At 70.5% G+C, this 55,726-nt stretch carries 54 protein-coding genes (2 of these 54 running past the window's edge); 27 read left to right on the top strand and 27 right to left on the bottom strand.

The features are described from left to right. On the top strand, positions 1–1,071 hold the 3' portion of the coding sequence (locus ACQPWZ_RS32695; protein ID WP_433573195.1) for a glutamate synthase subunit beta. 435 nt of this gene lie to the left of the window's left edge; the window shows 1,071 of its 1,506 coding nt (coding positions 436–1,506); the start codon falls outside the window, past its left edge; its stop codon occupies positions 1,069–1,071. A 101-nt stretch (positions 1,072–1,172) separates the two neighbouring features. On the opposite strand, the gene ACQPWZ_RS32690 is transcribed toward ACQPWZ_RS32695, so the two are convergent. Beyond that, complete coding sequence (locus ACQPWZ_RS32690; protein ID WP_433573194.1) at positions 1,173–2,558, bottom strand: diacylglycerol/lipid kinase family protein; 1,386 nt, start codon at positions 2,556–2,558, stop codon at positions 1,173–1,175. 16 nt (positions 2,559–2,574) lie between these two features. Beyond that, the gene (locus ACQPWZ_RS32685) at positions 2,575–3,198 is read right to left on the bottom strand and encodes a histidine kinase (RefSeq protein WP_433573193.1); all 624 of its coding nucleotides are present in this window, start codon (positions 3,196–3,198) and stop codon (positions 2,575–2,577) included. 223 nt (positions 3,199–3,421) lie between these two features. Here ACQPWZ_RS32685 and ACQPWZ_RS32680 point away from each other — a divergent pair, with 223 nt between their 5' ends. Then, complete coding sequence (locus ACQPWZ_RS32680) at positions 3,422–4,390, top strand: zinc-binding dehydrogenase (RefSeq protein ID WP_433573192.1); 969 nt, start codon at positions 3,422–3,424, stop codon at positions 4,388–4,390. 129 nt (positions 4,391–4,519) lie between these two features. On the opposite strand, the gene ACQPWZ_RS32675 is transcribed toward ACQPWZ_RS32680, so the two are convergent. Further along, complete coding sequence (locus ACQPWZ_RS32675; RefSeq protein WP_433573191.1) at positions 4,520–5,098, bottom strand: YdeI/OmpD-associated family protein; 579 nt, start codon at positions 5,096–5,098, stop codon at positions 4,520–4,522. Positions 5,099–5,244: 146 nt separating this feature from the next. Between ACQPWZ_RS32675 and ACQPWZ_RS32670 the strand changes: the two genes are divergently transcribed. Next, positions 5,245–5,973, top strand: a complete 729-nt coding sequence (locus ACQPWZ_RS32670) for a DUF2470 domain-containing protein (protein ID WP_433573190.1) — start codon at positions 5,245–5,247, stop codon at positions 5,971–5,973. Between the two features lie 24 nt (positions 5,974–5,997). Here the strand turns inward: ACQPWZ_RS32670 and ACQPWZ_RS32665 are convergent, their stop codons facing one another. Continuing rightward, entirely contained in the window at positions 5,998–6,969 is a 972-nt protein-coding gene (locus tag ACQPWZ_RS32665; protein WP_433573189.1) for a TIGR03557 family F420-dependent LLM class oxidoreductase, read from the bottom strand. Positions 6,970–7,093: 124 nt separating this feature from the next. Further along, positions 7,094–8,026: a lytic polysaccharide monooxygenase gene (locus ACQPWZ_RS32660; RefSeq protein WP_433573188.1), complete on the bottom strand. Its 933-nt coding sequence runs from the start codon at positions 8,024–8,026 to the stop codon at positions 7,094–7,096. 192 nt (positions 8,027–8,218) lie between these two features. Between ACQPWZ_RS32660 and ACQPWZ_RS32655 the strand changes: the two genes are divergently transcribed. Then, positions 8,219–8,665, top strand: a complete 447-nt coding sequence (locus ACQPWZ_RS32655) for an SRPBCC family protein (protein WP_383240022.1) — start codon at positions 8,219–8,221, stop codon at positions 8,663–8,665. 125 nt (positions 8,666–8,790) lie between these two features. Continuing rightward, the gene (locus tag ACQPWZ_RS32650) at positions 8,791–9,750 is read left to right on the top strand and encodes an endonuclease/exonuclease/phosphatase family protein (protein WP_340477010.1); all 960 of its coding nucleotides are present in this window, start codon (positions 8,791–8,793) and stop codon (positions 9,748–9,750) included. Between the two features lie 73 nt (positions 9,751–9,823). Here the strand turns inward: ACQPWZ_RS32650 and ACQPWZ_RS32645 are convergent, their stop codons facing one another. Together ACQPWZ_RS32645 and ACQPWZ_RS32640 are read right to left on the bottom strand one after the other, a co-directional pair. Further along, positions 9,824–11,050, bottom strand: coding sequence for an MFS transporter (locus tag ACQPWZ_RS32645; RefSeq protein ID WP_433573187.1), 1,227 nt, complete (start codon positions 11,048–11,050; stop codon positions 9,824–9,826). A 200-nt stretch (positions 11,051–11,250) separates the two neighbouring features. Further along, positions 11,251–11,691 (bottom strand): SPW repeat protein, encoded by a 441-nt coding sequence (locus ACQPWZ_RS32640; protein WP_340477008.1) that lies wholly within the window; start codon positions 11,689–11,691, stop codon positions 11,251–11,253. 171 nt (positions 11,692–11,862) lie between these two features. Between ACQPWZ_RS32640 and ACQPWZ_RS32635 the strand changes: the two genes are divergently transcribed. From ACQPWZ_RS32635 to ACQPWZ_RS32610, 6 genes are all read left to right on the top strand, one after another. Then, entirely contained in the window at positions 11,863–12,855 is a 993-nt protein-coding gene (locus tag ACQPWZ_RS32635) for an aldo/keto reductase (protein WP_433573186.1), read from the top strand. Positions 12,856–13,034: 179 nt separating this feature from the next. Beyond that, positions 13,035–13,781: a hypothetical protein gene (locus tag ACQPWZ_RS32630; protein WP_433573185.1), complete on the top strand. Its 747-nt coding sequence runs from the start codon at positions 13,035–13,037 to the stop codon at positions 13,779–13,781. Then, entirely contained in the window at positions 13,781–14,494 is a 714-nt protein-coding gene (cseB, locus tag ACQPWZ_RS32625) for a two-component system response regulator CseB (RefSeq protein ID WP_340477005.1), read from the top strand. The genes ACQPWZ_RS32630 and cseB overlap by 1 nt, the downstream gene beginning before the upstream one ends. Positions 14,495–14,496: 2 nt before the next feature. After that, positions 14,497–15,741 carry a sensor histidine kinase gene (locus tag ACQPWZ_RS32620; RefSeq protein WP_433573184.1) on the top strand — a complete coding sequence of 415 codons (1,245 nt, stop codon included), beginning with the start codon at positions 14,497–14,499 and terminating at the stop codon, positions 15,739–15,741. 69 nt (positions 15,742–15,810) lie between these two features. Then, positions 15,811–17,718 carry a transglycosylase domain-containing protein gene (locus ACQPWZ_RS32615; protein ID WP_433573183.1) on the top strand — a complete coding sequence of 636 codons (1,908 nt, stop codon included), beginning with the start codon at positions 15,811–15,813 and terminating at the stop codon, positions 17,716–17,718. Positions 17,719–17,906: 188 nt separating this feature from the next. Continuing rightward, positions 17,907–18,548: a hypothetical protein gene (locus ACQPWZ_RS32610; RefSeq protein WP_356700200.1), complete on the top strand. Its 642-nt coding sequence runs from the start codon at positions 17,907–17,909 to the stop codon at positions 18,546–18,548. Positions 18,549–18,601: 53 nt separating this feature from the next. On the opposite strand, the gene ACQPWZ_RS32605 is transcribed toward ACQPWZ_RS32610, so the two are convergent. The 3 genes from ACQPWZ_RS32605 to ACQPWZ_RS32595 all read right to left on the bottom strand — a co-directional run bounded on the left by ACQPWZ_RS32605 (position 18,602) and on the right by ACQPWZ_RS32595 (position 21,103). After that, on the bottom strand, positions 18,602–18,949 hold the full coding sequence (locus ACQPWZ_RS32605) for a MarR family winged helix-turn-helix transcriptional regulator (protein ID WP_433573182.1): 348 nt from the start codon (positions 18,947–18,949) through the stop codon (positions 18,602–18,604). 362 nt (positions 18,950–19,311) lie between these two features. Continuing rightward, complete coding sequence (locus ACQPWZ_RS32600) at positions 19,312–19,746, bottom strand: GlcG/HbpS family heme-binding protein (RefSeq protein ID WP_433573181.1); 435 nt, start codon at positions 19,744–19,746, stop codon at positions 19,312–19,314. A gap of 145 nt (positions 19,747–19,891) precedes the next feature. Continuing rightward, positions 19,892–21,103, bottom strand: a complete 1,212-nt coding sequence (locus ACQPWZ_RS32595; RefSeq protein ID WP_340476998.1) for an MFS transporter — start codon at positions 21,101–21,103, stop codon at positions 19,892–19,894. 335 nt (positions 21,104–21,438) lie between these two features. On the opposite strand from ACQPWZ_RS32595, the gene ACQPWZ_RS32590 reads away from it, so the two are divergent. The 4 genes from ACQPWZ_RS32590 to ACQPWZ_RS32575 all read left to right on the top strand — a co-directional run bounded on the left by ACQPWZ_RS32590 (position 21,439) and on the right by ACQPWZ_RS32575 (position 27,717). Then, entirely contained in the window at positions 21,439–22,719 is a 1,281-nt protein-coding gene (locus tag ACQPWZ_RS32590) for a lectin (RefSeq protein ID WP_433573180.1), read from the top strand. Further along, complete coding sequence (locus tag ACQPWZ_RS32585; RefSeq protein WP_433573179.1) at positions 22,716–24,101, top strand: RICIN domain-containing protein; 1,386 nt, start codon at positions 22,716–22,718, stop codon at positions 24,099–24,101. The genes ACQPWZ_RS32590 and ACQPWZ_RS32585 overlap by 4 nt, the downstream gene beginning before the upstream one ends. A gap of 155 nt (positions 24,102–24,256) precedes the next feature. Continuing rightward, positions 24,257–26,452 carry an RICIN domain-containing protein gene (locus ACQPWZ_RS32580; RefSeq protein WP_433573902.1) on the top strand — a complete coding sequence of 732 codons (2,196 nt, stop codon included), beginning with the start codon at positions 24,257–24,259 and terminating at the stop codon, positions 26,450–26,452. Between the two features lie 35 nt (positions 26,453–26,487). Continuing rightward, positions 26,488–27,717: a ThuA domain-containing protein gene (locus tag ACQPWZ_RS32575; protein ID WP_405576046.1), complete on the top strand. Its 1,230-nt coding sequence runs from the start codon at positions 26,488–26,490 to the stop codon at positions 27,715–27,717. A 57-nt stretch (positions 27,718–27,774) separates the two neighbouring features. On the opposite strand, the gene ACQPWZ_RS32570 is transcribed toward ACQPWZ_RS32575, so the two are convergent. Continuing rightward, positions 27,775–28,665 (bottom strand): LysR family transcriptional regulator, encoded by an 891-nt coding sequence (locus ACQPWZ_RS32570; RefSeq protein ID WP_433573178.1) that lies wholly within the window; start codon positions 28,663–28,665, stop codon positions 27,775–27,777. Positions 28,666–28,814: 149 nt separating this feature from the next. On the opposite strand from ACQPWZ_RS32570, the gene ACQPWZ_RS32565 reads away from it, so the two are divergent. From ACQPWZ_RS32565 to ACQPWZ_RS32545, 5 genes are all read left to right on the top strand, one after another. After that, positions 28,815–29,744, top strand: a complete 930-nt coding sequence (locus tag ACQPWZ_RS32565) for a DMT family transporter (RefSeq protein ID WP_433573177.1) — start codon at positions 28,815–28,817, stop codon at positions 29,742–29,744. Between the two features lie 122 nt (positions 29,745–29,866). Further along, the gene (locus tag ACQPWZ_RS32560; RefSeq protein ID WP_433573176.1) at positions 29,867–30,268 is read left to right on the top strand and encodes a DUF485 domain-containing protein; all 402 of its coding nucleotides are present in this window, start codon (positions 29,867–29,869) and stop codon (positions 30,266–30,268) included. Next, the gene (locus ACQPWZ_RS32555) at positions 30,265–31,881 is read left to right on the top strand and encodes a cation acetate symporter (protein ID WP_340476991.1); all 1,617 of its coding nucleotides are present in this window, start codon (positions 30,265–30,267) and stop codon (positions 31,879–31,881) included. Before ACQPWZ_RS32560 ends, ACQPWZ_RS32555 begins: the two co-directional genes overlap by 4 nt. A gap of 205 nt (positions 31,882–32,086) precedes the next feature. Continuing rightward, positions 32,087–32,599, top strand: coding sequence for an SRPBCC family protein (locus ACQPWZ_RS32550; RefSeq protein ID WP_340476990.1), 513 nt, complete (start codon positions 32,087–32,089; stop codon positions 32,597–32,599). Positions 32,600–32,627: 28 nt separating this feature from the next. After that, positions 32,628–34,736 (top strand): ATP-binding protein, encoded by a 2,109-nt coding sequence (locus ACQPWZ_RS32545; RefSeq protein ID WP_433573175.1) that lies wholly within the window; start codon positions 32,628–32,630, stop codon positions 34,734–34,736. Between the two features lie 255 nt (positions 34,737–34,991). Here ACQPWZ_RS32545 and ACQPWZ_RS32540 read toward each other — a convergent pair whose 3' ends face one another. The 3 genes from ACQPWZ_RS32540 to tdh form a co-directional block, all read right to left on the bottom strand. Further along, entirely contained in the window at positions 34,992–35,906 is a 915-nt protein-coding gene (locus ACQPWZ_RS32540; RefSeq protein ID WP_340476988.1) for a LysR family transcriptional regulator, read from the bottom strand. A gap of 22 nt (positions 35,907–35,928) precedes the next feature. Further along, the gene (locus ACQPWZ_RS32535; protein ID WP_340476987.1) at positions 35,929–37,110 is read right to left on the bottom strand and encodes a glycine C-acetyltransferase; all 1,182 of its coding nucleotides are present in this window, start codon (positions 37,108–37,110) and stop codon (positions 35,929–35,931) included. Between the two features lie 146 nt (positions 37,111–37,256). Beyond that, on the bottom strand, positions 37,257–38,285 hold the full coding sequence (tdh, locus tag ACQPWZ_RS32530; RefSeq protein ID WP_340476986.1) for an L-threonine 3-dehydrogenase: 1,029 nt from the start codon (positions 38,283–38,285) through the stop codon (positions 37,257–37,259). 313 nt (positions 38,286–38,598) lie between these two features. Here tdh and ACQPWZ_RS32525 point away from each other — a divergent pair, with 313 nt between their 5' ends. Continuing rightward, positions 38,599–39,597, top strand: coding sequence for a winged helix-turn-helix domain-containing protein (locus tag ACQPWZ_RS32525; protein ID WP_433573174.1), 999 nt, complete (start codon positions 38,599–38,601; stop codon positions 39,595–39,597). 126 nt (positions 39,598–39,723) lie between these two features. Here the strand turns inward: ACQPWZ_RS32525 and ACQPWZ_RS32520 are convergent, their stop codons facing one another. Beyond that, entirely contained in the window at positions 39,724–40,599 is an 876-nt protein-coding gene (locus tag ACQPWZ_RS32520) for a glycosyltransferase family 2 protein (RefSeq protein WP_433573901.1), read from the bottom strand. 193 nt (positions 40,600–40,792) lie between these two features. On the opposite strand from ACQPWZ_RS32520, the gene ACQPWZ_RS32515 reads away from it, so the two are divergent. Continuing rightward, positions 40,793–41,110, top strand: coding sequence for a hypothetical protein (locus ACQPWZ_RS32515; protein WP_340476984.1), 318 nt, complete (start codon positions 40,793–40,795; stop codon positions 41,108–41,110). A 13-nt stretch (positions 41,111–41,123) separates the two neighbouring features. Here the strand turns inward: ACQPWZ_RS32515 and ACQPWZ_RS32510 are convergent, their stop codons facing one another. From ACQPWZ_RS32510 to ACQPWZ_RS32475, 8 genes are all read right to left on the bottom strand, one after another. After that, positions 41,124–41,615: a response regulator gene (locus tag ACQPWZ_RS32510; RefSeq protein ID WP_340476983.1), complete on the bottom strand. Its 492-nt coding sequence runs from the start codon at positions 41,613–41,615 to the stop codon at positions 41,124–41,126. 469 nt (positions 41,616–42,084) lie between these two features. Next, the gene (locus ACQPWZ_RS32505; protein ID WP_433573173.1) at positions 42,085–43,029 is read right to left on the bottom strand and encodes a DUF6397 family protein; all 945 of its coding nucleotides are present in this window, start codon (positions 43,027–43,029) and stop codon (positions 42,085–42,087) included. Positions 43,030–43,148: 119 nt separating this feature from the next. Continuing rightward, the gene (locus ACQPWZ_RS32500) at positions 43,149–43,553 is read right to left on the bottom strand and encodes a roadblock/LC7 domain-containing protein (protein ID WP_313942622.1); all 405 of its coding nucleotides are present in this window, start codon (positions 43,551–43,553) and stop codon (positions 43,149–43,151) included. Between the two features lie 78 nt (positions 43,554–43,631). Further along, positions 43,632–44,237, bottom strand: coding sequence for a GTP-binding protein (locus ACQPWZ_RS32495; RefSeq protein WP_433573172.1), 606 nt, complete (start codon positions 44,235–44,237; stop codon positions 43,632–43,634). A 504-nt stretch (positions 44,238–44,741) separates the two neighbouring features. Then, positions 44,742–45,149, bottom strand: a complete 408-nt coding sequence (locus ACQPWZ_RS32490; protein WP_327677743.1) for a DUF742 domain-containing protein — start codon at positions 45,147–45,149, stop codon at positions 44,742–44,744. Positions 45,150–45,188: 39 nt separating this feature from the next. Next, on the bottom strand, positions 45,189–45,611 hold the full coding sequence (locus tag ACQPWZ_RS32485; protein ID WP_313942625.1) for a roadblock/LC7 domain-containing protein: 423 nt from the start codon (positions 45,609–45,611) through the stop codon (positions 45,189–45,191). Further along, positions 45,608–48,259 carry a sensor histidine kinase gene (locus tag ACQPWZ_RS32480; protein WP_433573171.1) on the bottom strand — a complete coding sequence of 884 codons (2,652 nt, stop codon included), beginning with the start codon at positions 48,257–48,259 and terminating at the stop codon, positions 45,608–45,610. The genes ACQPWZ_RS32485 and ACQPWZ_RS32480 overlap by 4 nt, the downstream gene beginning before the upstream one ends. Before the next feature lie 55 nt (positions 48,260–48,314). Beyond that, a complete protein-coding gene (locus ACQPWZ_RS32475; protein WP_433573170.1) occupies positions 48,315–49,199 on the bottom strand; it encodes an MHYT domain-containing protein in 885 nt (294 codons plus the stop codon). Positions 49,200–49,362: 163 nt separating this feature from the next. On the opposite strand from ACQPWZ_RS32475, the gene ACQPWZ_RS32470 reads away from it, so the two are divergent. Beyond that, positions 49,363–49,962 (top strand): class I SAM-dependent methyltransferase, encoded by a 600-nt coding sequence (locus ACQPWZ_RS32470; RefSeq protein WP_433573169.1) that lies wholly within the window; start codon positions 49,363–49,365, stop codon positions 49,960–49,962. Here the strand turns inward: ACQPWZ_RS32470 and ACQPWZ_RS32465 are convergent. Then, on the bottom strand, positions 49,953–50,714 hold the full coding sequence (locus ACQPWZ_RS32465) for an alpha/beta fold hydrolase (protein ID WP_433573168.1): 762 nt from the start codon (positions 50,712–50,714) through the stop codon (positions 49,953–49,955). The two genes, ACQPWZ_RS32470 and ACQPWZ_RS32465, sit on opposite strands and share 10 nt — an antisense overlap. A 139-nt stretch (positions 50,715–50,853) precedes the next feature. Between ACQPWZ_RS32465 and ACQPWZ_RS32460 the strand changes: the two genes are divergently transcribed. The 3 genes from ACQPWZ_RS32460 (at position 50,854) to ACQPWZ_RS32450 (ending at position 52,777) form a co-directional block, all read left to right on the top strand. Further along, the gene (locus ACQPWZ_RS32460; protein WP_340476977.1) at positions 50,854–51,381 is read left to right on the top strand and encodes a PadR family transcriptional regulator; all 528 of its coding nucleotides are present in this window, start codon (positions 50,854–50,856) and stop codon (positions 51,379–51,381) included. A 163-nt stretch (positions 51,382–51,544) separates the two neighbouring features. Then, positions 51,545–51,793 (top strand): hypothetical protein, encoded by a 249-nt coding sequence (locus ACQPWZ_RS32455; RefSeq protein WP_313948777.1) that lies wholly within the window; start codon positions 51,545–51,547, stop codon positions 51,791–51,793. Positions 51,794–51,967: 174 nt separating this feature from the next. Next, positions 51,968–52,777, top strand: a complete 810-nt coding sequence (locus tag ACQPWZ_RS32450; RefSeq protein ID WP_356700240.1) for a hypothetical protein — start codon at positions 51,968–51,970, stop codon at positions 52,775–52,777. Positions 52,778–53,132: 355 nt separating this feature from the next. On the opposite strand, the gene ACQPWZ_RS32445 is transcribed toward ACQPWZ_RS32450, so the two are convergent. From ACQPWZ_RS32445 to ACQPWZ_RS32435, 3 genes are all read right to left on the bottom strand, one after another. Then, a complete protein-coding gene (locus tag ACQPWZ_RS32445) occupies positions 53,133–53,675 on the bottom strand; it encodes an MOSC domain-containing protein (RefSeq protein ID WP_433573167.1) in 543 nt (180 codons plus the stop codon). A 73-nt stretch (positions 53,676–53,748) separates the two neighbouring features. Beyond that, on the bottom strand, positions 53,749–53,931 hold the full coding sequence (locus ACQPWZ_RS32440) for a hypothetical protein (RefSeq protein WP_313942633.1): 183 nt from the start codon (positions 53,929–53,931) through the stop codon (positions 53,749–53,751). Positions 53,932–54,084: 153 nt separating this feature from the next. After that, on the bottom strand, positions 54,085–55,191 hold the full coding sequence (locus ACQPWZ_RS32435) for a fatty acid desaturase family protein (RefSeq protein ID WP_433573166.1): 1,107 nt from the start codon (positions 55,189–55,191) through the stop codon (positions 54,085–54,087). Between the two features lie 389 nt (positions 55,192–55,580). On the opposite strand from ACQPWZ_RS32435, the gene ACQPWZ_RS32430 reads away from it, so the two are divergent. Then, positions 55,581–55,726 carry the beginning of a DEAD/DEAH box helicase gene (locus tag ACQPWZ_RS32430; protein ID WP_433573165.1) on the top strand. The gene runs 1,936 nt beyond the window's last position, so 146 of the gene's 2,082 nt are visible here — the first part of the coding sequence; the start codon lies at positions 55,581–55,583; its stop codon lies off the right edge, out of view.

The following is a 55,726-nucleotide window of genomic DNA, read 5'->3' as shown; positions in this document are numbered from 1 at the left end:
ACCGTGGCCGTGGTCGGCTCCGGGCCGGCGGGGCTGGCGGCGGCGCAGCAGCTCACGCGTATCGGTCACACCGTCGCCGTGTACGAGCGCGCCGACCGCATCGGCGGACTGCTGCGCTACGGCATCCCCGCCTTCAAGATGGAGAAACAGCATCTGGACCGGCGGCTCGGTCAGATGCGGGCGGAGGGCACGAAGTTCCGCACGGGCGTGGACGTGGGCGGCGATCTCGACGCCACCGAACTTCTCAGACGGCACGACGCCGTGATCCTCGCCGTGGGCGCGCGGGAACAGCGGGAGCTGCCCGTCCCCGGCCGGGAGCTCTCGGGCATCCACCAGGCGATGGACTACCTCACCTTCGCCAACCGGGTGTGCGAGGGCGACTATGCAGCGCCACCCGTCACCGCGGCGGACAAGCACGTGGTGATCATCGGCGGCGGGGACACCGGCTCCGACTGTCTGGGCACGGTCCTGCGCCAGGGCGCGGCCTCCGTCGTCCAGCTGGACATCAACCCGGAGCCCGGCGAAGCGAGACGTACCACCGAACCCTGGCCCGTGTACCCGAAGGTCTACCGGATCTCCCACGCGCATGAAGAGGCCCGGGGCCGTGAGGGCACGGATCCGCGGGTCTTCTCCTCCGCCACCCTGCGCTTCGAGGAGGGCCGGGCGGGACAGGTGGGCGCGCTGCATCTGACGGAGGTGGAGCCCACGGCCAGAGAGCCGCGTCCGGACACCGAGCAGAGGATCCCCGCAGACCTCGTGCTCCTCGCCCTGGGCTTCTCCGGTCCCGAGCAGGGCAGCGGCCTGATCGCACAGCTCGGGCTGACGCTGGACGACCGGGGCAACTTCGCCAGGAACGCCTGCTTCGCGGCCGAGACGGTCGAGCGGGCCGGGCCGGCACACTCACCGGTGGACGGGGTCTTCGTCGCCGGTGACGCGGGGCGCGGGCAGTCCCTCGTGGTGTGGGCCATCGCGGAGGGACGCTCTGCCGCGGCGGCGACGGACAGCTACCTGAGCGGTTCCACCGTGCTGCCGGCGCCGGTGGCACCTCACGACCGGCCGCTGGTGGCGTGATGCCGGTGAGCCGTGCATGGGCCGAACTCCGCGTCCTCCCAAGGAATTCCACGGCAGTGCGGCGCTCCCCGCCGGCGTTCACCGAACGCGCCCTGCAACGATTACGGCTTCCGGCCGGTCCCATCGGGCGCACGGCCCAGGCACACCGCGACGAGAGCGGCGACGGTCGACCGTGAGAGCAGATGGACCGCCCGGCCCGCCGGCGAGACGCCGACTGCGTGCCGGGGCACCCGCAGGCGCAGAGCACCCGGCATTGCGGCGAACACGACCGGCGGCTCGAACGTCACCGCCTCGCCGTCGACTCCGACGGCCAGCGGGCCGCCCGAGCGCACCTCGAACCGCTCCGCGGTCCACTGGCGCCAGCCGGGGAACCGCCGGATCTGCCCGGTCGCCTGGAGGGTGGTGAACCGTACGGCCTCGGAGGCGTCGCGGACCGTCAGCGTCACCACGCCGAGCAGTCCGGAATCCATGCGCACGCGGGTGCCGAGGCCTTCGAGGCGATCGAGCAGATAGGGGCCGTTCGAGACGAGGATCAGCTGTGCCGTGGAGTATTCGGTGCCGTCGGGTCCCGTGAAGCGCAGATCGGGCGGGACGGCGTCCGGGCCGAGGAAGTGGGGCATGGTGTCCGCGGCGGTTCGGAGCTTGGCATCGCGGTACTGAGGCGTCTGCACCACGTGGGCGTACAGGCCGAGTGAGGCGTTGTTGACGAAGACGCGGCCGTTGACGGTCGCCAGGTCGATCCGCCGCTCCGTCCCGTCGGTGAACGCGTCGAGGGCGCCGACCACGTCGTCACGGTTCAGGCCGAGGTCGAGCGCGAGGTGGTTGCGGGTGCCCGCGGGGACCACGACATACGGAATCCCGTGGCGTGCGGCGACCTCCGCGACGACCGCGTGTGAGCCGTCCCCGCCGGCCATGCCGATCGCGTCGGCTCCTCGCGCGACGGCCTCCTCGGCGAGTTCTCGCAGGTCCTCGCCGGGCCGCAGCGGGACTGCCTCGATTCCGCGGCGGCGGCATTCGTCCACCAGCCCGAACCGCTCGACCTTTCCACCGCCGGACTTCGGGTTCATCAGCAGGACCGGCCGGGCCGGCCTCGGTGCGGGTCGCGTGACCGTCGCGGTCCTGGCGCGCCGTCGCAGTGCGATGCGTGCCGTCGCCGCGGAGAGCGCGATCAGCACGAGGATCACCGCGACCCGCGACAGATCGAGGTCCGCGAGAATCCCGGCGGCGAGCAGGACGACGAACGCGAGGGCGGCGACCAGGCCGGCTGCGGCGCGCCGCAGCCTCTTGCGTGTGACGACGTGCCATCCGGCGATCACGCCGACGAGCAGCGCCACGACGGCCGCCAGCAGGGCGGCCCAGTTCCTGAAGGCTCCGACGACAAGGATGATCAGCGCTGCCGGCAGCGCCACCAGGGCGACGGACGCGGCAAGACGCTCGACGGGGCGCGGTCGGCGCGTCCCGTCGTCCCGGTCCGCTGCGGAGGGCATGGGGACGCGACTGCTGTCAGGAGCCCTGGTGGTGGAACAGGGCGCCGACCTTCTCCCGGAATTCGGTACCCCGGCTCTCCCGATGCTGCCTGCGCGCCTCCCGCACCGCCGTGGCGGCGGCGTCCTGCGCGGCCCTCACCTCGGCGGTCACCTCCTCGGCCGGGACCCGGACGACCGTGCCGCCGAGGCGCGCGGCCATGGTGTCGACGACGGCGGGGTCCGTCTCGGTCATGCCGACGATCAGCACGTTGGTGCCGTCGGCGACACCGCGGCTGAAGTACGTGAGGCTGTCGACCGAGTCCGCTGTGTCGTCGTTGTCGGCCGCCATCCCGATCATGGTTCCCGCGCCCCAGCCGAACAGCAGCCCGACCGGGCCGCCGAGCAGACCGAGCAGCGCACCGATCGATCCGCCGAGGAGCGTGGAGCGGCCGGCCGACGACGAATAGCTTTCGGGCACCGACAGGAAACCGGCCGGGGAGCGCTCCATGATCGCCGCCTGGTCGACACCGGGGAGCTCGGTGACGAGGTGGAAGGCCTCGTAGGCGTGGCTGGGATCCCCGAAGGTGAGGAAGAGGACCTTGTCGTCGGGGGAATCGGGGGCTTCGGGGGCTTCGGGCGACACGGAGGAGTCGTGGGACATGGTCGTTCCTTTCTCGGCGCTCACCCAGCGGATCACGGTCGAGGAGCCCCCACCACTCGCATGCTCATTCTGCTCGCACCCTTCTGTCGCTGCCCGGCGTCCGCGTCCGGGGCGCCAGGGACGCAGGGAGCGCGGGTTGACCTCAAGCGTGGTTGACGTTCGAGACTCGAGACCTGACCGCAGCGCCGGGATCCCGGCCGCGACCGAGGTGAGGAGTGACCGCATGCGCGCGATCCGTGTGGACGGGTACGGGGGTCCCGAGGTACTGGTGCCGGTGGAGGAGCCGGACCCGGTGGCAGGGGACGGGGAGGTCGTCGTACGGGCCGAAGCCATCGACACCATCTTCGTCGAGACGCAGATCCGTGCCGGCTGGGGCGAGGCGTTCGGCATCACTCCGCCGTACGTGCCGGGAGGCGCCGCGGCCGGGGTCGTCGTCTCCACCGGTCCGGGGGTCGACCCCTCGTGGACCGGGCGCCGGGTGCTGGCCGGGGCGGGCACGAGAGGTACGTACGCCGAACTCGTCCGGACCGGGGTCGACCGGCTGGTGCCCCTTCCCGACGGCCTCGGCCCGCGCGAGGCCGCCGCCCTCGCCCACGACGGTGTGACCGGCATCGGCATCGCGGAGGCGGCGGGCATCACGCCGGGCGACCGCGTGCTCGTCCTGGGGGCCGCGGGCGGCATGGGCACCCTGCTGGTTCAGCTCGCGCACGCGGCCGGGGCACGGATCGTCGGAGCTGCGCGCGGGGAGCAGAAGCTGGCGCTGGTGAAGCGGCTGGGCGCCGATGCCGTCGTCGACTACACCGCGGACGGCTGGACGGATGACGTCCGTGAGGCGTTCGGGGGGCAGTCCGTGGACGTCCTGCTGGACGGGGTCGGCGGCGAACTCGGCGCACGCGCCTTCGCCCTCGTGGCGGACGGTGGCCGCGTGTCGGCACACGGCGCGTCGAGCGGCGGGTTCGCGGAGCTCGACAAGGAGAGCGCGCAGGCCCGGAACATCACCCTCCGGGGGATCGCGGACGTGCAGTTCGGAGCGTCGGACAGGGTGCGGCTGGCGACGAAGGCGCTGACCGAGGCCGCGGCGGGGCGGCTGCGCCCGGTGATCGCGCGGGAGTTCCCGCTGTCCAGTGCCGCCGACGCCCACCGTGCGATCGAGGCCCGTTCGGTCTTGGGCAAGGCGTTGCTCATTCCGTGACGGCGCGGCAGGACAGCACCCGCGCCCGCCCGCGAGAGGAGCGGACGCGGACCCGGCCCTCCCGGACACGTGCCTGGGCTCTCGGGCGCGGGTGTGCATGTGCCCGGTCAACAGCCCGTGAAGGACGGCCTATTGAGGCTTCCGCTCCGCCTCCAGCAGGGCCATCACCGACTCCAGTTTCGCCGCCCTCGCCGTGGGCGTACGCGCCCGCAGCAGCTGGAGGATCACGCCGTAGCGGTCGGTCTTGTTGAGCCGGTCGAAGAAGGCCTTCGCCGTCTCGGCGGCGTCCAGGGCGGCCGCCAGGTCGGGCGGCACACTCGCCGTCTTCTGGGCTGCGTATGCCGCTTCCCAGCGGCCGTCGGCCTTGGCCGCCTCGACCTGCGCCCGGCCCGGGTCCCGCATCCGTCCGGCCGCCTCGAGTGCCGCGACCTTGCCCACGTTGACCTGGGACCACTGACTCCTCGCCCGGCGAGGGGTGATCTTCTGCAGGTAGTACGACGCGTCGAGCGAGCGGCGCTGACCGTCGATCCAGCCGTAGCAGAGGGCGACGTCGATGACCTGACCGGGCGTCACGGACCGGATCCCCGAGCTCTTCTTGGCGAGCTTCAGCCACACCCCTGCCGCAAGGCCGTGATGCTCGGCGAGCCAGGCCTCCAGCCGGTCGTCGTCCTCGAAGAAGAGGACCTCCACCCCGTCGATCGGCTCCATGCGCCCTCCGTCTGCCCGCGCCCGGCCGGGCGTTGCCACTCCGCCCAAGTTTCGCGCACCCGTGGTCGCGGCGCGCGAGCTTGGCACGGACACGGAGAGGTGGTTAGGTTAGGCATACCTAAGTACCCTCGACAGCGGAGATCTGGATGCGCCTGTTCACCACCCCCGTCGCGCAGCCGACCAGCGCGGAACGAATCCGGTCGATCCTGATGGCAGCCGACTCGATGACCATCGTCACGGACGAGGGGCGTACCGAGGTCTCCCGGCTGCACGGGCCCGGCGCCACCGAGCACATCCACCTCCACCCCCCGACGGACACCGGCGATGCCGGCGGCGCGGACGGCACCACGGACGGACACACGCGCGCCACGCTGGAGTTCACCGACATCGCACCCACCCCCGTGCGCGACCGGGTCCGCGCCCGTGTCCTCCTGACGGGACGGCTGCTGACGGCCTCGCGGCACGCGGCGCCGGCGGGCAGCCGGTGCATGGAGCTGGCACACGCCGTCCTCGACACGGGAGAGGAACGGATCACCGTCGGCCTCGAAGAGCTGATGGAGGCCGACACCGATCCTCTGGCCACCTGCGAGGCCGGCATGCTGACGCACCTCGTGGACGACCACAGCGACATCGTCGGACTGCTGCTGCGTCTGGTGAAGCCGCGCCTGGTGCTGGGCGTGCAGCGGGCCCTGCCCGTCGCCATCGACCGGTACGGCATCACGCTGCGTCTGGAGTACGCACGATCCCACCAGGACGCCCGCCTGCCGTTCCCCGCGCCCATCAAGGACATCGACCAGGCGGGCGTACGCATCCACGCGCTGCTCAACGCGGCACGGCACCGCTCACCGCGGAGCCGGCTGCTGAGCGACTCGTAGACCCCTGACCCATCACGTCCGCTCTCAGACTCCGCTCGGCTTCAACTGCCGCATGCGGCTGTCGAGTTCCCGCCGGTAGAAGTCGATGAACCCGTCCGGGTCCGGGCCGGAGTTCATCATGACCAGCCGGTCGAAGCCGGCGTCGACGTACGGCTGCGCCACCGCGACATGGCGTTCCGGGTCGGAGCCACAGGCGAAGTGTTCGAGGATGTCCTCTTCGCGCACCGTGCCGGTCGCCGCGTCGAAGTTGACCGGGTTGGGCAGCTCGCTCATCACCTTCCAGCCCGTCAACGCCCAGCGAGTGGTCTCCAACGCGGCGCGGGCCGCGGTGTGTTCGTCGGGGGCCCAGGCGAGAGGGACCTCCGCGTATCCCGGTCCCTCTCCACCGGCGGCGCGGTACTGCCGGACGATCTCCGGGTCGGGCTCGGTGGCGAACAGGGCGTCACCCAGGTCCGCCGCGATCGCCGTTGATGCCTTTCCGCTCACAGCCACCGCGATCGGCGGCAGTTCGTCGGGCAGGTCGAAGACACGGGCGTCCTCCAGGCGCAGGTGCTTGCCCTCGTACGACCGGTAGCCGCCGCGCCAGAGCAGCCGGATGATCTCCAGTGCCTCGCGCAGCAGCTCGTGGCGTTCGGCGACGGCCGGGTAGCCGCGGCCGACGACGTGCTCGTTGAGCCGCTCCCCCGAACCGACGCCGAGAGTGAAGCGGCCGTCCGACAGCAGCGCGAGCGTCGCCGCCGCCTGCGCGATGATCGCGGGGTGGTAGCGGATGGTCGGACAGGTCACGCCGGTGGCGAGCTCGATGCGCTCGGTCCTGGCGGCGATCGTGCCGAGGACGGTCCAGGCGAACGGGGAATGCCCCTGGTTGTCCAGCCAGGGGTGGAAGTGGTCACTGATCTCGACGAAGTCGAAGCCCGCCTGTTCCGCCAGAACCGCCTGCCGTACCAGTTCGGCCGGGCCGAACGCCTCGGCCGCCAGCTTGTACCCGATCTTCATGAGCTCCTCGCCCCGTCGCGCTGTCCGGTCCGCGCAGAGGTACCCCGCCGCGGAGGTCCCTAACGGGCCGGAGCCGCTGAACGGGGGAAGCGCATGTCACCGTTCCCCGGGCGGCGCCGGACCGCTACCGGCGCCTGCGCAGCAGCACGGAGGTGCTCACGGCGATCAACGCGAGCACGGCCGCCACGGCGCCGATGAGCACGGTGGAGTGGTCCTTCGCGGTGTCCGCCACGGCCTGCGGGCGCCCCGCTCCCCCGACGACGGGCTGTTCCGGTACGGGCGGTGGCGTGGACGCCTGCGACGGCGGGGCCTGCCCCGCCGCCGATGCCTCGTCCGCCGGCGGCTCGGGGGTGGGCGGCTGCGTCCGAGGAGGCGGGGCCGCCTCTTCGGGCGCGGGCTGCGCGGGCGGGGTGTTCTCCTCGCCCCGCAGCACCACGTCGGAACAGGAGTAGTAGGTGTCCGGCGTATCGGTGTTCCGCCAGATCGTGTACAGCACATGACGCCCGGTCAGCCCGGCGGGAAGCTTTCCGCGGATGCGGTACGCACCGTCCCTGAGCGCGGGGTCCGTCACCCTCGCGAACGGCTCGCTCTGCAGATCGGACCAGCGCAGCGGAGCGCCCGGGTCGTAGCCCTGCTTGGTGAGATAGAGGCTGAACGTGCCCCGGTGCGGGATCGTCGACCGGTAGGTCATCGTGAGGCCGGCCCCCGCCTTCAGCGGTGTGGTGGGCCAGTCCACACGTGTCGCGTCCAGTCCCCGGTAGTCACGCAGTCCCGCGCTGCACAGCTGCCCGTCCGGGATGACCTGACGGTCCCTGCCGCGCACGTCCGCCACTCGGAGGTTGTCCCATGCGCCGAAGGCCGCGCTGCCATTGGCCGCGACGGCCGTGCGGCAGGCCGCCGATCCCTGCCGGGTCCCCTCGGGACCGCACGCGGCGATCCTGCTGAGCGGGTCGGTCGGCGCCCCGTGGGCGTGCGCCGACCCCGCGGCGAGCGTCGTGAGCACGAGCGGCACGACGCCGACGAGCGCGGCGACGGTTGCGGTGCGATGCGCGGTCATTCTCGGCAGACCTCCTTGGCGGCCCGGCGGCCTGCCGTGTATTACGCGCGCGCCCACCGCGGTGTTCACCCCGATGGCGGAGCGGTCCCTCCCGTCACAGCGACGGCCCGCGCCCGTACTGGGACACTGCTCATGGGCCTGGAGAGCTGCCCTGAACCCCGCAACTCGTCACGAGCAGTCAGTGGAGGAATCATGGCCGGTCAGTTCGAGGCAACGGTCGAGGTCAACCGTCCCATCGAGGAGGTGTTCGCCTTCCTCGGCGACGGTACGAACGACCCCAAGTTCAGCCCGAGAGTGCAGAAGATCGACAAGACGCCGCCGGGACCGACGACGGTCGGGACCGTTTTCACGAGCACCGTCAAGGACGCCGGACTCACCACCAAGCGGGAGTTCCGCATCACCGAGTTCACGGCTCCCACCACCATCCGCTGGGCCGAGACGTCGAAGAACCTCGTGACCGCGAAGGAAGGCGGCTACGACCTCGAGTCCACCGGTCCGGGGACCACCAAGGTGCGCATCTTCAACCTCCTGGAGGGCCACGGCGTCGGCAAGGCCCTCGCCGGCCTCGCCGTGAGCGCGGCCCGCAAGGACGCGGATGCCTTCGGCCAGCGGATCAAGACCGCCGCCGAAGCGTCCTGAGGGACGCTCCCCGACCCGGCCCCTGCGCCCCGAGCGGAGCCGAGCGGTCCGCGCCCGCGCACTGGCCGCTCCCGCCCAGCACTGTCACGATGGCAGTCCGGGCAGTCACAGGACGGGAGCCGGCCATGCTCCTCGGGACATGGAACCTCGAGAACCTCTACCGGCCCGGAGGGCCCTACGGGCCGCGTGACGGGGTCGTCTACGAAGCGAAGCTCGCCGCGCTCGCCGCCACCGTCGAAGCGCTCGGACCGACGGTCCTCGGCATCCAGGAGGTCGGCGACCCCGAGGCGCTGCAGGACTTGGCGGGTCTGCTGCCCGGCACCTGGCACACGGCACTGTCGGAGCATCCCGACGGCCGGGGGATCCGGGTCGGATTCCTCAGCAGGCGTCCGCTCGATGTCGTCTCCGACACCCAGACGTTCCCGCAGCGCCTGCGTGCCGTGCAGAGCGACGACAGCGCCGACCCGACCGCCAGGATGGGCCGCGGGGCGCTCGCCGTACGCGTCGAGCCGGACGACGGACCGCAGATGTGGGTGGCCGTCTGCCATCTCAAATCCAAGCTGCTCACCTTTCCCGGCAACCGGTTCCAGCCGCACGACGAGGGCGAGCGTGCGCGGTATGCGGCCTACGCGCTGTTCCGCCGCGGCGCCGAGGCGGTGACCCTGCGGTCCGTGGCCGACGAGCTGCTGGAGGAACAGGGCAAGGAGCGGGCCGTGGTCGTCCTCGGTGACCTCAACGACGAGCCGTCCGCCGCCACGACGCAGATCCTGCACGGCCCGCCGGGCTCCGAGATCGGCACTCCCGGCTTCCTGCGCGAGGACAAGGGCGATGCGATGCGTCTGTGGAACGTGGCGCAGTGGATACCCGAGGACCGGCGCTACTCCCGTGTTCACGCGGGCCGGCCCGAGCTGATCGACCACATCCTGATCAGCCATCAGCTCCTCGACCGGGTCGCCGCGGCGGGCACCGGCATCGTCGGCGCCGCCGAACCACCGCCACTGCCGTCGGTCGACGAGGTACCCACCGAGCGCCGCGATGCCACGGGCTCCGACCATGCGCCGGTCTGGATACGGCTCGGCGACTGACGGTGGACGACTGACGCGAGGCCACTGGCCCACTCTCCTTGGGCGGCGTCCCCTGCGCGACCGGCACGGTCCGTCACACGGCGTACGCCACCGCCGTCCGGGCCTTCCCGGCCCAGCGCACCGCGGGTCCCATGGCCAGTCCGGCCGCGAGGAACAACGCGCCCAGGATCAGCCACCCGATGACACCCAGGCCGACAACCAGCGTGGTCAGCAGAACCGGCCCCAGCATCCGCGCCACGGGCACACCCGCGCCGAAGAAGCCCTGGTACTGGCCGTACCGCCCGGCGGGGGCGAGGTCGAAGCCGATCTGCCACGCGCCGGCGGACTGCATCATCTCGCCCCACACCTGCAGCGCGGCCCCGGCGAGCAGCACGGCGACGGCGACCTGGGCCGGCACTCCCGCGGCGGCCGAGAGGGCGAAGACCGCGCAGGAGGCGAGCATCACCACGCCACCGCGCCGAACCGTCCGCGTGGCACTGGGCAGATCGCGTACGGCGGCAGCCGTGCGGACCTGGAAGAGCATCACCGCACCGGTGTTGAGCACCAGCAGTGCGGAGACGGTCCAGCCGGGGGCCGATGTCCGCTCCACGATCCACAGCGGGATGGCGAGGCTGATCAGCGGCATACGCAGCAGCATGATCATGTTGAGGAAGGTCACCACGGCGTAGGGCAGATCACGGAACACCGCCTGCTGCGCGGCGAGTCGGTGCGGCATGCGGTCGACTCGGACATCGGGCAGCCTCAGCAGGACCAGGGCACACAGCGCGAAGGCGGCCGCGTCGAGGACGAAGACCGACAGATACGCCTCGCGGCTGCCGAAGTGGAGGGCGACACCGCCGAGCGCGGCGCCGACGGCGAGCCCGGCGTTGAGCGTCGACTGGAGGTAGGCGAGTGTTCCGGTCCGCTCCTCCTTCGTCACCAGGGAGGCGAGCAGCGCCTGACGGGCAGCGGCCAGTCCGCACTGGGCCGTTGCGTAGCAGCAGGCGGCCAGCAGGAAGAGGGGGAAGGAGCGTACGAAGAGGAACGAGGCGACGGAGGCCGAGGTGGCGAGCGCCAGGACGACTGCCGTCGGCCGGGGCCCTCTGCGGTCGGCGATCCGGCCGAGTGCGACACCCGCGAGCGAGCCGACGCCCCAGGCCACGGTGAGGCCCAGGCCGATCCGGGCCGGTGACAGGCCGACGACCCGGGCGAAGTACAGGGCGGAGCACACGTAGTAGGCGCCGTCACCCAGCGAGTTCACCAGCTGGGCGAGGGCGAGCGTCCGCGGGGATCCGCTCGGCGGCACGATTCGCAGGGGCATGCGGCTCCTCGGGAGGGCGCGACCGTCCTTCCGGCCGCTCTGCCCTTCACCCTAGGAAGCCGAATGGCCCAGAACACTGGCCACTTGGGCTCGTATCGACTGGGCCACTTACTGCCGAGCCGTTGACGGGCGAAGCCGGTCGACCCGCCACGGGGCGGGCCGACCGGCGCTCTGCGCACATCCCGTCGAGGAAAGCACCGTCACATGGACGTGCGACTGCTCCTCATCGCGACGACCGTGCAGACCAGCCCCAGCAGGAAGGTGAGCCCACCGAGGATGATGTTGGTCCAGATCACTCCCGCGTCCGGGCCGCTGCCCACGATCCAGGGTGCGATGATCATCCACACGCCCATGGCGCACATCGCCCCGCTCAGGCCGTACATCCTCTCCGGCATGACGGTGAACCCGATCGCGAGCACCGCTATCGCGATGCCCATGATCAGGTTGTGCATCGCGAGTGCCGGCTGGTTGCCCGCGAAGTGGACCACCCATGGGGACACCGCGCAGGCGAGGCCGACCAGGAACACCGGGCCGTCCACCAGGGCCACATCGCGCCCTCCGAGCATGCGCGCGTAGCGGTCCTGCATTTCGCTGATGTCGGGATGACCCGCGAGGTCTCCCCTGTGTGAGACGTCGGCCATGCGACTCGCCTCCTTCTTCTCGCTGCAAGTCGGACCGCGCTGCGCGGCAGAGCCGCGCTCCTCCAGTTTGCGCTTATCTGTTCCTTATGTGTAGCGATCCGGAGCAGTAGCTTCCGATATTCGGTGGACGCCCGCCCCCGGGACGCCCGATGGCGAAACCGGCTGAATAGGATGCCGCTCATGGAACAGCGCGTCTTGGGCAGGACCGGTCGGAACGTCTCCGTCGTGGGGCTGGGCACGTGGCAGCTCGGCGCGGACTGGGGTGACGTCCGCGAGGAGGACGCCCTCGCCGTGCTCGACGCCGCGGTGGACGACGGCGTCACCTTCTTCGACACGGCCGATGTGTACGGCGACGGCCGCAGCGAGCAGCTGATCGGCCGCTATCTGCGGGACCGGCCGGACGCCGGCATCGTCGTCGCCACCAAGATGGGTCGCCGCGTCGACCAGCTCCCCGAGAACTACGTCCTCGACAACTTCCGCGCCTGGAACGACCGTTCCCGCCGGAACCTGGGTGTGGACACCCTCGATCTGGTGCAGCTGCACTGCCCGCCGTCCTCCGTGTACTCCTCCGACGCCGTCTTCGACGCACTCGACACCCTCGTGGCCGAGAAGCGGATCGCGGCCTACGGGGTCAGCGTCGAGACCTGCGCCGAGGCCCTCACCGCCATCGCACGCCCGGGCACGGCGAGTGTCCAGATCATCCTGAACCCCTTCCGGCTCAAGCCTCTGGAAGAGGTCCTGCCCGCCGCCGCGGAGGCGGGTGTCGGCATCATCGCGCGGGTGCCGCTCGCGTCCGGTCTGCTGTCGGGCAAGTACACCAAGGACACGGTCTTCACGGCCGACGACCACCGCACCTACAACCGGCACGGTGAGGCCTTCGACCAGGGCGAGACCTTCTCGGGCGTCGACTACGGCACGGGCGTCGAGGCCGCGGCGGAGTTCGCCGCGCTCGCTCCCGAAGGAGCGACACCGGCCGGCACCGCCCTGCGGTGGATCATCCAGCAGCCCGGTGTCACGAGCGTCATCCCGGGCGCCCGGTCCGCCGAGCAGGCGCGCGCCAATGCCGCGGCGGCGGCCCTGGACCCGCTGCCGCAGGTCACGCTGGACGCGGTGCGCGACCTCTACGACCGCCGGATCCGCGCACAGGTCCACCACCGCTGGTAGCTCGGCCCTCGGCCGCACGACTGTCGGCAGCTCCGCTGCATGGCCATCGACCTCTCCCGGACGCAGGACCGCCGGCAGCTCCCGGTCCACGGACCACCCCGCACGACCGCCGGCAGCCTGCGGCCCCGTCCGCACCTACCGGAGGGGCCCGGAACTCCCGCCGGTAGGGTGATGGACCTATGCGCCACTCCCCCCGCAGCACCGGCCCCCACCGCTTCCGGCGGCCGGTGCTGGCCGCTCTCGCCGTCTGCGCGACGGCCGCGGGAATCGCCGGGTGCGCAGCCGACACCGGCGCCCGCGACGACGGTGCCGCCCCCCAGGTGTCGCCGCCCATCTCCGCCTCACCGCTGTGGCCCCAGTACTCGGGGCCCACCCCCGACGAGGGTGAGACCGCCGCCCCCTACCGGCGCTATGTGAACGTCAAGGGCATCGAGGTGCCCGCGGGTGACCTCCGGCGGGTTTCCGTCCTCCGTCTGCTGGAGCAGGACCCCAACGTCCCGCAGCTCGTGCGTACCGCTCTGCAGAGCTGTCCCGGCGGCAGCTGCGGCCTGCGTACACCCGCGTACCGGGACCTCACCGACGACGGCAGGGACGAGCTGGTGGTGGCCCTCGACGATCCGGTCGGCGGCCTGACGCTGGTCCAGGTCTACCGCGCCTTCGGCACGTCCGTCCGGCCGATCCTCATCAGCTGGAACACCATCGGCGCCACGGGCGTGACCCTCGGCAACGACCTGATCCTCTCCTCGACCGGCAAGGACGGCCGCTTCACCACCCGCTACCGCTGGAACGGCACCGAACTCGTCTCGACCGCCCCACAGGACGCGCTCGGCGATGACGAGCCCTCCGTGACAGCGGTGCCCCCGGCCGATGCGACACCGCTCCCCGAGAACCCCGCGACACCGATCCCCCCGACCAGGACGCCATGATGAGCAGCCCCCACATATCCCCCGGCACGGCCCACGAGGCACATCTGCTGCTCGTCGAGGACGACGAGGTCATTCGCAGCACCGTCCGCATGCTGCTGGAGCGGTACGGCTTCACCGTCTCCACGGCCGCCGACGGCCTGACCGGTCTGGAGATCTTCCGGGAGCGGAACCCGGATCTGCTGCTCCTCGACGTGATGCTGCCGCACCTCGACGGCATCGGACTCTGCCGCCGTATCCGGGAGTTCAGCCTCGCTCCGATCCTGATGATGTCCGCGCGCGGCGACTCCCTCGACGTCGTCTCCGGACTGGAGGCCGGCGCCGACGACTATGTCGTCAAACCGTGCGAGAGCGCGGTGCTCGTGGCTCGTATCCGCTCCCTGCTGCGTCGCGCGTCCTTCACTCCGGTCCCGGACACGACTCCGGAGACCGCGGTTCTCGTCTTCGGCGAACTGACCATCGACACCCGCGGCATGGACGTGCTCCGCGACGGGGAACCGGTCGCCCTCACCCCCACCGAGCTGCGCATGCTGCTCGAATTCGCCGCCTCCCCAGGGGTGGTGCTCGAACGCCGGACCCTGCTCAGCCGGGTGTGGGACCACGCCTGGCACGGCGACACCCGGGTCGTCGACCTCCATGTGCAGCGGCTGCGGACGAAGATCGGATCCGACCGGATCGAGACGGTCCGCGGCTTCGGCTACAAGTTCCGGCGCTGACCATGCCGTTGAGATGGCGTATCGCCGCCCTGGTCGCCGCCGCGATCTGCTCGGTCGCCGCAGCGGTCGGTGTCCTCGTCCATCACGCCTCGCGCGACCGCGAACTCACCCAGGCGCGCGATGCCGCCCGCACCACGCTCGACCGGGCCGCGGTGACCTACGCCCGTACGGGCACGGTCGAGGGCACGGGCGCCGTGCTCGACGCTCCCGGGCTTCCCGCCGGGCTGCGCGGGATCGCGGACCGCGGCCATCAGGGGACGGAGTTCTCCACCCGGCCCACCGGTCCGGCCATGTGGGCCGCCCGTCCCGCGGGCGAGCAAGTCCTGTCCGTACGGATCGACATGACGACGACGCTGCGGGACATCAGCGCGCTGGACACGACGATCGCCTGGGCCGGTGCGCTGACGACCGCGGCCGTGCTGCCGCTCGGCGTGATCATCGCCGGGGGCATGAGCCGGCGGTTGAGGTCGGCCGCCGGCACGGCCCGGCGCATCGCGGCCGGGGACCTCGACGCCCGTATCGAGGCGCCGCCCCGGCCTCGGGACGAGATCGCCGAGATCTCCGCCGCCGTCGACACCATGGCCGCCGCACTCCAGCAACGGCTGCGCAGCGAGCAGCGGTTCACGGCGGACGTCGCACATGAACTGCGCACCCCCCTGATGGGGCTCGTCACGGCGGCGGAACTGCTCCCCGACGGTGAAGCGGCTTCCTTCGTGCGCGACCGGGTGCGTGTCCTCGCCGCCCTGGTCGAGGATCTGCTGGAGATCTCCCGGCTCGACGCCGGGGCGGAGGAGGCCGATCTGTCGCCCTGCCGTCTCAGCTCTCTCGTCGAGGACATCACGACGCTTCACGGGCTGCCGGCGGAGCCGGTCGAGCTCGTCGTCGAGGGCGATGCGCCCACGGCCGAGGTGTGGACCGATCCGCGCCGGCTGGAGCGCATCCTGACCAATCTGATCGTCAACGGGCACCGGCACGGCCGCCGTCCGGTCACGGTCACCGTCGCCGCGGACGGGCGGACCGTGACGGTACGGGACCGGGGACGCGGCTATCCCGACACCCTGCTCGACGACGGTCCGCAGCGGTTCCGCACGGGCGCCCGCGAGCGCGGTACCGGCCACGGCCTGGGGCTGACCATCGCCATCGGCCAGGCCCATGTGATCGGGGCGCAACTGGAGTTCGCCAATGCCGCCGACGGTGGTGCGGTGGCGACCTTGCGGCTCCCTGCGAAGGAGCCGATACACGGCTGATACATCTCCGAGTCAGAGCCGATGGCTCGCTTTGGGTTTCCGAAGATCTTCGGCGCTGAGGATGGCGCCATGCGAACCACTGGGAGTCCTGACCGGACAGCGGAGTTGCAGAGCGCGGGCGAGGTCGACCGGGCAGGTTCGCTCAGAGCGGTCGGGGAGGTCTCCGGCCGGCACTCACGGCGGCGCGGCCGGGCCCTCACCCGGCGGTGCCGGCACAGGTCCCCGCGGCAGCAGGCCCAGAAGCGGCGCGGGCTGCGCCGACTCCTCAGCTGGCGGAAGGTGCTCGCCGCCCTCATCACCGTATGCGCCCTGGTGACCGGCACGTTCGCCGTCCTGTACGTCGCGATCGACATTCCGCGGGCCAATGATCTGGCCAAGGCGCAGAGCAACGTGTACCTCTTCAGCGACGGCAGTCGGCTCGCCCGTACCGGCGAGATCAACCGGGAGACGGTTCCGGTCGACCGGGTGCCCAAGAACGTCCGGCTCGCCTTCGTCGCCGCCGAGAACAAGGACTTCTACACGGACTCCGGTGTCTCCTTCTCGGGCACGGCACGCGGCATCCTCAACACCGTCACCGGCCGTGGCACACAGGGCGGTTCGACGATCACGCAGCAGTACGTGAAGAACTACTACCTGAGCCAGGAGCAGACCGTGACCCGCAAGGTCAAGGAACTGATCATCTCGCTCAAGGTCGACCAGCGGAACTCCAAGTCCGACATCCTCGCCGGGTATCTGAACAGCAGTTACTACGGGCGCCAGGCGTACGGCATCCAGGCGGCCGCCCGGGCCTACTACCACCGGGAGGTCGAGCAGCTGACGGTGGAACAGGGTGCCTATCTGGCCGCCCTGTTGCAGGCCCCGAGTCAGTACGACTGGGCGATCGCGGGCCCTGAGGGCAAGCGCCTCGTCACCCAGCGCTGGAACTACGTGCTCGACAACATGGTCGGCCAGGGCTGGCTGGACAAGACCGCGCGCGGGCGGATGAAGTTCCCCGTGCCCGTGGGTCCTTCCCCCACGGCGGGTCTCTCCGGGCAGACCGGGTATCTCGTGGAAGCGGCCCGGCGCGAGCTGATGGCGTCCGGGGTGAGCGAGCAGGAGCTGGCCGGTGGCGGCTGGCGGATCACGCTCACCGTCGACCCCCGCAAACAGAAGGCTCTGGAGAAAACGGTCGCCGCGGCGGGCGGCACGCCCGGAGGCCCTGTGCTGGACAAGAACATCCAGGCGGGAGCGGTGTCGATGGACCCGAGGAACGGCCACGTCGTCGCCCTCTACGGCGGCCGCGACTACATGCGGCAGTACATCAGCAACGCCACACGCGCCGACTACCAGGTCGGCCCCCTGTTCGAGCCCGTCGTCGTGGCGGCGTCGATGGAGGCCAAGGCCGATGAGCGCTCTCCGGCCGACGACGACGCGGTCATGGACACCGCGAACGCCCTCGGCATGGACCTGAAGCCGAGGGATGTCGCATCGCCGCAGGCCCTGTCCCTCGGTCTGATGGGGGCGAGTCCCCTGGAGATCGCGGGTGTCTACGCCGGCTTCCGGCACGACGGGAAGAAGGTCACCCCGTCGATCGTGAAGTCGGCCCAGCGGGACGGCGAGGTCACACCGCTGCGTAACCCGGTCGGTGGCAGCGCCATCAGCTCACTGGCGGCCGAAACGGTCACCGATGTCCTCAGCCGGGTATCGAGCCGGCGTGATGCCGTGCCGTCGATGTGGACCGAGGACGGCCGGCAGGACGTCACACAGAAGTCCGGCCGCAGTGACGACGGGAAGGCGGAGTGGTTCGTCGGCTCGACCGAGGAACTGCTCACGACGATCGGGCTGTTCGGTGAGAACGTCACCACCCACAAGCAGATACCGCTGCCGAACGCGGGAGAGGGATACCCGGCGAGGATGTGGATGACCTACACACAGACGGCACTCGGCGGCGGCGAGGCGTACTTCCCGGGGGCGGTGCCCGAGCCGACGTTCGGCTGAGGGGCGGGACAGCGGACTCACACGGATGCAGCAGGGCAACTCGAGGTCGGTCGAGCAGAAGACTGCTGGTCAGAGCGTCCCGGCGGGCGGAGATCCGCCCGATCGGCGGTACGCGTCGCAGTTGCGCAGGGTCGACCTCCTTTACACGGTGAGTGAGAGTCAGTCCCATCTCTGGAAGGAACCCCTGCATGCGTCTCACATCGGTGACCCGCGTCATGGCGCCGCCCGCCCTGTGCGCCGCCCTCGTCTTCACGGCGGTCGGCCCCGCGGCCGCAGTTACCTCCGTACCCGATACCGTCCCCGCCGCGGCCGCGGCCCAGTCCGCCATCCCGGGCGCCACCGAGCTGAGCCGGCAGGTCGAGGTCATGCGTCACACGCACGGCGTTCCGCCGGCGATGACCGACTTCCTCACCGACGTACTGGCGACCGACGCCGGGCGCATGCCGCTCGCGACGGCCATCAGGCACAAGGCCAACCTCCAGGTGGCCATGGCCACTCTGGAGACGAACCGCGCCCTGGAGACGAACCGCGCCCTGGGGATGAACGGTACGGACCGGGCCGTCCGCGCGGATGCGATCGGCGACGCCCTGGCCGATCTGCAGAAGACGCTCGACGAGCTGCTGGGCGCCGTCACGTCCGGTCTCACGAACGTGGTCGGCTCGCTGCTGGGTGTCGCGACCGGTCTGCTCGACACGGTGCTCGGCACGGTGACCGGCCTGCTGTCGGGTGTCAGCCTTCCGGCTGCGGCACAGGCGGAGACCGCCGCACTCCCGGCGACGCCCGCGCTGCCTGCCACCGCGGTCGCCCCCGAGGTCCCGGCCCTGCCGTGACCGCGCGATGGCGGGCCCGGTGACGGGCCCGCCATACGCCCGATGTCCGGCGGTCAGCGGGGCGGCTTCGCCCGGCGGATCCGCAAGGGGGCGTCAGCGCCCAGATGCGTGAGGACGTCGGCCGGCAGGAGGCGGGCGGCTTCGACCCGTTCGGCACCGAGCGCGGCGATCACCTCGCCCTCGATCGCCGCCCGGTGCCGGCGCGCCGCAGTGACCACTCCCCTGCCCCGGTCGGTGAGATCGACCAGCCGGGCTCGCGCATCGCCCGGATCGGGCCGTCGTACGAGGTAGCCGCGCCGCTCCAGATCGGTGACGGACTTCGACGCCGCCTGCTGCGTGACCCCGAGCCGCTCGGCGAGTACGCCGATGGCAAGAGGCCGTTCGATCAGATGCTGGAACACCACGCCATCGGCGAATCGGCTGTCGTCGAAGCCGTCGGCCGCCGGCCGCCGTTGCAGCTCGTCGGCCAGGCCCCAGCCCGCGAAGAGCGAGAGCAGCGAACGGTTCCGGGACGCAGCGCCGCCGCTCGGCTTCGACTTCTGGAGCAGCTTCCCCGACGGGCCCGCGGGCGTGACGACGTCACTGCTGAAGCTCGACCCCTACCGCCTGCGCGTCAGCGGAATGGACGCACTCCTCGGCAAGAGGCCGCATCTGAACTGGTCGCGGTCCGCCGCCGCTCGAGAAGCGGCCGCGGGCCGCCCCGGTGGTGACCGGTGCGGCCCGCGGGCCGGTGGTGCGACGTCCGTACCGTGCGCGACGGCGGCTACGCGCGGGCGAGCGCGTCGACGGCCGCGCTCGCGAAACCGTGGTCCTGCTCCGGCGCTCCCCCGCCGACACCGATCGCGCCGATCAGACGGCCGTCGCGCTGGACGGGGACGCCGCCGGCGATGAACAGCAGCGGCTTGTCGAGAGCGGTCGGCAGGGTGTGGAAGAGACCGCCGGGCTGCACGGCGTCGACGAGGTCCGCTGTCGGGGCGTTCAACTGGAGGGCGGTGTACGCCTTGCGGGTGCTGGTCTCACCGGCGATGAGGACGGCCCGGTCGTCGCGACGGAAGGCCAGCAGATGGCCGCCCGCGTCCACAACGGTGACCGCGACGGTGACGCCGGCGGACTCGGCCGCGCTGCGGGCGGCCTCGACGAGGGTCTCCGCATCCTGCGTGGTCAGCGGCGCGACGGCGGTGGTGGTGCTGGTGGTCATGGGGTGGCTCCTTGCCGTGGTGGGTGGATGCTGCGGTGGTGGGGACGGTGGATGAGGGACCTCCCGCCGGTCGGCGGCGGCCGACGGGGATTCACGGGCGAGCGCCGGCGATCAGTTGCGATCGGCGGGGGATCAGCCGTGAGGCTCAGGGGCGTCCGGCGGGGACGGCGACCGCCTCGGGGGCGGAGGCCGCGACGACCTGGCCGGTGCCGGGCGAACGGCGCTCGAGGATCTGGGCCAGGACCGCGAGGGCGAGCGCGGAGGCGGCGAGGGCGGCGCCGACCCAGTTCGGGGCGGTGTAGCCGAAGCCTGCCGCGATCACCATGCCGCCGAGCCAGGCGGCGAGGGCGTTGCCCAGATTGAACGCACCGATGTTGACGGCCGAGGCCAGCGTGGGCGCACCCGCGGCCTGGTCGAGCACCCTCTTCTGCAGCGGCGGCACGGTGGCGAAGCCGAGCGCGCCGATGAGGACGATGGTGATCGCCGCGGTGACGGTGTTGTGGGCGGTGAGGGTGAACAGGGCGAGCACGAGAGAGAGTGCGCCGAGCGAGACGTAGAGCAGGGGCATGAGCGCGCGGTCCGCGAACTTTCCGCCGATGAGGTTGCCGCCGACCATGCCGAGTCCGAACAGGACCAGCAGCCAGGTGACGGAGGAGTCGGCGAAGCCGGTGACCTCGGTCATCATCGGTGTGATGTAGGTGATGGCGGCGAAGACGCCTCCGAAACCGAGCACGGTCATTGCCATGGCGAGCAGGACCTGGACGTTGCGGAACGCGGCGATCTCGTGGCGCAGCCGTACGCCTTCGGGCCTGGGCTGTTCCGGCACCAGCTTGGCGACGCCGAGCAGTCCGAGGACGCCGAGGCCGGCGACGATCAGGAAGGTGGCTCGCCAGCCGGCGCTCTGGCCGACGAAGGTGCCGAGCGGGACGCCGACGACGTTGGCGACGGTGAGACCGGTGAACATCATCGCGATGGCGCCGGCCTTCTTCTGCGGGGCCACCAGGTCGGCGGCGACGACGGAGCCGATGCCGAAGAAGGCTCCGTGCGCGAGCGAGGCGACGACGCGGCCGGCGAGCATCACGCCGAAGACGGGCGCCACGGCGGAGAGCACGTTGCCGACGATGAACAGGCCCATCAGCACCATGAGCATCCGCTTGCGGGAGACCTTCGTGCCGAGCACGGTCATCAGCGGGGCGCCGATCACGACACCGAGGGCGTAGCCGGTGACGAGGAACCCGGCCGTCGGGATCGAGACCCCGAAGTCCGCGGCGACCTCGGGCAGCAGGCCCATGATCACGAACTCGGTGGTGCCGATTCCGAAGGCCCCGATGGCGAGGGCGAGCAGCGCGAGTGGCATGGGGAGAACCTCCGGACGATTGCTTCTGCGCCTTACGAGCGTCCACAATAATTGCAACCGCCATTACTTGCAAGCGCGCCATATCGGCGCCAGCACGGACCGTCCCGCCCTCTGTCCATGGGCCGGACTTCCGTTCATGCATGCGGTCCAGACCAAGCCCTTGACAGGGTCTTTGTTCACTTCTTAAATCACGTAGTGAACTAAGCACCCCCCAGCTCCACTTGCTACCCCCCACCCCGGTCGGCGCAGCAACCACTCGGTTCCGCATGCGCTCATGTCTGTCATATGCATGCCATAGCAGACACTCCCCCGTCATGCTCCCGGAAGGGAGAGTCATGGACTCCCCGCGCTTATCCCGGCGACTGGTGCTGTCCGTCGCCTCGCTCCTCACCTTCGCGTCGCTGTCCACCGGACTCGCGCAGGGGGCGAGCGCGCCCGCAGCGAAGCCGCCCGCCCCTCCCGCCGCCGCAGCCGCAGCGGCCGCCGTCACCTTCTCCGACGAGTTCGACGGGCCCGCGGGCTCGGCCGTGGACGGCGGAAAGTGGCAGATCGAGACGGGCGACAACGTCAACAACCACGAACGGCAGTACTACACCGCGGGCAACCGCAACGCCGCTCTCGACGGACAGGGCCACCTGGCCATCACCGCCCGCCGCGAGAACCCCGGTAACTACCAGTGCTGGTACGGGCGTTGTGAGTACACCTCGGCCCGGCTGAACACCGCAGGCAAGTTCACCACGACGTACGGCCGCGTCGAGGCGAGGATGAAGATCCCGCGCGGGCAGGGCATGTGGCCCGCCTTCTGGATGCTGGGCAACGACATCGGCCAGGTCGGCTGGCCGAACTCCGGCGAGATCGACGTCATGGAGAACGTGGGCTTCGAGCCGTCCACGGTCCACGGCACCCTGCACGGCCCGGGCTACTCCGGATCGGGCGGCATCGGCGCCGGATACACCCTGCCGGGCGGCCAGGCGTTCGCCGACGCCTTCCACACCTTCTCCGTCGACTGGAGCCCGAACGCGATCACGTGGTCCGTCGACGGCAACGTCTACCAGCGGCGCACGCCCGCCGACCTCGGCGGACGGCAGTGGGTCTTCAACAAGCCCTTCTTCCTCATCCTCAACCTCGCGGTCGGCGGCTACTGGCCCGGAGACCCCAACGGCAGCACGGTCTTCCCCCAGCAGCTCCTCGTCGACTACGTCCGGGTCAGCACCGACAACGGCACGCCCGGTGGCGGCGGTCCGATCACCGGCGCGGGCGGCAAGTGCGTGGACGTGCCCAGCGCGAACAACGCCAACGGCACCCCCGTCCAGCTCTACGACTGCAACGGCAGTGACGCGCAGCGCTGGACCGTGGGCGCCGACGGCACCATCCGCGCACTCGGCAAGTGCCTGGACGTGGCGTCCGGAGGCACCGCCGACGGCACACCCGTCCAACTGTGGGACTGCAACGGCAGTGCGGCCCAGCAATGGGCCGTCCCCGCGGCCCAGGACATCGTCAACCCCCAGGCCAACAAGTGCCTCGACGCCGCCGGCGGCAGTTCGGCCAACGGCACCCGCCTGCAGATATGGACCTGTACCGGCACGGCCAACCAGAAGTGGGCGGTGACCCGATGACCACCGGACTTCTCCGCAGGCCCGCGATGCGCGGGGTACTGGGCACGGCCGCGGCCGCCGCCCTGGTCACCGGCCTGACCGGCAGCCCCGCGAGCGGCGCCCCCGCCGCGACGGGTCAGATCACCGGTATCGGCGGCAAGTGCGTCGACGTCGCCGGCGCGAGCAGCACCAACGGCGCCGCCGTACAGCTCTACGACTGCAACGGCACGACCGCCCAGCAGTGGAACGTCGGCACGGACGGCACCGTTCGCGCGCTCGGCAAATGCCTCGACATCACCTCCGCGGGCACGGCCAACGGCACCCGGATCCAGCTGTGGGACTGCAACGGCAGCGCGGCCCAGCAGTGGTCGGTCGGCGCGGCCGGTGACATCGTCAACCCCCAGGCCGACAAGTGCCTCGACGCCACCGGCAACAGCTCGGCCAACGGCACCCGCCTGCAGATATGGACCTGCACGGGCGCCGCCAACCAGAAGTGGACCGCACCCGGTGGCGGGGAGAACCCGGCACCGACCGGGCCCATGGCCGTGGCGCCGTACCTCTACAACGGCTGGGGCAGCCCGCCGAGCCCGACCACCGTGATGAACGCCACCGGCGTCAAGTGGTTCACGCTGGCCTTCGTGCTCAGCAACGGCTACTGCAACCCGCAGTGGGACGGCGGCAGGCCGCTGACCGGTGGGGTGGACCAGCAGACGATCAACACCGTCCGCGGCGCCGGCGGAGATGTGATCCCGTCGTTCGGCGGGTGGAGCGGCAACAAGCTGGAGAGCTCCTGCGGCAGCGCGGGTGAGCTGGCAGCGGCGTACCAGAAGGTCATCAACGCGTACGGCCTCAAGGCGATCGACATCGACATCGAGGCGGCGGCGTACGACAGTCCGACCGTCCAGCAGCGCACGGTCGACGCGCTGAAGACCGTCAAGGCCAACAACCCCGGCATCAAGGTGTTCGTCACCTTCGGCACCGGCCAGAACGGCCCCGACGACAGTCTGATCCGCAAGGCCGCCGCCTCCGGTCTGACCGTGGACAGCTGGACGATCATGCCGTTCAACTTCGGCGGCGCAGGCCAGAACATGGGCCAGCTCACCGTCCGGGCCGCCGAGGGTCTGAAGAACACGGTCAAGAGTGCCTACGGCTACTCCGACGACCAGGCGTACCGGCACACCGGCATCTCCTCGATGAACGGCATCACCGACAACAACGAGACGGTGACCGTCGCCGACTTCCGCACCATCCTCGGCTACGCCCAGCAGCGGCATCTCGCACGGCTGACCTTCTGGTCGGTCAACCGCGACCGCCCCTGCACCGGCGGCGGGGCCGACACCTGCTCGGGCGTGTCCCAGCAGCCGTGGGACTTCACCCGCGTCTTCGCGCAGTACACCGGCTGACCTGCCCCTTCCCGGCTCAACGTCCCAGCTCAACGTCCCGGCTCACCTTCCCTGGCTCAACCCCCCACCCACGCCGTGCAGTCGGCACAGGAGAAACCGTGCTCCGATCCCTGCGAACGCCCAGAGCGGATCGCCGCAGTCCCATCCCGGCCCGTATCACGAGACCCTGGGTCGCGGCCTTCGTGGTCGCGGCTTCGGCCGCCTCGGTCCTCACCGCGGTCCAGCCCACCCAGGCCGCCACGCCCCGCGCCGCCAAGGCAGCCGCCGCACTGCCCGCCGGCTGGTCCACGGTGGTCAACGGCGGCAGCGGCAAGTGCCTGGACGCGCGCTCGGCCGCGACCGTCAACGGCACCGCGGTGCAGCAGTACGCCTGCAACAACAGCACCGCGCAGCAGTGGAGTTTCACTCCGACGAGCGACGGCTTCGTGCGGATCAACAACCGCAACGACGCCGCCCAGGTCGTGGATGTGAGCGACACCTCCTCCGCCGACAACGCGGCCGTGCACCTGTGGACGTACGGCGGCGGCAACAACCAGCAGTGGCAGGCCGTCGACGAGGGAGGCGGCGCCTACCACTTCGTCAACCGGCACAGCGGCAAATGTCTGGACGTCCCGTCCGCCTCGACGGCCGACAGCGTTCAACTCGTGCAGTACACCTGCAACGGCTCGGCCGCACAGCGCTTCCAGGTGGCACCCGTGAGCACCGCGCCCGGTGACGTCGATCTCGGTCCGAACGTGGTCGTCTTCGACCCGTCCATGCCGTCGTCGACGATTCAGAGCAGGCTGAACTCGATCTTCCAGCAGCAGGAGAAGAACCAGTTCGGCCCGCAGCGCTATGCGGTGATGTTCAAGCCGGGCACGTACAGCAACGACGTCAACGTCGGCTTCTACACGCAGGTCCTCGGTCTCGGCCAGTCACCGGACTCGGTGACCATCAACGGCGCGGTGCACGTCGAGGCGGACTGGTTCCCGCCGCAGAACGCCACCCAGAACTTCTGGCGCGGCGCCGAGAACCTGTCGGTGAACCCGACGGGTGGCACCGACCGGTGGGCGGTGTCCCAGGCGTCCGCGTACCGGCGCATGCACGTCCGGGGCAATCTGGCGCTGGACGACGGTGGCTGGGCCAGCGGCGGATTCATGGCCGACAGCAAGGTCGACGGCCAGGTGCGGTCCGGCACCCAGCAGCAGTGGCTGACCCGCAACTCCCAGCTCGGCAGCTGGAACGGGGCCAACTGGAACATGGTCTTCGTCGGCAGCCAGGGTGTGCCGGGCAACAGCTTCCCCAACCCGCCCTACACCACGGTGAACCAGACCCCCACGGTCCGGGAGAAGCCGTTCCTGTACGTGGACAGCGCGGGCGCCTACAAGGTGTTCGTACCGTCCCTGCGGTCCAACTCCTCGGCCACCACCTGGGCGGGAGGAAACGCCGGGGGCAGCTCGCTCGGCATGGACCAGTTCTTCGTCGTCAAGCCCGGCGCGACCGCCGCGCAGATCAACGCCGCACTGGCGGAGGGCAAGAACCTCCTGGTCACCCCCGGCGTCTACCGCCTGAACCAGACGCTGCGGGTGACCCGCCCCGACACCGTCGTCCTCGGTCTGGGCCTGGCCACGTTCATTCCGGACAACGGCATCACGGCGATGACGGTCGCCGACGTCGACGGGGTGAAGGTCGCGGGCGTCCTCTTCGACGCCGGTACGACCAACTCGCAGACACTGATGGAGGTCGGCCCGGCCGGCGCCGCGGCGAACCACTCCGCCAACCCCACCTCGCTGCACGATGTCTACTTCCGCGTCGGCGGGGCGGCCGTGGGCAAGGCGACGACGAGCCTCGTGGTCAACAGTGACAACGTCATCGGCGACCACATGTGGATCTGGCGCGGCGACCACGGCAGCGGCATCGGCTGGAACACCAACACCGCGGATACGGGACTCGTCGTCAACGGCGACAACGTGACCATGTACGGCCTGTTCGTCGAGCACTACCAGAAGCACCAGACCATCTGGAACGGCAACGGCGGCCGGACGTACTTCTACCAGAACGAGATGCCGTACGACCCGCCCAACCAGGCGGCCTGGATGAACGGTTCGACGCAGGGCTACGCGGCCTACAAGGTTGCCAACAACGTGACCAGTCACCAGGCCTACGGACTCGGCAGCTACTGCTTCTTCAACGTCAACAACAGTGTGACCGCGGAGCACGCCTTCGAGGTCCCCAACAACCCCAATGTGCGGTTCCAGAACATGGTGACCGTCTCACTCGGCGGCACCGGGACCATCCGGCATGTCATCAACGACAGGGGCGGTCCGTCCAACTCGTCCACCAACGTGGCCAACCTGGTGAGCTACCCGTGAGGCGGCTCGGAGCACGGCTTCTGATGCTGCTGGCGATGCTGGTCGGGGTCACGACGGTCCCCGCGCACGCGGGGCCCCAGGCTCCCGACTTCAAGGTGATCGCCTTCTACAACGGCACCTGGGACGCGGCACACATCAACTTCGTCAAGGAAGCCAACGAGTGGTTCCCGCGCACGGCCGCGCAGAACAACTTCAGCTACACGGCCACCACCAACTGGGAGCTGCTGGCGAACGGCGGGGTCAACGAGTACCAGGTGGTGCTGTTCCTGGACGACGCACCCCAGTCGGCGGCCCAGCGGGCCGGCTTCGAACGGTACATGCGTGCGGGCGGCGGCTGGATGGGCTTCCATGTCTCGGCGTTCACCACGAACGCGTCGGCGTGGCCCTGGTACTACAACCAGTTCCTCGGGAGTGGGAACTTCCGGTCGAACACCTGGGGTCCGACGACGTCGGTGCTGAGGACGGAGGACCGGACGCACCCTTCGACCACGGGACTGCCCGCGACGTTCACCTCGTCGGTGAGCGAGTGGTACAGCTGGTCGAACGATCTGCGCACCAACCAGAACATCAAGATCCTGGCGTCGGTGGACCCGTCGAGCTTCCCGCTGGGGACGGACCCCAACCAGAGCTGGTACAGCGGCTACTACCCGATCCTGTGGACCAACACCCAGTACAAGATGCTGTACGCGAACTTCGGGCACAACGCGATGAACTACGACACCAATCAGCCTTTGTCGTCGACGTTCGCGAGCGCCACACAGAACCGCTTCCTGATCGACGGGCTGAAGTGGCTCGGCGGCGCGGGTGGCGGCCCGGCGCCGAACGATCCGATCTCCGAGACGGCGTGGTACTCGCTGACCAACAACGCGAACGGCGCCTGCGCCGACGCGCGGTCGGCCGCCACGGCCAACGGGACCGCGATCCAGCAGTACACCTGCAACGGGACCGCGGCTCAGCAGTTCCAGTTCCGTACGACGGACAGCGGCTACACGAGGATCGGGATACGGGGCAATCCCCAGCAGGTGATCGACGTGACGGGTGTGTCGGCGGCGGACAACGCGCCGGTGCAGCTGTGGTCCTACAGCGGCGGCGGCAACCAGCAGTGGCTGCCGGTGCGGGAGGCGTCCGGGCGCTATCACTTCACCGCCCGGCACAGTGGCAAGTGCCTGAGCACGACGGGCAGTTCGGCGAACAGTGTGCAGTTGGTGCAGCGTGCCTGCGACAACTCGGCGGCACAGAGTTTCCAGCTGACCGCGCAGCCCTGACGCGCTGACAGCTCACCTCAGTGGGCCCGGGTCCCCCCTTCCGGCGGGTGCCCGGGCCTACTGCTGCGCCGCCTGCTTCAGGGCGTCGAGCAGGGCACGGAGGGCGGGCTGGGTCAGTGAGCTCTCCCGTACCGCCGCGTGGATCGCCCGTACCGGTTCGGGCCGACGGACCTTGCGGACGACGACACCGGGGTGACGGCTGCCGAGACCGATGCGCGGCATGAGGCCCACTCCGAGGCCGGCGGCGACAAAGCCCTGGGCGGTGGCATAGTCCTCGCTCTGCACCACGATGTCGGGGGTGAATCCCGCCGCTCCGCAGGCTCCGAGGACGACGTCGAGGCAGGGCCCAGGCCATTCGCTGCCGATCCACCGTTCCGCTGCGAGGTCGGCCAGGTCGATCACCCTCCGGGACGCGAGCGGGTGCCCCTTGGGCAGGACGGCACGGTAGGGGTCGTCGAGGAGATGGACGAGCCGCACGTCCTCGCGCGGCCGGTCCGGCAGCTGGACCACGACGGCGAGGTCCGCGCGGCCGTGCTTGACCTCGGGCAGCGGGTCCTCGGGGTCGATCAGTTTGAGGTCGATCTGCACGCCCGGATGCGTACGGCGCAGGTCGGCGAGCGCCGGCGCGACGATCGTGCCCCCGGCGGTGGCGAAGTACCGCACGGCCAGCCGCCCCGTGCGCCCCTCACGCAGATCGGTGAGCGCGGTCTCCGCCTCGGCGATGTTCCTGCTGATGACGCCGGCGTGCTCGGTGAGCAGCCGTCCGGCAGCGGTCGGCTGGACTCCACGGCCGACGCGTTCCAGCAATGCGGTACCGGCCTGCTTCTCCAGTGCCGCGACCTGCTGGCTGACGGCGGACGGCGTGTAGCCGAGGTTCGCGGCCGCGGCGGTGACCGAGCCGCTGGTGACGACCGCCCTGAGGACCTGCATCCTGCGCACATCGAGCATGTAGCAGAGGTTAACGCTGACCCCACAACTTTTCACTGGTGCTGCCAGGTCGAGTGCGGCACGGTGGTCGGGAGGGCCTCGGCTGGAGCGCCTGACAAGACCTGGAGGAGACGGACGTGGTCAGTGGCGGAAGAGGAACTTTTCTGCGCATGGGCGTACTCGCCCTGCTGTGGGGATCGGGATTCCTCTGGATCGAGGTGGCACTCGACCACGGCCTGACCCCGGCGCAGATCACCTTCGCGCGCTGCGCGCTCGGCGCGCTGGTGCTGGTCGCGATGGCGGCCTGGGCCCGTAAGCGCCTGCCGCGCGACCGTGCGACCTGGGGTCATCTGGCGGTGGCGGCCTTCTTCTGCAATGCCCTGCCGTTCGCGCTGTTCAGCATCGGCCAGCAGACGGTCGACTCCGGGGTGGCGGGCGTGCTCAACGCGACCACGCCCCTGTGGTCGCTGCTGATCGGACTCGCCATCGGTACGGAGCGGGGAATCCGGCCGGTCCGCCTCGCCGGACTCCTTCTGGGCTTCGCCGGCACCCTGTTGATCTTCGCGCCGTGGCAGCAGGGCGGGCTGACCAGCTGGGGCGCGCTCGCCATCCTTGCGGCGGCGGCCAGTTATGCGGTGGCGTTCACCTACATGGGACGCAAGCTCACCGGGAAGGGCTCGGCACCCATCGCGCTCTCGGCGGCCCAGCTCCTCGCGGCAACGGGCCTGAGCACCCTCGCGCTGCCCGTCGCGGGTACGTCGACCTCGGACGTCACGCTCGTCGGCGTGCTGGCGGTCATCGCCCTCGGCGTCTTCGCCACCGGGTTCACGTTCGCGCTCAACTACCGGCTCATCGCGGACGAGGGCGCCACGAACGCGGCCACGGTCGGCTATCTGCTGCCGGTGGTCTCCCTGACCCTCGGGGCACTCGTCCTCGACGAAGCGCTCACTCTGCGCGTCGTTATCGGAATGTTGATTGTCCTCGTCGGCGTCGGACTGACGCGCAGGCAGAAGGGGACAAAGCCGCTGTCGCCGCTGGTCGAAGCGTCGTCTGCGGGTACCGCGCGAGAGCCGCGACTCCGGACAGACCGGGTCAACTGACCGACCAATCAGTCCATCTGAGAATGCTCCGGCACTTCTACTGGCGGGTAACGTGTGCCGCTCCACCGGCATGCGCCAGCCGTCGCAGGCCGACCGCGAAGGCATTCGAGGACCAGAACGCGATGTCGTACCACCGCTCACAGCCCTCATATCCCGAGTTCCCGGACTTCCCCGAGCAGCCGGGACAGCCCCACCCCTCCCAGCGGCCCGCCCAGCCCGCCGCGGACCGTCGTCGTGACGTGCGCGCACTGAGCACGGCGTACAAGAGACTGCGCCGCGTCGCGACGCTCTCCGCACTCGGGTACTTCGTCGTCTTTCTCGTCCTGTGCGCCTATGCCCCCGAACTCATGTCGAGCAGGGTCACCGGCGGCCTCACCACCGGCCTCCTGCTGGGCCTGCTGCAACTCCCCGTGACCGCGCTGGCCGTCGCCTGGTACGAGCGCACCGCACGCCGCCGCGTCGACCCCCTCACCGAAGCGGTACGCCGCAACACCGCCCCGTCCCCGCAGGGAGCACGACGATGACCGGATTCAGCACCGAAGCCCAGACCATGTCCCTGGTCGCGTTCATCGCCGTGATCACCGTGACCCTGCTCCTGTGCGTGATGACGGGGCCGGACCGGGACGACCTGGACGAGTTCTACACCGGCTTCCGCTCGCTGTCGCCCATGCAGAGCGGACTCGCCATCGCCGGTGACTACATCTCCGCGGCGAGCGTCCTCGGCACCATCGGCGTCATCTCGCTCGTGGGCCAGGACGGTCTCGTACTCGCGCTCAGTACCGCGCTGTCCCTGGTCCTGCTGATGTTCCTGCTGGCCGAACCACTGCGCAACGCGGGCCGGTTCACCATGGGCGACGTCCTCACCCGCCGCGCGCCCAGCCCCGCCGTACGCATCACCGCCTGCATCGTGACGCTGGTGGCGCTCTTCCCGTTGCTGATCTTCCAACTCGCGGGCGCGGGCGATCTGCTGGCCTTCGTCCTCGGCATCGACGCCGCCGGCTTCAAGACCGGCTCGATCGTGCTCCTCGGCCTGCTGATGATCATCTACGCGGCGATCGGCGGCATGAAGGGCACAGCGTTCATCCAGCTGGTGAAGACCGTGGTGCTGCTGGCCGCGGCCGTCGCCATCGCGGCCCTCGTGCTGAACCGCTTCGACTTCAGCGTGCCCTCGCTTCTCGACGCCGCGGCACGCGGCAGCGGCGCGGGCCAGGCCTATCTCTCACCCGGCCTCCAGTTCGGCGGCGACGGACTCGACCTGATCAGCTCGCAACTGACCGTCGTCCTCGGCGCGGCGTGCCTCCCACACATCACCATGCGCATGTTCAGCTCCCGCAGCGCGCCCGCCGTGCGCCGCTCGATGAGCTGGGCCGTCTCCACCGTCGTCGTCATGGGCCTGCTCAGCGCCGTGATCGGCTTCGGGGCGGCGGCGCTCGTCGGCCGCCAGCAGATCACGCTCAGCGACCCCCAGGGCAAGACGTCGATCCTCCTCGTCAGCCAGGCCGTCATGGGCGAATCCGTGTCCAGCTTCGAGACACTCCTCTTCACGGCCATGGCCACCGCCATCTTCCTGACCCTGCTGGCGTCCGTCGCCGGCATCACGCTCGCCTGCGCCAACTCCCTGGCCCACGACCTGATCACGAACGGCCTGCGGCGCAGGCAACAGCTGCGTGCCGGCACCGAGATGATGCTCGCCCGTGCGACGGCGGCGCTGGTCGGCCTCGCGGCGATCGTCCTCGCGGCGGCCTCCCGGCACTGGAATCTCCAGGCGATGGTCACCCTGTCGTTCTGTCTGGGCGCCTCGGCGATCGCCCCGGCGCTCGTCTACAGCCTGTTCTGGCAGCGCTTCAACCGCGCGGGTCTCCTGGCCTCGATGATCGGTGGCGCGGTCAGCGTCCTGATCCTCATCACCGGCACCACACTGGTCTCGGGTTCCCCCCAAGCGATCTTCCCGGACCAGGACTTCACCTGGTTCCCGTACACGACCACGGGCCTCGTCTCGATTCCCGTCGGTTTCCTCGCGGGCTGGCTCGCCACCCGCCTGACGAACAGCCGTACGGGTATCCACCGGCAGGAGGACTTCGACGACGAGGCGGCGGAGGCGGCGATCCTGGTCGACACCTCGGCAGCGCGGTACTGACGTCCGGGTGGTACCGGCGTCCGGACGCTACCGGCGTCCGGGCGGACGGGTCCCGCGGCGACGCCACAGGGATTTCCGCCCGAGCACGACCCTCGCATCCGGCCACGACTGCACCGCGACCTTCCTGTACACCGAACGGAACGACCTCCACGGCGAGATGATCGCCCGCGGAGTCCCGGGCACCCACGAGAGCGGAGCCGTACCCATGAAACGCACCATGACGGTCTCGGACAGCATCGTCGTCGACGCCCCGCCGGCGACGATCTACGACCAGGTCAGCGATCCGACCCGGATGGGGCGGTGGAGCCCGGAGAACCAGGGCGCGACGATGACGGACGGCACCCAGGTCGCCCATGTGGGCATGGTCTTCGACGGCCACAACAAGCGCGGCCCCATCCGCTGGACGACGCGCTGCACGGTGACGGCCGCGGAGCCGGGCGAACGCTTCGCGTTCCGGGTGCACGCCATCGGCCGGCGCAAGCCCGTGCTGAAGGCGCCGATCGCCTCCTGGGAGTATCGCTTCGAGGCGGTCGACGGCGGCACGCGGGTGACCGAGACCTGGACCGACGACCGCCGGTCGTGGCCCGACGCGATGGCCGGCGCCTTCGACAGGGTGGCGACCCGCGGCCGCACGTTCGCCGCATTCCAGCGAAAGAACATCGCGATCACGCTGCGCAACCTCAAGAAGGTGATGGAGTCGGCCCCGGACGTCTCCTGAGAGGTCCGAAGTACGCAAGAATGTGCCCGTGTTGGGCAATATTCCGGAGGAATCGACCAGCTTCGTCGGACGGAACTGGGAACTGTTCCGATTGGACCGCGCGCTGGCCCGCGACCGACTGGTCACCCTCGCCGGAACGGGCGGGGTCGGCAAGTCACGACTGGCGTTGCGGGCCGCGCGCGAAGCGCAGGCCCTGTTCCCCGACGGTGTGGCCTGGGCCGATCTGTCGCCGCTCCACGGGGACCGGCTGCTGCTGTCCGCCGTCTCGGACGCCTGCGACCTCGCGGACCACACGCCGCGTATGCCGGTCGACGCCTTGTGCGAGTGGCTGGCGGGCAAACGGCTGCTCCTCGTCCTCGACTCCTGCGAGCATCTGGTCGACGCCTGCCGGGAGTTGGTCGCCGATCTGCTGACGGCCGTGGCGGACCTGACCGTGCTCGTCACAAGCCGCGAACCGCTGGGCATGGAGGGCGAGCGGCTGATCGAAGTCGAGCCCCTGCCCCCGGGCGGGCCGGACGCGCTGGAGCTGTTCACCCAACGGGTGGCCGCGGCATCCTCCGCGGCGGAATCCCGGGGGACGGAGACGGGGACAGGGGCGGCGACGGGGACAGCGACCGGGACCGGGACCCGAACCGGAGATGCGCCGCAGGCCGCGGCCGCCATACGGATCTGCCGCCGGCTGGAAGGGATTCCCCTGGCGCTGGAACTGGCCGCCGCACAGGCCGGTCAGGCCACGGTCGAGGACATCGCCGAGCGGCTCGGTTCCCGTTTCGACGTCCTCGCCACCACCGGTCCGGGGGTCCGGCCGCAGCGTCACCGGACGATGCGTACCACGATCGGGTGGAGTCACGAGCTGTGCGCGCCGCTCGAACGGCTGCTGTGGGCGCGACTCACCGTCTTCCGCGGCGACTTCGACCTGGAGTCCGCCCGCGCGGTGTGCTCGGGCGGACCGCTCGGCGCGGATGCCGTGGACGCGCTGCTCGGGCGCCTGGTGGCCGTGTCCGTCGTCACCGTCGTCGCGGGCGGCGACGGCATCCGCTACCGCATGCTCGACACCATCCGCGAGTACGGGCACCTGTGGCTGCGCGCGCTCCACGAGGAGGCTGCCCTGGCGGAGCGGCACGCGGACCACTTCCTGCGGTTCGCCCAGGACGCGGACGCGGGCTGGCTGAGCGCCGACCAGACCCGGTGGTACCGCAGGATCGCCGAGGCGGACACCGACCTGTGCACGGCACTCGACCATCTGCTGGCCACCTCCCCGGAGCGCGCGCTGCGCCTCGTCGGCCTCATCGGCTTCTTCTGGAGCTGCTGCGGCCATCTGCACGAGGCCCGCGGATACCTCGAACAGGCCCTGGCCGCGCATCCGTCGGACAGTGCGGACCGTACGCGGGCACTGTGGGCGCTCGGCGTCACCCTCACGCTCCAGGGCGAGTACGAGGACGCTCAGCGGGTCGGTGAGCAGTGCACGCGCGCCGCATGGCGGGACGGCGACACCGAGGAATTGCTGGCGGCCGCGTATCTCACCGGGCTCATCGCGCTGCTGACCGGACGGCCGATCGCCGCCCATCTGGTGACGGAGCACGGGCTGGGAGCCGCGCCCGGTGAGCCCTTCGACTCCGCGTCCCGGCTGCGTTGCCACCTGGTGCAGGTCTTCGCCCTGACCGGGCTCGGCAAACTGCCCGAGGCCCGGGAGCGTGCGCTGTGGCTGCGGGCGGGCTGTGTGCAGCGGGGCGAGGTCTGGTCCCGCGCCTACCTCGACTACCAGCTCGCGCTGATCGACCTCTTCGCCGGGAACCCACTGGATGCGGCGGCGCATGCCCGCTCGATGCTCGAGAGCAAACGGAGCCTCGGCGACAGCTTCGGGATCGCGCTGGGGCTGGACGTGCTGGCGGCCGCGATCGCCGCGGCGGGCGACGGTGAACTGGCCGGGCTCGTGTACGGGACGGGCCAGTCCTGCTGGCGCACGGTCGGCCACCCTCAGCGGGGCACTCCGGAACTGCGGGCGGTCCGGGAGGAGTGCGAGCGGACGGCCCGGGCCGAGGCGGGCGACGTGGCGTACGAGAGTGCGTACCAGCGAGGTCTGACCGCTGACCCGGCCGTGGCGCTGAGCACCGCGCTGGGGGCGCGGTCCGGCTGAGCGCGGGGTGGGCTCGAGGCTTGAAAGGGCGGCGGGTCCTGGCGCCGGGGGCGGCCGAGATCCGGGGGCCCTCTGGCCGGTCCGGGCGGCCGGGGCGGCCGCGGTGGGTGCTTCCGTGGCGGGTCGGGTGGTGCTGCGGCGGCCGGGGTCCGGTGCTTCCGTGGCGGGTCCGGGCGGTACTGCGGCGGCCGGGTGGGTGCTTCCGTGGCGGGTCCGGGCGGTGCTGGTGCCGGGAGTGGCGCTTCCGGGCCGCGGTCAGTCGGTGGAGAGGCCGTCCGCAGCCGCGGCGAGCGCATCCAGTACGGGGCTGATCAGCGGATGCCGCTCCGCTCCCCGCCGTACCGCGGCGAACACCCTGCGGGTCGCGGCAGGACCGGAGACCGGGAGCACGACGGTGTCGGTGAGCTCCATGCCGCGCAGCGCGGAGCGGGGCACCAGCGCCACTCCCGCGCCCGCTCCGGCGAGGGCCACGACAGCGCGGAAGTCGTCGGACCAGTGCGCGAGACGGGGCTGGAAGCCGGCCAGTTCACAGGCGAGCAGCACCATGTCGTGGCAGGGGTTGCCGGGGTAGGGGCCGATCCAGTCACTGTCGGCGAGTTCGGCCAGTGCGACCCGGGGCGCCGTACCGAGTGGATGGTCGGCGCGCAGGACGGCGTCGAACGGCTCCGCGTACAGCGGCACCCGTGCCAGCCGGCGGTCGCCCTCGCCCGGGGCTCCGCGGTACTCGACCGCGACGGCCAGATCCGCCTCGCCGTCGAGAACGAGCGGCAGGCTCTCGTCACCCTCGGCGTCCCGGACGCGGACCCGGATTCCCGCGTGGTCCACGGCGAGACGGCCTATGGCGGGGGCAACGACCTCGGCGATGCCGGTGGCGAAGGCAGCGACCGTGACCTCGCCCGCGGCGCCGCCCGCGTACGCGGCGAGTTCCGCCTCGGCCCGCTCCAGCTGGGCGAGCACGGCATGCGTGTGCGCGAGCAGGATCTCCCCGGCGGCCGTGAGCCGCACCCCCTTGCCGCTGCGGATCAGGAGGGCGTGGCCGGTCTCCTGCTCGAGCGCGATGAGCTGCTGGGAGACGGCCGAGGGGGTCAGATACAGCGCGGAGGCCGCGGCGGTCACCGTACGGTGGTCCGCCACGGCTCGCAGGATGCGCAGCCGCCGAGGGTCGATCACCCGGCCATTTTGCCAGGTGGACTCAGCCCTTCAGCGCCTGGCGTGCGTCGATGAACGCCGCGACGGCCCGCTCGACGTCTTCGGTGGAGTGCGCGGCGGACAGCTGGACGCGGATACGGGCGGCACCCATCGGCACGACGGGGTACGAGAAGCCGATGACATAGACACCGCGCTCCAGGAGGAGCTCGGCCATCCGGCCGGCCTCGGCGGCGTCGCCGATCATGACGGGCGCGATCGGGTGGTCGCCGGGCAGGATCTCGAAGCCCGCCTCGGTCATCTTCGACCGGAACAGTGCGGTGTTGGCGGTGAGCTTCTCGCGCAGGTCGCCCGCGGACTCCAGCAGGTCCAGAACCGTGAGCGAAGCGGCGGCGATGACCGGTGCGAGGGAGTTGGAGAAGAGGTACGGGCGGGAGCGCTGACGCAGCAGGGCGACGATCTCGGCGCGGGCCGCGACATAGCCGCCGGAGGCTCCTCCGAGCGCCTTGCCGAGGGTGCCGGTGATGATGTCGACGCGGTCCATCACGCCGGCCAGTTCCGGGGTGCCCCGGCCGCCGGGGCCGACGAAGCCGACGGCGTGCGAGTCGTCGACCATGACCATGGCGTCGTAGCGGTCGGCGAGGTCGCAGATCTCGCGCAGCGGGGCCAGGTACCCGTCCATGGAGAACACGCCGTCGGTGACGATGAGCCGGCGGCGGGCGTCCTGGGTCTCCTTGAGCTGCTGCTCGAGCTCGGTGAGGTCGCGGTTGGCGTACCGGTGACGGCGGGCCTTGGAGAGGCGGATGCCGTCGATGATGGACGCGTGGTTGAGGGCGTCCGAGATGACGGCATCCTCCGGGCCGAGCAGCGTCTCGAACACGCCGCCGTTGGCGTCGAAGCAGGAGGAGTAGAGGATCGTGTCCTCCTGGCCGAGGAAAGCGGACAGGCGGGCCTCGAGCTCCTTGTGCACATCCTGGGTGCCGCAGATGAAGCGCACGGAGGCCATGCCGTAGCCCCAGCGGTCCAGTGCTTCCTTGGCGGAGGCGACGACCTGGGGGTGGTCGGCGAGGCCGAGGTAGTTGTTGGCGCAGAAGTTGAGCACCTCGCCCGAGGGGACGGAGACGGACGCGCTCTGCGGGGTGCTGATGACCCGCTCGGGCTTGAAGAGGCCGGCGTCGCGGATCTCGTCGAGGGTGACGCGGAGGTCGTCGCGGACGGACTCGAACATGAGGTGAGCTCCCTTGAGCGGTGGCTGCGGGCTGTTGGTCGGGGCGAGGGGCGGAGGCCCGGGGCGGGCGCGAATGGCGGTCAGCGGACGGCGGTCAGCGGATCGACAGGGCGGCCGGCCGGCGGGCCGGCCCGTGAGTCTGCCGGTCAGCGGGTCCAGTCGAGGATGATCTTGCCGCTACGGCCCTGCGCCGCCTCGTCGAAGGCCGCGTCGAAATCCTGGTACCCGTAGCTGCCGGTGATCACGGGGCTGAGGTCGAGGCCGCCTTCGAGCAGGACCGTCATCGCGTACCAGGTCTCGAACATCTCCCGGCCGTAGATGCCCTTGATCGTGATCATCGAGGTAACGATCTTCGACCAGTCGACGGCGAACTCCTGCGCCGGCAGCCCGAGCATGGCGATTCTGCCGCCGTGCGTCATGTTGTCGACCATGTCCCGCATGGCCTCGGGGCGGCCGGACATCTCGAGACCGATGTCGAAGCCCTCCTTCAGACCGAGCCGGCGCTGTGCCTCGGCGATGTCGTGCTCGGCGACGTTGAGCGCGAGCGTGGCACCGACCTTGCGGGCGAGGGCGAGGCGGGGCTCGCTGACGTCGGTGATCACGACGTTGCGTGCGCCGGCGTGGCGGGCGACGGCCGCGGCCATGATGCCGATGGGGCCCGCGCCGGTGATCAGTACGTCCTCGCCCACGAGCGGGAAGGAGAGCGCGGTGTGGACGGCATTACCGAAGGGGTCGAAGATCGCCGCGACATCCAGGTCCACCTCCGTGCGGTGGACCCACACGTTGGAGGCGGGCAGGGCGACGTACTCGGCGAACGCGCCGTCCCTGCCGACCCCGAGGCCGATCGTGCTGCGGCACAGGTGACGGCGGCCCGCGAGACAGTTGCGGCACTTGCCGCAGACGAGGTGCCCCTCGCCACTCACGATGTCGCCAACGGCGATGTCGGCGACGTCCGCACCGACCGCCGCGACCTCGCCGACGAACTCGTGGCCGAGAACCCGCGGCGCACTGACCGCCTGCTGGGCCCAGGCGTCCCACGACCGGATGTGCAGATCGGTGCCGCAGATGCCCGTACGGAGCACCTTGATCAGCACATCGCCGGAACCCGTCTCCGGCTCCGGCACGTCCATGAGCCACAGGCCGGGCTCGGCATGCTGCTTGACAAGGGCCTTCATCGGGGCGGCTCCAGTGCATGGTGTCGAAAGGACCGAGGACAGCTGCGACGACTGCGACAGTTGCGGCAACTACGACAAACAATGACAGCGTACGTCCATGGACCTGCACCAATCTGCCCAGCTCGGCCCGCGGAGTCCATCGAGGATTTCTTCAGCAGGGCAACAGGAGAGCTTCATGCGGCGGGTGTGAACGGGCGTCCAGGATGGCCTGAAGTGGTTGAACCGGCATGAAGTCGTCCCGCGTCCCCACCCCTGAAAGAACGGCCCGTCACACGGCTCGGCACGGCACGTTGTACGGCAGGGGGACCGCACAGTGCACGGCTTCACCGAACTCCGACTCGGCCCGCTCGACCGGGTCCGGGTCTCCGTCGCTCCCCATCCGGGAGCAACCCTTCTGTCACTCGTCGCGGACGCGCTCGGGGGACGCAGCCAGGGCGTTCCTGCGCACTGGCAGCGCATCGTCCGATCCGCCGCTCCCCGGGCCGCACCGGGGGTGGTGAGTCCGCTCTTCGCGCCCGACTACTCGATCATTCCCGACTGCCTGACCCCGACGGCGTGCATGCCGGACGGCGACGCGACCACGCAGTTCGAGCAGCTGGCGGATCTGTCTCCGGACACGCTGCTGGCCGAGATGGAGACGGAGTTCGCCCAGAGTGTGCCCCGGCAGTGGCAGCCGGTCGTGGACCGCCCCCGCGACTGGCTTCAGGCGTACGCGGGGCTTCTGGCCGAGGTGTGGCAGGAGTTCCTGCCGGTGTGGAAGCAGGCCGACCGGCTGTTCCACCGCGAGGCGGAACGTATCGGCAGCGCGACGGTACGGGGATGCCTGGACAGCGTGCTTCCGGGGATCAGCCCGCGGTTCAAGCTGCGGGGCACCAGCCTGTATCTGCCGGACCAGCAGGCCGGGACCTTCGACCTCGGCGACCGCCGGCTCGTCCTGGTCCCCATTGTCTCCGGCATGGGTGCGTCGATGTTCGCCTTCGACCGGCCCGACCTGGTGTGGATCGGCTATCCGCTGCCCGGGATCGGCCAGTTGTGGGACGGCGGCACAGCGGCCGGACAACCGGCCGAGATCAGCCGTGATCCCCTGACACTGATCGCGGGCCGGCTGCGTGCCGCGATCCTCCGGGCGTCGGCGGCCCCGATGACCATGGGCGAGCTGGCGTCGCATCTGCGCTGCAGCCCGGCCAACATCACCTACCACTGCACCCAGCTCCAGGACGCCGGCCTCCTCGAACGCGAACGCCGCGGCCGCCATGTGGTGCTCACGCGCACGGAGCGAGGGCATGCGCTCGTGGAACTTCTGTCGGAGTGAAGAGACGGCGGGGCGGGGCTGGTGTGGGCCGGGAGCGGTGGGCGGATGGCTGGCCGGGGGGCATCGGCCTGGCGGGCGGGGCCGGGTCGGAAGGCCGCGCCCAGGGGCCGGCCCGGTCGGCAGACCCTAGACGACGGGCGGGCGACCCAGGCGGGTCATGCGCCAGACCGTCCTCCACCGCATGGGGCGGCGGACTCCACACGGCCTGCGCACCCCTTCGGCGAAGCCGCCGAACCAAGCCCGCAGGCCGGGTAGAGAACGAGTACGGGCAACCGTGAGCGCAATCCACGTCCCCAGATAGACCGGCACGAGCAGCGCGGGCAGATGGCGCCGGGCCATCCAGACCCGGTTGCGGGCGGTCAGCCGGTAGAAGTTCGCGTGCCGGGCCGGCGAGGTCCGGGGGTGCTGAAGGACCAGAGCAGGCTCGTAGAGGATCTTCCAGTCCGCGTCGAGCGCCCGCCAGGCCAGATCCGTCTCCTCGTGGGTGAAGAAGAAGTCGTCGGGCCAGTCCCCGATCTCGTCGAGCATCCGCATCGAGATTCCATGGCCACCGCCGAGGAACGTGGTCACGAGCCCTCGCTGCATCGGGTCTCCCGCCCGCAGCCGGGGGACGTGCCGCCGCTGGGTGAAGCCGGTCTCGTCGGCGATGCGGAAGCTGACGATGCCGAGCCGGGGATCGGCGGTGAACAGGTCGGCGATCCTGGTGAACACGTCGGCCTCGATCAGCAGACCGTCGTCGTCCAGGTCCACGAGGATGTCCACGCCCCCTGCCGTACGCAGCCGGGCGAGGGCGACATTGCGTCCGCCGGCCACACCGAGGTTCTCCTCCAGCTCCACCCCGATCACGCCCTCGGGCAGCTCCGGCAGAACCGACCCGTTCCCGACCACCACGACCTGTGCGGCAGGCTCCTGCTGCTTGACGACGGAGTCCAGCAGGGCCCGCAGCTCGGCGGGCCGGGTCCCCATGGTCAGTACGGCCACACCTACGCGCGGTCGGGACACGTCCACATCACTCCAGTCCTCGGCAGCTGAGCCGGCAGCGGCAGCGGCAGAAGAGGGTGATGCTAGCGGCCTGCCCAGAGACGCAGTTCCGGGCATATAAGCACCGGTGGCTCGATCGGCAATCCGGGGGCCCGCCACATGGACCATCGCCGCAACAGTCGCGCTTGCGGATCCGGAGTGCGAGCCTGGGAGGATGAGCTGGGCATCATGGACGACCGCCGGCGTGTTTTCCGGCCGTGGAGGAGTGCTCACCGACGAGGTAGGCGTGCTGAGCGGTGATCTCACCGTGCACACGACCTGGGCGGGCGGAGAGGCCCGCGTCGCGGTGCAGTACAGCGGGGCCTCCGACTGGTTCACGATGACAGGGAGTCCCGCACCCTGTCAGTCCGAGGACGACAGCCGCAGCCTGCATCAGGCCGCGGTTCAGGCGGTGCAGGAGGGCGGGCCGGCCACCGTCCCCTCCTTGCCGCAGAGACCTCGTAACGTGCGAGGGACGCAGAACGCCTCCTGAGGCGCGAAGATCATCATCGACGAACGTGCGGTGCTCCACCACCGGGCTGGCGGGGCACGTGCGCGCCGATCAGGCCCGGCAGACTCGCCGCAGAGGCCTCTGCACCACGGCGGGGCAGCGCGCCGAGCTGAGCGCGCAGGCTCTGGTTCTCGACGTACAGGTCGGCCAGCGCCCTGACCTTCGTACGGACGACCCAGGGGTCGACGGGCTTGAACATGAAGTCGGAGACGCCCAGTTCGTAGGCACGGGCGGCAAGATCGTCGTCCCGGCCGAGACCGGTCATCAGCACCACGGGCAGATTGCGTGTGTGGTCCAGCCGCTTGAGGTAGGCAAGAACTTCGAGGCCGTCCATGCGAGGCATCACCACGTCGAGAACGACCACCGCGATACCGCCACGCATCACGGTCTTCAGGGCTTCGTCCCCGCTGCGCGCACGGACCACCGGACGCCCCACGGGGCGTAAGAGACTCTCGATCGCGAAGAGGTTGTCCTCACGATCGTCCACCACAAGGATCTTCAAGGCACAACCCGTGTCCCCATTGGTGCCCCCGTCGACGGGGGGCCACATCGGCGTACGCCGCATGCTGCGGCGAGAAGGCCCCGCCCTCCTCCTCAGGCTCCACCGGGGCTTTGTGCGTAGAGGAATTATGAAGCCTGTGAGGGTCTGGCGCACAGCCCTGGATGCGCCGCTCTGGCCGAACCGCACCTGGCACATGCCGTCATCGCCACCTGCCGCCTCAGCGGTCACTACCGCACCAGCCACGCCGGTCGTCTTCAGTCACGGCACAGCACCCAACCGCAACCTCAACTTCCGCGCGATGGCTCGTTCGGCGCCCCCGGACCCGTCGTTCGGCTCGTGCCGGGCCGGCGTGCCCCCGGGACGCACGCACCTCGGCGACGACGAACGGTAGGGCAGGCGCGCACCCACGCCCCGCCGGCAGGGAATCCCGCCATCCCGGACGCCCGGTTCCCCCTCAGCCCACGGCTCCCGGTCGACGCAAACGGAGCCGCCGGAGCAGCCCGCGCCCGTACGGACTGCGGTGCTTCCGGAGCGGATGCCCGCCTCGCGGAACCGCCTGGGGAGCCAGCGCCGACTGACCGGCCCGGGGAGCCTGCGCCGACTGCCCCGTCCTTGCCGCCGGCCGGGGTGCGGGGCAGCTCTCGCGTGCCTCCCGCACAGCCTGCGACAGGTTGACCCGGTGCCACAGGATCTCGTCGGGATGGTCCGCCTGCAGCAGGCGCTCGACCACCGCATGGGCGGACGGCGATTCCGGCCGCGCGGGGACGAGTTCGGGTCGCAGCACCCTCAGACGCGATCGTTCGTAGGGATCCGTGACGACCTTCGCCACCGTCACCGCGTCGAGCACGGAGGCGATCGCCGCCGCCCGCTCCCATGGACCGGCTGTCGCCCTCAGCAGCATTCCGAGGCGCCTGCCGCGCCAGTTCCGCGCCCGGCGGTCCTCGCCCTCCTCGAGCAGCGACCGGAGAGCCGGTGGTGTCCTACCGGTCAGCAGGGCGGGATGTGCGCGGGCGAAGCCGAGAAGTTCTTCGGCGAGATAGAGCCACACCACGGCCCGGTAGCGGTTGAGGTAGAAGCGGATCGGCGTGACGTGGCCCGTGCGCGCGAGGCGGGTGAAGCGGGCGGGGGTGATCGAGAGGAGTTCCGCACCCTCCACCGTGCCCACCGTCCGCACACGCTCGCGCAACGCGTCCGGGAAACCCTCGGCCGTCCGCAGCCGCGCGATCTCTTCGTGATCGACCCGCGGCGGCCCACCACTCGCCCCCGCCGTGATGCGGATGTGTCCCAGTTGAACGGCGAGATCGAACTCGGACCGCTTCAACTCCAGTTCGCCGGCGGCGCGACCCGGAGCCAGAGTGCGCGTCGCCGTTTCCTGCCTGGTCGTGTCCTGCATGGTCATATCGGCCTCCCCGTGAGTGCGAATACTCTCGGTGACGACCGTAGCCCGAAGCTGTGACATCCCGCCCGGCCTGTGGACAACCATGCGCGCTGGGTCCACCTGGACTGAATCCGTGCAGGTCAGATGCCGTTCACGCCGGACTGCCTGGCCTCGACGCCGAGGTGTTCGCCGACCCGGTTGACCATCAACGTCATCTCGTAGGCGATCTGACCGACATCCGCCTCAGCGTCGCTGAGCACGCACAGACAGCTTCCCTCGCCCGCCGCGGTGACGAAGAGCAGCGCCTCGTCGAACTCGACCATGGTCTGACGGGCCTTGCCCGCCCTGAAGTGCCGTCCTGACCCCCGGGCCAAGGAGTGCAGACCCGACGAGACCGCGGCGAGGTGCTCGGCGTCCTCACGAGCCAGGCCGGTGCTGGCGCCTGTCACCAACCCGTCGTTGGACAGCACCAGCGCGTGCCGTATGTGCTCGATCCTCTTCGTGAGGTCGTCGAGCAGCCAGTCAAGTCCCTTGTCCAACGACATCGTTGATCCTTCCCCGCTCATGCGTTCCCCGTGTGGGCCGTAAGCCTTTCGTACACAGGACCGCTCGGCAAGGTGCAACTAGCCGACGGAATCGAGCAGACGTGCTGTGTGCATCCGTCCGGCATATTCGACGAGCCGCACGAGCACCTCCTTCCCGGAGTCGCGGTCACGCGCGTCGCACAGGACAACCGGTGTTCCACGTTCCAGATCGAGGGCGCAGGAAACCTCGTGAGCGCCATATGTTCCCGCCCCGGCAAAACAGTTGACCGCGACCACGAAGGGGATCCGCCTGTGCTCGAAGTAGTCGACCGCGGGGAAGCAGTCACCGAGTCGCCGGGTGTCGGCGAGAACCACCGCCCCGAGGGCACCTTGCGACAGTTCGTCCCACAAGAACCAGAAGCGATCCTGTCCCGGAGTACCGAAAAGGTAGAGGGACAGACCGGAACGAATAGTGATACGCCCGAAATCCATGGCGACCGTCGTCGTGGACTTCTGGTCGACGCCTCCGGTGTCGTCGACGCCGGTGCCGGCCTGGCTGAGCAGTTCCTCCGTGCGCAGGGGTCTGATTTCACTCACCGCGCCGACAAGCGTGGTCTTTCCGGCGCCGAAGCCGCCCGCAACCAGGATTTTCAATGCCAGGGCCGTGTTGTCCCCTTCGGGGGCGGAAGAGCTTTCGGAGACCATCTTTCACTTCTCTCTCAATCGTTCCGGAGTCGCACGCGAGGAGGGGAAAACGTTTTGCGGTCATTCCCGCCGAGCCGACCCATGGCCCTTCTCCGGGCATTTCCCGCGACCGGATTGAGGCCACCATTCATGGGCGGGCAGGGACCAGGCGGGAAGGCGGCAGGCGGGCCGTCCTCCCGGGCCGCGGCCGGCCCGGCCCTGCGCCTTGGCACACAGCCCTCGAGTGCGGACTTCGATCACCACGGCCGTCCGAGCTCATCTCCCCGGTCGGCAGGAGCGCGGGAGGCCCCTCGTGGGGCGACTGGAGGAAAGTCCAGCCGCCCATTTCCTCACAAAGCCCGTTCGAGCTGTCCTGGCACCTTCTTCAGAGATTGGCCGAATGTGATCGGAGGTTCCCGAATGCGGTCACATCGAATACGCCCCGGCCAGGACCGGACGGCGGTGAAATGGGCGCCGCGGCAGCCGCCGGACCGCCACGGGACATGACGTGCGGCCATAGCGCGGTCACAGAGCCCTGAGCCCATCGATCACCTCTCTCAGAATGCGCTCGTCGGGCAGTTGCGCGGGAGGTACAGGGCGGCTGACCCTGACGTAGCCGGCTTCGAGGAGATCACCGAGCAGCACACGGACCACGCCCACCGGCAGATCGGCATCGGCGGCCAGTTCCGCCACGGACTGGGTCTCGGTGCGGCACAGGCCGAGCAGCGAGCGGTGTTCGGGGCCGAGGAGTGATTCCTCCGCCTCATCGGGTGCGTCCGCTGCGATGTCGACGAGCGCGATGAGGTCGAACCGCACGTGGGTGGGGCCAGGTTGGGTGCGCCCGCCCGTCATCGCGTACGGGCGAACGAGAGGACCGGCATCGGCGTCGTACCACTCGCTGCCGGGGATGTCGGTGTCTGTCGCCTCACTCATGGACTGTCGCCCCCTTCATGGCTGTCGCCCCGCCGTTCGTCAGGTCGCGGCGATGCGTGGCGGGGTCCGGAGGTGCTCCCCCACGCGCTTGACGAGACGGGCCATCTCATAGGCGATCAGCCCGATGTCGGCGACAACGGAAGTGAGGACGGCGAGACAGGATCCGTCACCCGCGGCCGCCACGAAGAGGAATCCGTCGTCCATCTCCACCATCGTCTGACGCACGCCCCCGGCACCGAAGTGGCGTCCCGCGCCCTTGGCCAGGCTGTGGAACCCGGAGGCCACCGCGGCGAGGTGCTCGGCGTTCTCGCGGGTGAGTCCATGAGAGGCCCCGACCGGCAGGCCGTCGTTGGACAGCACCACGGCATGGCGCACCTCTCCGACATGAAGGACGAGATCGTCCAGGAGCCAGTCCAGATCTCCGGTGAAAGGGCCGGCAGCGGCTGCCTCGTGCATGGTCATGATCTGTCTCCTTCGTGGCCGGGTTCTGGAGTGCCGGACGCGGACGTACCCATGGGAGTGCCTCCGCCGGGGTTCACGTCGCGTCGCGCGGGACGCGGTACGGGCCCTCTGCCGGAGGGACCTGTCGCGGCCCCTCGGGCGGACGGACCGGCCGCTGCTCCTTGGGAGGATCCGGGCGCGCCACCGCCACCTCGGGTCCAGCCGTTGCGGTACGCCGTCATGCGGTCCCGCACTTGCTCGGGGGAACGCTCCGGGCTGTCCTCCGGCCCCTCGTAGGAGTCCTCCGTCTCGTCCGCCGACGGGGCTTCGCGGAGCTGCGGGGCGAGGTGCGACTGCCTGACCCGGCGCGGGAGTTCCCCGTCCGGGGGCAGCGGAGGTGCACTGCGCAGCCGCAGGGCGGTCACCCCCGGAGGCGGAGGAGGGCCTTCCGGCTGCGCCGAGAGCACGGGGCGCTGGGTGGGGGCTGCCACGGGCGCGCCGTTCGCCGGCCGCGCCGGCTCGGTCGGCGGTTCCTGACGCCTGCCCCGCGGGTCCGGCTCGGGACGCGCGCCCGCCGGTGCGGTGAGTGCACTCTGCAGCAGAGTGGTCGGCAGCAGCACGACCGCGGTTGTGCCACCGTACGGAGACGTCCGCAGATGGACCTTGATGTCACGGCGTACGGAGAGCCGGCTGACGACGAACAGACCGAGCCGCTCGCTGTCGAAGAGATCGAGGGCCTCGGACTCCCCCAGCCGGCGATTGGCCTCCGCCAGTGCGTCCTTGCCCATGCCGAGGCCGCGGTCCTCGATTTCGAGGGCGTAGCCGTTGCCGACGGGTTCTCCGCTGACGCGCACTTTGGTGTGCGGCGGTGAGAACTGGGCGGCGTTCTCCACGAGTTCCGCCAGCAGGTGCGTCACGTCTGCGACGGCGGCACCGACGATCGCCGTCTCCGGCAGTTGCCGAACCTCCACGCGCGCGTAGTCCTCGATCTCCGAGACGGCGGCCCGCACGACACTGGTCAGCGGGACAGGCATGCGCCATGCGCGGCCCGGTGCGGCGCCGGAGAGGATGATCAGGCTTTCGGCGTGTCGTCTCATACGGGTGGTGAGGTGGTCGAGCCGGAAGAGGTCACCGAGTTCGCTCGGGTCGTCGGCGCGGCGTTCCATCGTGTCGAGCAGGGTCAGTTGGCGGTGAACGAGGACCTGGCTGCGCCGGGCGAGATTGACGAAGACGCCGGAGATGCTGCCGGCGAGCTCAGCGCGTTCGACGGCTGCTCGCAGGGCTGCCCGGTGCACCGTGCCGAGTGCTTCACCGACCTGGCCGATCTCGTCGTCGGTGGGTCGTCCGTGCGGTGCCTCCGCCTGGATGTCGATCTCTTCGCCGCTGCGGAGCCGGCGCATCGCCTGGGGCAGTCGCTGCCGGGCGATCGTGAGAGCGGTGTTGCGGAGGCTGGTCAGCTCGACGACGAGACCTCGGCCGATGCGCACCGAGATGGCCAGGGACGTGACGACGGCGGCGAGGCCGAGGAGAACGGCGGCACCCGCGGAGGTGAGGAGCCCGTCCTCGACGGGGTCGGCGCGTTCGGCCGCGCTGCGACGGGCGTCTCCGGCGATGGCGAGCATGCCGTCGCCGACGGCCGTGCGGGCCGCGTCCCAGTCCGATGCCGGAACCACCGATGCGGCCTTGCGCCCCGAGGAGGCGGCAACGACCTTGCCCTCGGCGGTCTCCAGCTGCCGGTACGCGGGCTGCTTGGCGAGCTCTCGCCAAGCAGCGGCCTCGGGCTCCCGCAGGTCGGTCCCGGCGGATACGGTGAAGGTCCTACGCGTCGCCACGGCTCCGGTGAACATCCGAAGCCGTTCTGTGGCGATCGACTTGCTGAGATGTGCCGAGCTGAGGAGAGCGTCCTCCTGGGCGAGCATCTCGCCGGCCCGGGCGAATTCAAGGAGCACACGGGCGTCGGAGGCGGGTCCGGCGTCGTGGATTCCTGCGAGCGCGCCCGAGACGTCGAGGGCATCGGTGACGACAGAGGTGTACTGCGCGTAGGTGGCGTCCCACGCGGCCTTCCCGCCGAGGACCGCGGTGCGGAGCTCACGCAGCTTCTCCGCACGGGTGACGAACTGCTCGACGCGCACCACCACGACGGACGGGGCGCTGTCTCCGGTGGCGACCGTCGTCGTGCCATCCAGACGAAGCTTCCGCACGGCTTCGTCGGTGCGACGGCCCTCCTGCTCCAGAGCGGTTGCGCGTTCGTCAGACGGAGCCGCCACCTGACGCACCGCGGCGCGCCGCTCGGCCTGGAGGGCGGCGACGGCGGCGGTGACCGGATCGCCGACCTGGGCGTCGAGCGTCTGCAGTTGCCGCAGGCGTGCGACGTCCTGGGCGGTGGAGACGGTGGCGAAGCCCCAGAGAGCCAGCAGAGAGACGACCGGAACCATCAGAAGGGAGATGATCTTCGCGCGTACCGTTCGGGGACGCAGCAGCCGGCCGCCGTTCGCGGTGTCCGAACCGGCGGGCGGTTGCAGTGTCTCATCGGGGCGCGGTTCGTGACCGGTGTGTTCGACAGCGGGCGGCCCTGCGTGGGCACGCCGTCCGCGAGGGGGCTTCGCGGATGAGGGAGGCAGCGAGTGCGGCGGCGGGGCTGCGCCCTGGTTCCTGCGGGGTGTGCGCATGGCCTCCTCGTTCCGGGTACGGGGCTGGTGGTGCGACAGCCGTGTGATCGGGCGGCTAGGCGGTGGCGGCGGGAGCCGGTGTGACGGCTTCACCGGCAGAAGCCGATTCACCGAGCGGCGTCGGATGACCCTGGGCTGCGGACTGGTCGGCCGACCGGTCCGCAGGGTGCCCGTCGGACGTCTCAACCGGCTGCTCGGCGACGGTGTAGGCAGCGCGTTCGTCGGCCGTCGGAGAGAGTGCGACGAAGGCGGAGGTGACGAAGAGATAGGACCCGAGACCGACCGCGAGGGGGAAGATGAACTGCATTGTCGTGGCCCCGGACAGATCCCCGCCGGACGGGGCGATGTGCACACGAACCGCCAGCATCCCGGTGTAGTGCATGCTGCTCACCGCCGCGCCCATGAGGAGCGAGGCACCGACGACCGCGATGGGCGACTTGATGTTGAGTGCCGCCCAAAGGGCAGCAGTCGCGGCCACCACGGCGATGGCGACGGAGAGCGCCACGAGCAACGGGTCGTAGTGCACCGTGCCGTGGAGCTTCAGTGCCGCCATGCCGAGGTAGTGCATGCTCGCCACGCCCAGGCCGGTGGTGAGCCCGCCGATCAGCAGAGACCGGACACGGTCCCGTCCGTAGCCGACGCAGAACACACCGACACCGACGACAAGCATGGCGACCAGGAGGCTGAGGATGGTGAGAGGCACGTTGTAGCGGATGTCCGTGCCGCGAACGGAGAAGCCGAGCATCGCGACGAAGTGCATCGTCCAGATGCCCGTACCGATCGCGGAAGCAGCGGTGATCAGCCAGTTGCGGCGGGAGCGCCCGCTCGCGGCGAGCGCACGTACGGTGCAGCGCAGTCCCAGGGCAGCCCCGATGACGGCCATCGCGTACGACAGCGCGGGGGTCAGCAGGCCGAAGGAGGCGTGGTCCAGGTGTCCCATGGGTCAGGGACGCTAGACCCGCTCGGGGCGCACGCCAGGGGCGCAGTTCGAAAGCTGATGGAATATGACAGAGAGAGGTTTCTGCACGATCGTGCCGAGTTCGAACGTGTGCACAGCCCGGTCGCCTACAGCGACGCGTGTGACGCTGAGGGATCATGTCCTCATGTCCGACGACCACACACATGTGCAGGATTTCTTCGGCGCCCGCGCCGCCGACTGGGACTCGCGGTTCCCGGACGACGGTCCGGCCTACGCGGCCGCCGTCGCCGAGCTCGGTCTGACGGAGGGAGACGCGGTACTCGACGCGGGCTGCGGCACGGGGCGTGCGCTGCCTGCGTTGCGAGCCGCCGTGGGGACACGCGGCAGCGTCCTCGGGGCCGATCTGACACCCGCGATGCTCGAAGCGGCAGTTCGAGCGGGACGGGACTCCGACGGAACCCTCCTGCTCGCCGATGTGGCGCGGCTGCCGTTGCGCGACGAGTCACTCGACGCCGTCTTCGCCGCGGGGCTCATCGCTCACTTGCCCCAACCCGAGGCTGATCTGAGGGAGTTGGCGCGCGTGGTGCGACCGGGCGGCGTGCTGGCGCTGTTCCACCCGATCGGGCGGCGTGCCCTGGCAGCCCGGCAGGGGCGGCAGATCACCGACGAGGATCTGCGCGCCGAGCCCAACCTCCGTCCGCTGCTGGAGGGTTCGGGCTGGCGGATGACGTCGTACACGGATGAGGACAGCCGCTTCCTCGTGCTGGCCGTGCGTCAGGGCTGACCTCCCGCCAGGACCCTGACGAAGGCCGCGGGGTTGTCGAACATGACGTTGTGGCCGGCGCCCGGCACAGTGACGACCCTGACCCCGCAGGCCGTCAGTTCATCCCGACCGGGCAACTCGCCGCTCAGTGCGCCCTGGACAAAGACGCGGTCCATCGACAACTCCATCAACATGTGCCGCATCGTGGGACGCGTGCCGCGCACCAGGCCCGTCGCGCTGCGGTGCAGGGCGAGCGGGTCGGCCAGGCGCATGGTGGCGGACCAGTTCGGCCCCACGCGGTCGAGGACGCGGGCGAAGCCGCCACCCGCGACGAACTCCTCCTCGCTGTACGACGAGATGCCGCTGCTGCCCGCCGTGAGGGGCGGGTCGGGGTCGAGGTTGGCCTCCGTGATGATCAGACGCGCCACCAGGTCCGGGCGACGGTACGCCAGCACGATGGCGACGGCGCCGCCCATGCTGTGCCCGACGATCTCGCCGCCCCGCACGTCAGCCTCGTCGAGAGCGGCCGCGAGAGCCGCGGCATGGTCCTCGAGGGTGTAGCCGAATTCGGCGGGGCGGTCGCTGAGACCGTGTCCCGGGAGGTCCACGAACAGTGAGCGGCGCCCGGCCAGTTCCGGATCGGCGGCGATATGGGCGTGGTACGCCGCGGAGGCGGCACCCAGTCCATGCAGATAGACCCTCGGCGGACCGTCGCCGGCCGCCTCGGTCCAGCGTATGCAGCTGCCCTGTTCATCGAATCGAGCCTGTCGCACAAGCCTCTCCCCTCGTTGCCCTGCTCACCCGTCCCCGCATGCCCCCGGCCGCGCCTGACGGCGAAACGATCAGCAGCATACATCGGAACCGATGTATTACGAAAAGGAGGTACCACCGCGCTGCGGCACAATGGATGGCATGCTGGAGCTCGCCATCCTCGGTTTTCTCTGTGACAGTCCGCTGCACGGCTACGAACTGCGCAAACGCATCACAGCTCTCACGGGGCATGTGAAGCCGGTCGCCGAGAGCACGTTGTATCCGGCGATCAAAAGGCTGGAGAAGGCGTCATGGCTGGCCCGGGAGACACAGCCCGGCGCGGTCGCGGCGCCGCGCCATGTGCTGACGCTCACCGACGAGGGCCGGCAGGAGCTGCGGCGGCGCCTTGCGGAGCCCGTACGGCAGGACATCACCGACGAGAACCGGTGGTTCACGCTGCTGGCGTTCCTTCGGCACCTCGACGACCACGGCCTCCAGGCGGAGGTGCTGCGCCGTCGGCTCCTGTTCCTGGAGGAACCTGCCAGCTTCTTCTACGAGGGCGACCGGCCCCTGCGTGCCGAAGAGCTGGAGGATCCCTTCCGGCGCGGCATTCTCACGATCGCCCGTGCCACGAGTGACGCCGAACTGTCGTGGCTGCGGTCGACCCTCCGCAGCCTTGACCGCAGCTGAGGCGGATGGTGCGACATATCCCGTTCTCCTCGCCGACGCCTTGGAGCCAACAGGGCGCAGAAATGCCAGACTTGAAAGATCGGCGGCAGATGCCGCCCTGGGGAAGGTGGTCCGGGTGATCGACAGAATCAGCAGACTCCGCAAGTTCCTCGCCCACCGGCCGGTGGAGCCGACGACCGCGCCGGCACCCTCGCGGCAGCACAACATATTCGAGGCCGCGGCGTCCTATGTGTCCGGGTGCGCGCAGGACGACCAGGACCAGATGGACGAGGCGGTCGGCTGGGTGTCGCCGGAGGCGCTGTCCTTCGGGATCAGCGAGCTTGCCTGCCGCGCGGTCATCGCCCTGGCCCGTGAGCGGGACGAGGATCCACAGACCGTGGCCCGCAGCCTCCTCGGCCTGCCTGCGGCCTGACAGCACAAGGCGCCGGGACGGACCGAGACGGCCCACGGTCGCATGTGACCGGTCCTCGCGGCGACGCCGACGTCAATTCCGCTCCGATGCCTCTCGACGTGCGGGTTACCCACTGGTTAAGGTGCGCCGACGAGCGATCGGCCGGTACCGACGATCGGACATGGGGAGGGTGATGTGACCGGGACGGAAGAAGCCGTCGACGAGGACGCGCTGTTTGTGCTGACCGCCGTGCTCCTGACACCGGCGCAGTTCCCGAGCGTGCTCGGCGACGACTTCCCGGCCGCCTGCGCGGCGCTGGGCCTGGAACCGTACGCCGAGGGATACGGGCTGGTCCTGGGCCAGGACTCCGACGGTGCTCGCTGGACGGTCGTCGTCGACGACGTGTCCCTCGTCGCGGTCGCCATCGCGTCGTGGGACTGCGGCATGGAGTACGACCTCTCCCCGGACGAGCGGAGTGTCGTGGCGGCGCTGCCCGGCTGGCCCCTGGCCGTCGCGGTCGCGGCCCCCGGAGTTCCGGCACCCCATGACCCGGCCCCGGAGGACGGCATGGACCTGACGCCCCTCGCCCCGCCCGACACCGAGAACTGGGGGCCCGCGCAGCGCCGGCTGGGAGCGGACGAGATCGCGCTCCAGTGGGCCGAGTGGCGGCAGCAGATCAAGGACGAGGAGGCGTTCCCCTCCGCGGACGCACGAGCCGAGGGCGAGCCGAAGAAGAAGCACCCCGGTATCCGGCGCGCGTTGGAGTCGGCCCGCACCTACGTGGAGTCCCCGCCACCCGCCGGCCGGGTCCGCTCCAGTTTCGCGCCGGGAGGCGCACGAACGCTCCGCGCCGACGGTCCCGGCTGGTCGATGGTCGCGAGGACGGACGACATCGCCTTCCTCCTGCTGGACGAGGAGCCGGGCGAGGTCCTGCCGGTCGGACGCGGGCCCGAACTACCGGGACTGCTCGAAGCTCTGGAGAAGATGGCGGTGCGGCCGGCCTAAGCCGTGTCCGCAAACGTCTCGTCTGGTTCGCGACGCCCTGCACGCACGCTCGCTGCGTCCTCCGGGCGGACGAAGACACTGTGCGGACACTTCCCGGAGCACTGCCGTCGGCGCTCGCGGCGCTCACCGGGCTTCCCGCTCACGACGCCACGGACGACCTCGCCGGACCCTCCTGCCCGAGCGGACCTCACAGCCTTCGCCGAGCAGGCCATGGCCAGTTCACACGCACGGAGCCGTATCGGTGGCGGTGCCCGGCGAGTTGGCCTCCTCGTATGCGGAGAAGGTCAGTTCCCGTCGCCAGCGATCACAAGCACCATGACGACGGGGCACGGTGACCAAGCCACCGCCCAGTCCTCTACACCCGCTCCAGCCGCTTGTGCGGTCCCGCCGGGAGCTCCACACCGATCGGGTCGCCCGGGCGGATCACCCCGCCCGTCCGGACCACGCTCATGATCCCGGCTTTGCGCACCACCTCGCCGTCGGTGTCCCGGCCGACGACCTGCTTCAGCAGGCCCTGCCGGAAGGCTTCTATCTGCAGGCAGGGATTGCGCAGACCCGTCACCTCGACGACGGCTTCGTCCCCGAGCCTCAGCAGGGTGCCGACCGGCAGCGCCAGCAGGTCGATTCCCACCGTGGTGATGTTCTCGCCGAGGTCCCCGGGAGCGACCTCGAAGCCTGCCCCGGCGACCTCGTCGAAGAGTTCGGCGTGGATCAGGTGCACCTGCCGGAGATTCGGCTGGGTGGGGTCCTGAGCGATGCGCGAGCGATGCTTGACGGTGACGCCCGCGTGGACGTCGCCCTCGACCCCGAGCCCGGCGAGCAGCGTGATGCTCTCGCGGTTGGGCTTGGTGAAGGAGTACTCCCCGTTGCTGCTGACCGTCGTGACTGTTCCGCTCATCGCGCGGCGCTCCCCTCGTCCGTGCCGGTGATCATCTGCGACCCTACTCCGGCACGAAGGGAGAGCGCCGGGCTCAGCGGCCGATCTCCTTGCGGGACACCCGCCGCAGCCTGCGCCGCTGGCTGGGGTCGAGCATCAGATAGGCCACGGTGGGCACTCCGATGACGACCAGCAGCGAGAACCAGAATCCGATCAGCGGCATCAGGAGCAGGCCGACGGCCACTCCCCCTATGACGAGCTTCGTACGTGTCGACATGACGCCTCCTCCGCGGCCTGGGCCGCTCCTGCTGTGGGAACGCGCAGGCTCGCTCCACGGTTCCTCCGCGCGTCGGTTCCTGCGCGCGTCGGTTCCTGCGCGCGTCGGTTCCTCCGTGCGTCGGTTCCTCCGTGCGTCCGTGCGTCCGTTCCACTATGCGCCGGTCCGCAGCGGTTCGCCGACGTCGTGCATATGGTTCAGCGCCTGTCGGTAGGACTCGACGAGCCCGGTCTCGGTATACGGGAGGCCCAAGGAGCGGCAGTGGGCGCGTACCAGCGGCTGGGCGAGCTTCAGATGGGGGCGCGGCATGCTCGGAAAGAGGTGGTGCTCGATCTGGTAGTTCAGGCCGCCGAGGAACCAGTCCGTCGCCGGGTTGCCCCGGACGTTGCGGGAGGTGAGGACCTGGCGGTGCAGATGGCCCCAGCGCCGGCCGTCGGCCTCGTCCGGCATCTCCATGCCCTTGTGGTTCGGGGCGAACGCCATGCCCAGATGAAGTCCGAGGAGCATCTGGTGGATCAGGGCGAAGACGAGCGCCTGCCCGAGCGGCATGGCGGCCAGCAGCAGCGTGGCGTATCCGGCGACGTGGGCGATGAGCAGCACGGCTTCGACGGCGCGTGAGCGTGCGGACCGGTGCGGGCCGCCCCGGGAGAACACGGCCCTGAATCCGTAGATCTTGAGCGCTATGCCTTCGAGGGTGGTCAGCGGGAAGAACAGCCAGGCCTGGTGGCGGGTGAGCCAGCCGTGGAACCCGTCGCGCCCCACCGCCTGCTTCTGGGTGAAGACGAGGATGTCGGCGGCGACGTCCGGGTCCTTGTCGATGTGGTTGGGGTTGGCATGGTGGCGGTTGTGCTTGTCGTTCCACCACTCCTGGCTCATCCCGAGGAGCAGGTTGGCGTGGACGAGCTGGATGAGCCGGCTCCTGCCGCGGTCGGCGGTGATCTGTGCGTGTCCGGCGTCGTGGCCGAAGAAGGCGGTGCGGGTGGAGAAGACGGCCAGCGGTACGGCGAGCAGGAGCACCCACCAGGAGCCGCCGACGAGGGCGACGCCGGTGATCACGGCGGCGAGAGCGAACAGATTGACCGCGATCCCGCGGGCGTACCAGCCGGGGCGGCGATCGAGGAGCCCTTGTTCCCTGACGGTCCGCAGGAGAGGCGCGAATGCGCTCCCCGCGTTGTCGCTCCCCGCGCTCCGCTCGGCACCGGCCCCCGGAGGAGCCGGCACGGACGAAGGATCCGCGAGGGTGGCGGTGGCCTGAGGCATGTAAGTCTCCGGTCTGTGGGCCGTGGGGCTGGCTGCGACTGCGCTGACCTGAGAAAACGTATGTACGCGGGGCCTGTGCGGACCATGGCGCCACCACCCGGACCGCTGTGGGGACAGCCCACCGCCGACAGTGCTGCCAGCTACACCCTTAGGGGTTCACGTGAGGGGCGTCACAGCGGGTGGAGCGACGTCTCGCGGCGCCCTGGGGTACCCTCGGCGACTCCCGGCCCGCAGTAGTCAAATTTGAGGAATGCGTCTTCGCTGTGCACCGACCCTCCGCGGCAACGTCCTCCCCGATCCCCGCACCCGGCTCCTCGCCGACCCTCTCATCCGGTCCCCCGCCCACCCTGGCCCCCGGCTCCGTCACCGCACTCGCACGCTGCTCCGCGGTGTTCGTGCCCGCCGATCCGGCCCGCGCGGGACACGTCGCCTTCTGGGATCCGGACGGCGCCGACCTGCCCGACATCCCCGGAACCGCCGAGTCGATCACCCTGGTTACGGACGACACCCGCCTGCACACCGTCCCCGCCGTCCT

The sequence above is a fragment of the Streptomyces sp. CA-251247 genome (genome assembly GCF_050952975.1).
Classification (GTDB): domain Bacteria; phylum Actinomycetota; class Actinomycetes; order Streptomycetales; family Streptomycetaceae; genus Streptomyces; species Streptomyces achmelvichensis.
This window is presented reverse-complemented; position numbering and strand designations above follow the sequence as displayed.

What these genes read in the sequence shown, in the direction of transcription:
- ACQPWZ_RS32690 (WP_433573194.1), bottom strand. Translation starts at nt 2,558, where the DNA reads ATGCCCTCCGCAGCGGACCGGGACGACGGGACGCGCCGACCGCGCCCC.
- ACQPWZ_RS32685 (WP_433573193.1), bottom strand. Translation starts at nt 3,198, where the DNA reads ATGTCCCACGACTCCTCCGTGTCGCCCGAAGCCCCCGAAGCCCCCGAT.
- ACQPWZ_RS32680 (WP_433573192.1), top strand. Translation starts at nt 3,422, where the DNA reads ATGCGCGCGATCCGTGTGGACGGGTACGGGGGTCCCGAGGTACTGGTG.
- ACQPWZ_RS32675 (WP_433573191.1), bottom strand. Translation starts at nt 5,098, where the DNA reads ATGGAGCCGATCGACGGGGTGGAGGTCCTCTTCTTCGAGGACGACGAC.
- ACQPWZ_RS32670 (WP_433573190.1), top strand. Translation starts at nt 5,245, where the DNA reads ATGCGCCTGTTCACCACCCCCGTCGCGCAGCCGACCAGCGCGGAACGA.
- ACQPWZ_RS32665 (WP_433573189.1), bottom strand. Translation starts at nt 6,969, where the DNA reads ATGAAGATCGGGTACAAGCTGGCGGCCGAGGCGTTCGGCCCGGCCGAA.
- ACQPWZ_RS32660 (WP_433573188.1), bottom strand. Translation starts at nt 8,026, where the DNA reads ATGACCGCGCATCGCACCGCAACCGTCGCCGCGCTCGTCGGCGTCGTG.
- ACQPWZ_RS32655 (WP_383240022.1), top strand. Translation starts at nt 8,219, where the DNA reads ATGGCCGGTCAGTTCGAGGCAACGGTCGAGGTCAACCGTCCCATCGAG.
- ACQPWZ_RS32650 (WP_340477010.1), top strand. Translation starts at nt 8,791, where the DNA reads ATGCTCCTCGGGACATGGAACCTCGAGAACCTCTACCGGCCCGGAGGG.
- ACQPWZ_RS32645 (WP_433573187.1), bottom strand. Translation starts at nt 11,050, where the DNA reads ATGCCCCTGCGAATCGTGCCGCCGAGCGGATCCCCGCGGACGCTCGCC.
- ACQPWZ_RS32640 (WP_340477008.1), bottom strand. Translation starts at nt 11,691, where the DNA reads ATGGCCGACGTCTCACACAGGGGAGACCTCGCGGGTCATCCCGACATC.
- ACQPWZ_RS32635 (WP_433573186.1), top strand. Translation starts at nt 11,863, where the DNA reads ATGCCGCTCATGGAACAGCGCGTCTTGGGCAGGACCGGTCGGAACGTC.
- ACQPWZ_RS32630 (WP_433573185.1), top strand. Translation starts at nt 13,035, where the DNA reads ATGCGCCACTCCCCCCGCAGCACCGGCCCCCACCGCTTCCGGCGGCCG.
- cseB (WP_340477005.1), top strand. Translation starts at nt 13,781, where the DNA reads ATGAGCAGCCCCCACATATCCCCCGGCACGGCCCACGAGGCACATCTG.
- ACQPWZ_RS32620 (WP_433573184.1), top strand. Translation starts at nt 14,497, where the DNA reads ATGCCGTTGAGATGGCGTATCGCCGCCCTGGTCGCCGCCGCGATCTGC.
- ACQPWZ_RS32615 (WP_433573183.1), top strand. Translation starts at nt 15,811, where the DNA reads ATGCGAACCACTGGGAGTCCTGACCGGACAGCGGAGTTGCAGAGCGCG.
- ACQPWZ_RS32610 (WP_356700200.1), top strand. Translation starts at nt 17,907, where the DNA reads ATGCGTCTCACATCGGTGACCCGCGTCATGGCGCCGCCCGCCCTGTGC.
- ACQPWZ_RS32600 (WP_433573181.1), bottom strand. Translation starts at nt 19,746, where the DNA reads ATGACCACCAGCACCACCACCGCCGTCGCGCCGCTGACCACGCAGGAT.
- ACQPWZ_RS32595 (WP_340476998.1), bottom strand. Translation starts at nt 21,103, where the DNA reads ATGCCACTCGCGCTGCTCGCCCTCGCCATCGGGGCCTTCGGAATCGGC.
- ACQPWZ_RS32590 (WP_433573180.1), top strand. Translation starts at nt 21,439, where the DNA reads ATGGACTCCCCGCGCTTATCCCGGCGACTGGTGCTGTCCGTCGCCTCG.
- ACQPWZ_RS32585 (WP_433573179.1), top strand. Translation starts at nt 22,716, where the DNA reads ATGACCACCGGACTTCTCCGCAGGCCCGCGATGCGCGGGGTACTGGGC.
- ACQPWZ_RS32575 (WP_405576046.1), top strand. Translation starts at nt 26,488, where the DNA reads ATGCTGGTCGGGGTCACGACGGTCCCCGCGCACGCGGGGCCCCAGGCT.
- ACQPWZ_RS32570 (WP_433573178.1), bottom strand. Translation starts at nt 28,665, where the DNA reads ATGCTCGATGTGCGCAGGATGCAGGTCCTCAGGGCGGTCGTCACCAGC.
- ACQPWZ_RS32565 (WP_433573177.1), top strand. Translation starts at nt 28,815, where the DNA reads ATGGGCGTACTCGCCCTGCTGTGGGGATCGGGATTCCTCTGGATCGAG.
- ACQPWZ_RS32560 (WP_433573176.1), top strand. Translation starts at nt 29,867, where the DNA reads ATGTCGTACCACCGCTCACAGCCCTCATATCCCGAGTTCCCGGACTTC.
- ACQPWZ_RS32555 (WP_340476991.1), top strand. Translation starts at nt 30,265, where the DNA reads ATGACCGGATTCAGCACCGAAGCCCAGACCATGTCCCTGGTCGCGTTC.
- ACQPWZ_RS32550 (WP_340476990.1), top strand. Translation starts at nt 32,087, where the DNA reads ATGAAACGCACCATGACGGTCTCGGACAGCATCGTCGTCGACGCCCCG.
- ACQPWZ_RS32535 (WP_340476987.1), bottom strand. Translation starts at nt 37,110, where the DNA reads ATGTTCGAGTCCGTCCGCGACGACCTCCGCGTCACCCTCGACGAGATC.
- tdh (WP_340476986.1), bottom strand. Translation starts at nt 38,285, where the DNA reads ATGAAGGCCCTTGTCAAGCAGCATGCCGAGCCCGGCCTGTGGCTCATG.
- ACQPWZ_RS32515 (WP_340476984.1), top strand. Translation starts at nt 40,793, where the DNA reads ATGAGCTGGGCATCATGGACGACCGCCGGCGTGTTTTCCGGCCGTGGA.
- ACQPWZ_RS32505 (WP_433573173.1), bottom strand. Translation starts at nt 43,029, where the DNA reads ATGACCATGCAGGACACGACCAGGCAGGAAACGGCGACGCGCACTCTG.
- ACQPWZ_RS32500 (WP_313942622.1), bottom strand. Translation starts at nt 43,553, where the DNA reads ATGTCGTTGGACAAGGGACTTGACTGGCTGCTCGACGACCTCACGAAG.
- ACQPWZ_RS32495 (WP_433573172.1), bottom strand. Translation starts at nt 44,237, where the DNA reads ATGGTCTCCGAAAGCTCTTCCGCCCCCGAAGGGGACAACACGGCCCTG.
- ACQPWZ_RS32490 (WP_327677743.1), bottom strand. Translation starts at nt 45,149, where the DNA reads ATGAGTGAGGCGACAGACACCGACATCCCCGGCAGCGAGTGGTACGAC.
- ACQPWZ_RS32485 (WP_313942625.1), bottom strand. Translation starts at nt 45,611, where the DNA reads ATGACCATGCACGAGGCAGCCGCTGCCGGCCCTTTCACCGGAGATCTG.
- ACQPWZ_RS32480 (WP_433573171.1), bottom strand. Translation starts at nt 48,259, where the DNA reads ATGCGCACACCCCGCAGGAACCAGGGCGCAGCCCCGCCGCCGCACTCG.
- ACQPWZ_RS32475 (WP_433573170.1), bottom strand. Translation starts at nt 49,199, where the DNA reads ATGGGACACCTGGACCACGCCTCCTTCGGCCTGCTGACCCCCGCGCTG.
- ACQPWZ_RS32470 (WP_433573169.1), top strand. Translation starts at nt 49,363, where the DNA reads ATGTCCGACGACCACACACATGTGCAGGATTTCTTCGGCGCCCGCGCC.
- ACQPWZ_RS32460 (WP_340476977.1), top strand. Translation starts at nt 50,854, where the DNA reads ATGCTGGAGCTCGCCATCCTCGGTTTTCTCTGTGACAGTCCGCTGCAC.
- ACQPWZ_RS32445 (WP_433573167.1), bottom strand. Translation starts at nt 53,675, where the DNA reads ATGAGCGGAACAGTCACGACGGTCAGCAGCAACGGGGAGTACTCCTTC.
- ACQPWZ_RS32440 (WP_313942633.1), bottom strand. Translation starts at nt 53,931, where the DNA reads ATGTCGACACGTACGAAGCTCGTCATAGGGGGAGTGGCCGTCGGCCTG.
- ACQPWZ_RS32435 (WP_433573166.1), bottom strand. Translation starts at nt 55,191, where the DNA reads ATGCCTCAGGCCACCGCCACCCTCGCGGATCCTTCGTCCGTGCCGGCT.